The organism is Pseudoalteromonas sp. CnMc7-15 (genome assembly GCF_022347925.1).
GTDB classification, from domain to species: domain Bacteria; phylum Pseudomonadota; class Gammaproteobacteria; order Enterobacterales; family Alteromonadaceae; genus Pseudoalteromonas; species Pseudoalteromonas ruthenica.
Map to the genome: position 1 here is coordinate 749,729 of NZ_JAKRFT010000001.1, position 57,671 is coordinate 807,399.

The following is a 57,671-nucleotide window of genomic DNA, read 5'->3' on the forward strand; positions in this document are numbered from 1 at the left end:
CAAAAATAAAAAGGCACTATACGCTGGGAAGGCTTATTTTAAATTAATATGACAAAGAAGGTGTAATTTGAGGGGGGAAAAGTGAAGCCGAGTCGACTTCACCAATTACTCGCTCACAGGCGTGAGCAAATAAGCATTAAACGGGTGTTACATTTTCCGCTTCTGGTCCCTTTTGGCCTTGTTTGATGCCGAAAGTTACCTGCTGGCCTTCGTTAAGAGTACGAAAACCGTTACCGTTAATGGCACTGAAGTGAACAAACACGTCTGGACCATTTTCTTGTTCGATAAAGCCAAAGCCTTTTGCTTCGTTGAAAAACTTTACTTTACCTTGTGCTTCTGCTGACATACTTAGTTTTCCTGTAAGTCAATTTGTATCAATCGCCTAAAATTAGGCACTATCCTCCCTGAGCCAGTGTCGCCGCCGATGGGTCAGGTACAGTACTAAGGGCACACTAGCTAAATAGTCACTCTTACAGCATTGGCCGCACAAAACCGTCACATTACACGCCTTAACTCAAGGCAAGTTAAAGACTACCACAGAAAAATATAATTAGCTTTAAATAAATTCGAATTTTCTCTTTACGGGGAACTAACTGCTGCGGTAAAAAACTAACAGACTACGCAGTTCTCGCTTTCCAAGAACCTGTGTTATGTTATTCGTAGGACTTACACTTTGCCCAACTAAGGAGCATTCAATGAAAAACCTTCTGCTAGCCGGTTTGGTACTATTACTGGGCGCCTGTGCTTCGCACCCGGATTTTGACTACGACAAATCGGTCGATTTCTCGCAATATAAAACCTTCGCATGGATCCCCAATGCCAGCCTCACCAAAGGCACTAATAATTATCAAATTAGTGAGCTAATGGAACGCCGCGTGCAACAAGCGGTCAATGATGAGCTTCGCGCCAAGGGCATGGAACTGGTATCCCCGCAACAAGCAGATGTGTTAATTAATTACCATGCATCCGTTGATACCAAGGTCGATGTCGATACGTTTTCTACAGGTTACGGCGCTCGCTGGGACTATTGGGGCATTGGTTACAACGTGCAAACCACCACGCGTGAGTATGAGGTAGGTACGTTAGTCATTGATGTCGTTGATAGGTCTTCAAACCAGTTAGTGTGGCGGGCAGCTAAAGAGGGACGCCTGAAAAAGAATCAAACCCCGATTGAGCGCACCGAAGTGGTACGTGAATCAGTGGCAGATATTCTCAGCAACTTCCCTCCTCAAGCTCAGTAAAGATCAAACAGAGGCGCTTTACGTGAGCGCCTCCAATTGGGTGATGCGCCACATTGCTTGGGCATCAGTGCGACCACACACATCCGTGGTGGCACTAAACTGACTGCATACAGCGGGCCGCGAAGGTTGGTTAAACAACTTACATAAGTTGTTAGTATCCAGTTGAACACAACGCTCTCCCGCTTTCTTGCCGTTCGGCATACCCGGAATGGCGCTGGAAATACTCGGTGCGATGCAGCAAGCGCCACACCCTAAACGGCAATCCATCTATCGCTCACCTCTTCATGATACAAATTCGCAGTATACCATAGCCCGCTTCGAGCCATGACCCTGTCTATGCAGAGTACAACATAAATGATATGTTATAACAAACCACAAATAACGAGAGATGCTATGCAAGTAACACCGTCCCATGCCCCTGATGCGCCCCCCGTGCATCAGCCAAAAACAGCGAGAGCGTCAAGCAATGTTGATGTATTACCTTCAATTTACCAGCCAGCTCATAACATCGTCATTTGGAAACGCGCACTCGACTCAACGATACGCGGGCAAATGCAAACCCTTATTCAGGCGCAGCCAAATCTCGCATTGACTTCGACGGTGAGCGCAAAGTCAGTACTTCACACCTTGCAAAGTAACTTTGATAACCACCAAGATTATCAGGCCTTGTTCAGCGATATCTCTACATTAGTGGATATGTTCAGCTGTTTGCTTGACTGTGAACACGTTGGTTTACGGCTCAAAGTGATCAGCCAAGCCATGTGCCCTCGGTTTCACATTGACCGCGTGCCCGTGCGCTTAGTAACCACTTACCAAGGCCCGGGGTCGCAGTGGCTAGCCCACGCCGATGCAGACTACAGCAAGCTTGGCAGCGGCAATCAAGGGCTCAGTGACGAAAAATCAGGGCTTTATCGCCATGCTGAGCATATTCATCAATTACAAGCAGGTGATGTGGCACTGCTCAAAGGACAACTTTGGCCTGACGGTGAGCACAGCGCATTGGTGCATCGCTCTCCCCCACAACATGATCAGCAACCGAGGCTATTACTGACTCTCGATGGCATTTTTTAGCCCTGTATAGCTGCATTTAACAACCCCCCCACCGACTAACCAAATGAGGAAAAAATGGGCCATTTACCTGATATTACTGCAGTGCAACCAGCAGATACCGCTTTAACGCTGAAATGGGTCGGGATGGAGCATATTGCCCTACCCATACACATTCCAATTTCCAGCTCGCAGGTACAGCAAACTCATGCACAAGCGGATGTTTTTGTCAGCCTAGATAGTAAGCAGGCAAAAGGGATTCATATGTCACGGCTTTATCAAATACTGAACCAGCATTTGAGCAACAAAGCGATGACGCCCCATCGCTTAGAGCATCTGCTGCGCGAGCTTATCAGTTCACAGCAAGGGCTAAGCCACAGTGCCAAACTGCAGCTGAGTTTTGAACTTCTACTCGAGAAAAAAGCCTTAATCAGCGATAAGAGCGGGTACCAAGGCTACCCCGTGACGCTACATTGTGAATATCAGCAAGGCCAGTTTACTATTGAGCTCGGCTTGTCTATTCCTTACTCCAGCACCTGCCCTTGCTCCGCTGCATTATCGCGCCAAGCACTGAGCGACGCTGTTGCCTGCGAGTTTACAGACGATGCCATCGACAAGAACACATTGCTCAACTGGCTAAGTAGCGAACAAGGCTCTATCGCCACGCCGCACAGTCAGCGCTCATTCGCCTATATTCACATGCAGATGCAAGGTCATACCTTGGGCTATATCAGTGATCTTATCACCGAGTTCGAGGCCGTCATTGCCACCGCCGTGCAAACCGCAGTGAAAAGAGAGGACGAGCAAGCCTTTGCCAAGCTCAATGCCGAAAACCTGCTGTTTTGTGAAGACGCCGCCCGGCGTATAAAACAGGCGTTGCAGTACAAACCCAGGCTACTCGGTTATTGGTTTAAGGTTGAACACCAAGAAAGTCTGCATGCCCATAACGCAGTCGTCGTTGACTATAAACGGATGTCAACGCTGGAATAAACAGCGTTACATTGAAGTTGCCGCCTATTATTTGCGCTCTGCTGACACATAATTCATGGTTTGTTACATCTTCCACATACCTGTAAACATCATTCACGATAGTATTAAGCTGTCATCGAAATATACGGGAGCAACACTGTGGCTAGTAAAAAACAAATATTTTTGCCGCTAGGAGTATTGGCAGGCGCCATTGGGGTGTTTGTCGCCCTCAGCGCCATGAAGTCGCCGCCACCACAAAAAGCACAACAGGATATCGCCCCTCTGGTTGAGGTAACGCCAGTGGAATTAACGGACGTAACATTAAAAGTGCATTCGTATGGCGAGGTTATGGCGCAAGAGCAAACGGAGCTTGTGGCGCAAGTAAGCGGCCAGGTAGTCTCTGTTTCTGAGCAATTTGTAAAAGGTGGCTTTGTTGCCAAAGGCGATGAATTGCTGCGTATTGACCCGAATGATTATGAAGCGGCACTCATTGAGGCGCAGGCAGGTCTAGCTCAAGCTCAATCAGCACTAGAAATTGAACAGGCACAGGCACATGTGGCTAAAGCTGAATGGCAGCGTATTAAAGACAATGCCAATGAGGTCATCCCCTCAGAGCTGTATTTACGCAAACCGCAACTGGCAGAAAAGCTCGCCAACTTTAGAGCTGCACAAGCGCAAGTGAAACGCGCCAAACGCAATTTAGAGCGCACCTCGATTCGTGCCCCCTTTGATGCCTTAGTAACAGCAAAAAATATTAGTTTAGGTAGTGTTGTCAGCCCAGGTAGTAAACTGGGTCAAGTCGATGCCACCGACATTGCCAAAGTGCGTTTACCGGTTGCCAATCACGATATGCAGTATCTTGTCGACGGCGGCGTCGGCGCGAAAGTCAGTTTACAAAGCGATATCGCTGGCAAAGCGGTGACTTGGCAAGGCACCATAGTGCGCAATGAAGGCGTGGTTGATAAACGTTCACGCATGACCTATCTGGTCGCCTATGTAAACACCCCTTACCAACACAGCGTACCGCTGCGTTTTGGTGCCTACACCAATGCGACTATTACTGGCAAACAACTGCGAAATGCGGCAATAATCCCCAGCCACTTAATCAAAGAAAATCGCGTCGCACTGTTGAATAACGACAATACCCTGGAATTCAGTGCCCTTAATGTTATTCGCGAACAAGACGGTATGGCCTATGTTGACACCGGTTTGACTACCGGAGAGCAACTCATTACCTCAGCGCTTGAATACCCTACTGAGGGCATGGCGCTACGCTTAAATGATGAGCCAACCCAGAAGCCACATACGCAATTGGCACTGAAAGAGGACTAAGTGATGACGCAGCAAAGAGAAAAAGGCTTAATCGCTTGGTTTGCGCGTAATCCGGTGGCAGCCAACTTATTGATGGTATTCATCATTGTTGGCGGTATCCTTAGCGCTCTATCTATTCGCAAACAAATGTTCCCACAGTTTGAGAATAACTGGTTAAGTATTCAAGCGGTTTATCCCGGTGCGGCACCTCAAGAGGTTGAAGAAGGGATCACCATCAAGGTTGAGGAGTCTTTACAGGGATTGGAGGGGATCAAACGTTTGATCACCTACTCTAATCGTGGCTACTCACAAAGCTGGATTGAGGTCGAAGAGTCTTACGACCCGCAAGAAGTGCTCGATGAAGTAAAAATGCAGGTCGATGCAATTTCCAGTTTCCCTGCGGAGATGGAACGCCCCAATATTCGCCGGCAAAAGTTTACTCAGGAAGTCATGATTTTGGCTCTCTACGGCGATATGAGTAATTATCAGCTTAAGGAGCTCGGGAATAAGCTGCATGATGAAATGCTCAGTCTGCCGCTAGTGAACTTAGTCGACTTTAACTCCGGCTTGGATTACGAGATAAGTATTGAAGTCAGCCCCGATAAGCTGCGCGAATATGGCCTTACCTTCCGTGATATCGCCACGGCGGTACGTAACTTCTCGGCCAATATGTCTGCCGGACAAATCCGCTCCGATAACGGTTACATTTCCATGCGCGTGGAAAAACAAGCCTATCGCGGTAATGAATTTGAGAAGCTGCCATTAATTACTCTTGAAGATGGCGCACAAGTCTTTTTGGGGGATGTGGCCACCATTCAAGACGGCTTTGAAGAAGGCCTACAATATTCGAAATACAATGGTAAAAACTCGCTGATGTTCGAGGTGGCAGCCTCCAAAGACCAAGATATCACCCGCGTTGCTGCGGTCATGGATGACTACCTCAAGCGCAAAGAAACCGAATTACCCGCAGGTGTTAAATTAACGCCTATGGTCGATTTAACCTACTACCTCGAAGGGCGTCTCGATATGATGATCGAGAATATGATTTGGGGCGGTGTGTTAGTCATGCTGATGCTGGCGATGTTCCTACGCATTCGTTTGGCCTTTTGGGTGATGATGGGGTTACCGGTGTCCTTTCTCGGCGCTTTCCTGATGATGCCCGTGGGGCTAGACATCACCATTAACCTTGCCTCACTGTTCGCTTTTATCCTAGTACTGGGGATCGTTGTGGACGATGCCATCGTGGTGGGCGAGTCGGCCCATGCGGAGATAGAAAAACATGGCCAGAGTTTAGATAACGTCGTACGCGGCGTAAAACGGGTCGCCGTGCCCGCCACCTTTGGTGTGCTCACCACCGTGGCTGCATTTTTACCGCAAACACTCGCTTCCGGCCCTGGCGCAGCATTCAGTAAAGCCATAGGCGGCGTTATTATCCTCTGCTTACTGTTCTCCTTGGTGGAATCAAAACTGATCCTTCCAGCGCACTTGGCGGCGATGAAAAACCGCCCGGTTAACCCACGCAACCCGTTGCATCGTTTGCGCAGTCGCTTTGATGCGGGCTTAAAGTACGTGATTGAATCGCTATACCGCCCTGCGGTTACCTGGTGTATTCACTACCGTTACACCGTCATTGTGGGCTTTTTAGGTATTTTAATTGTCAGTGCGGGGCTATTCGCCGGTGGACTCATTAAGTTTATCGCCAACCCAAAAATCCCTCATGATTTCCCTGGCATTAATATCGAAATGAATCTCGCCAGTTCAGAAAGTGCAACCTTGGCAACGGCTCGCAAAGTTGAGCAAGTGGTGCTCGATGTTGAAAAACAAATTGAACAGCAATACGGCCAGCCAATGATCCGCGATATTTCTGTCAACATGCAAGGGCGCACTAACGCTCGCTTGATGATGGTATTGGTAGAGCCGCATTTGCGTCCTATGGATACCTTTGCGCTCAGTGCTCTGTGGCGTGAAAATATGCCGCCACTGCCGGGACTGAAATCAATGACCATCGACGATAGCATCATGAATGGCGGCGGTCGTGATGATGGCGATATCAGCTTCCGTTTAGAGGGTCGAGATAACGAACAATTGAAAGAAGTGGCCGCCAAACTCAAAGACAAACTTGCCACCATGGCCGGTGTGGGTGATATCAATGACTCCATGCAAAGTGCCACCGAAGAAGTACAGCTGGATTTAAAACCTATTGCCTACAGCTTAGGGCTGACCTTAGCCGATGTTGCATCGCAGGTGAACTTTAGCTTTTACGGTTTAGAGGCACAGCGCATTCTTCGCGATGGCGAAGAGTTAAAAGTGATGATCCGCTACCCCATTGAACAGCGAAATTCCATTAGTGAAATTAATGATGTGCGCATTATCACGCCTGCTGGCGCAGAAGTGCCGCTGGCAGAAGTAGCCGAGGTGACGCTGGTCGACGGTGTTAACCGCATCCGTCGCGAAAATGCCAAGCGCACGGTTAACGTGTGGGCTGCGGTAGATCCCAATCAAGCTGAACCTTTTACCATTGCCCGAGAGATCCGTGATGAGTATCTGCCAGCCTTATTGAAGAACTACCCCGGCGTACAAAGCAAGGTCGCTGGGCGCGTGCAAGAGGAAATGGAAAGCGTTGCCGAGCAAATCCGCGACTTAGTGCTATCGCTGATGATTATCTTTGCGTTATTGGCAATTCCTTTGCGCTCTTACACCCAGCCCTTGTTGATCATGTCGGTGATCCCCTTTGGCGTGGTCGGCGCAGTTTATGGCCATGTGTTTATGGGCATGACCATGAGTAGCCTGTCATTCTTTGGCATCATCGCCGTGGCCGGTGTGGTGGTTAACGACTCGCTGGTCATGGTGGACTTTGTCAATAAAGCGCGTGCCCAGGGTATCGCTATAAAAGATGCGGTGGTCGAAGCAGGTTGCAAGCGTTTTCGCGCTATTTTGCTTACCTCAATCACCACCTTTATCGGCCTTATCCCGATTATCACTGAAACCAGCTTGCAGGCACAGATTGTGATCCCTATGGCGGTTTCCTTGGCTTTCGGGGTGCTCTTTGCAACGGTGATCACCTTGGTACTCATTCCTTGCCAATATGTGGCACTGGAAGATGCCAAGCGTCTGATGCGCAAATGGTTCTCTCGCCCTGAGCCAGGCACCGAAGTAAGTGATAAACCGGCTGCACAACATAATTAAGCATTGTTACTAACCCAACCATAAAGCCCCGCATCGCGGGGCTTTTTTTGAGCTAGTCATTTCTTTAAGAGGTTATAAGCTAATCGCTGCAGGCCAGTAACAATACAGATTTTTGTTAAGAGCGAGGAGCGATCAACCAATAATTATTGATGTATGAAGTCAAGATTTAGCTCTTTAATTTCATTAGAGGGTGCCGAGATTGTGTTATGTTATCAGACATCTATGTAAGGGAAGCATCAAATGTTTAAGCAACTAAAAGTAAAAGTAGGCCAACTTTATATAAATTACTTTTTTTGGCTCGCTCTTTGGCTTTCAATAGCAACCCTTTTATACGGCTCATTCATAACTCTATCGGCAAAAGGAGAGTCTAGTAATATTTTAGCAAACTTTGGAAGCTTTTCTGGTTGAATGGCTACAGTTATAGCTGCTCTTGTTGCTGTAAGAGAATTTATACTATTTAGGCATAACCAAGGTGTTAGAGAGTTTAGAGAGTTTTTCAGAAAGCAGGTGCAGCCTTTACCTAATTTTGTGCTAAAGATGGCCGACGAAGCTTATTTTCTATTTGCTAAGTTGGATCATCAAACTAAAGAAGATTTAAAAAAATCTGAATTAACCAATGAAATACAAGAGCTTGGGGAAAAACTAAAGCTGTTCGAGGAAGATGTTTCTGCTCGATATCATCAGCTAAGTGCAGAGGCTGCTGATATTTTTTCTATGAGCACATACTTAGAGCTATTAATAGGTACTAAAACTAAGCGTTTACTTTGTATTTTAGAAGAGCTGAAGGACGCAATTTCTAATTACGAGCAGAAAGCTAGTTTTTACATTAATACAGCCTCAAAAATCAGAAGCTCAGAAGTAAAGATTGATTACGTAGTTAACAATAAAAACGAATTCATATCGCATTACCTTGGCTTGGATTACAAACGAAGAGGCTCACTATTCCATAGGATGCCAAAGCTTCTAGGAGCTAAGCGCAATTCAATTATAGGAGAAGCCTTTAAAATATATGAAGAGTTGGAAAAGTTAAAGATAGCTTAAACCTACAACCAAAAAGGTATTGCTACCTTTGAATCACCGCTATTATTAACGCGGTAATTCTGGACTTTTCTATTAAATTCATCATTTTTCGGATCGCGTGGCTTCGCCACTTATCCGGCCTACATCAAAAACTAGATTGGTTAAGCCGAGGGCACCGCTCAATAACGCTTTGATAATGAGGTCAGTTCTTGCATCGTGCAATAATCAACAGTCATTTATCGAGCGAGGCCAAAAGTAGCAGTTGACTGGTATAACAACGGTATTAAGTTATTACTGAACATATAAAATTAATTGAGATTCAATTGCTTGCATCAGCTATAAACTTTTCTAAAAACCTACGATGCCTTTTTTTATGCCATGTGAGCATGGTGTCTGCTATTTTGACTGCATCTTTTTGATACTTAACTGCGGTATCATAGTCACCCATTTTGGCATAAGCTCTAGCTAAATTGTGGTGACTATATGCATCTAATGGATAGCGTTTGACCATTTCGGCAAAAATCTTGAGCCCTTCCTCTGGTGCTCTTTCCAGCAAGTAAAAACCTAAATTGTTAATCGACCTTTTTGGAGAAACATCAAACCCATACTTTTGTTTCGATAAATAATCATAATGCTGAACTATGGAAGCAATACCTTGCTGAGATATATCAGACTCAGGAGCTAGACCATTATTAATATCATTGAACATCTTTTCTACTGCAACTATTACAGACAAGAGTGGAAGAGACATAAAGTAATTTTCATCAAAATGCTTGTAATGCCAATCCAGTGATTTGGGAGCATGTGATTCTAATATTTCTTTTAGCTGGTAATAAGACTCTGTTTGATGATCCTCTTTTATGGTAGTGCCATGACTGAATAATAGGAACTTAGGCTCGTCTTTTATTTTCGCTAACTTTGGTTGTGTCGTAGACAATATTTTTGCGTAGTCATCTTTAATTTCTGGGCTTATGGCTATATACGCATCGAACATAGCGGGTTTGTTTATTAGAGCCGATAGAGTAATTGTTCCGTTAACTCTAAACCCACTCATTATTTTAAAACCATTGGTTCTATATCTCTTATCTATTTCAGGAAGAAGCTGGGCTTCAAAAAAGTCTAATAATGGTGTCGTTTCTCCTAATGGATCAAAAAGCATCCCAGCTCTATTTCCTGGAGCTGGAGTTACAATAATTGTTTGTAACCACGGCCATTCACCATTATGACTGAGCCAATCATGCATACCTCTTAGGTATGTATCTGCATTGGGATGGAAATCAAACATTAATATGTAAGACTTCTCTTTGTTTTTGCTATAACCGGACGGCAAGGCAACATTAAACTTTAAAGGAGCTTTGAAGTTTGGGTGATTGAGCTGAATCTGATCTTGTGAGCTTTTAGTTGACGCATAGGTGTTAATGCACGATAAAAATATGACTATCGTTAAAAAGCGTATTGAAAACATATCATTCCCTTGACCTTAATTGACTATCTCAATGCTACCACAGTTGATGATAAAACAACCAACCTTTAGGAAGTTAATACCTGCCACGGCATTAAAGTGTTCGGTTCAACTATTGCATCGCGAAGAGTGCAGGCTCTCGCCCTCCGCTTATGCGTTATAGGTTTTCCACTGCCAAAATCTGCGATTTCAATCACCCTTCTAAGTTTTGGGATACCTTTAGTAGGAACTAAGCCTTCCTGTTGTGAAGTATGACTATTTCGATTAGTGTATGATTTAACTATTTTTTAAGTTTTATTAGTGTATCTATACATAGAACACCTCCTATTTTACATGGGAGTGTACCTTGCAAGGTCTCACTAATAATCTGTTAATTTTAACAAAGGGAGTTGTATGAAAGTCCAAAGATTATTAATTTTATTATTAGTGTGTTTTCACTCTTTTCTATATGCAAGCGAGAGCCCTAAACATAGTCATAAGCAGATAGTTAAGGTTGTTGATGACTTTATGTTAGCTATCAAGAATAAAGATGAGCAGTCTTTTACTGACCTGTTTTATAGCAATAACGTACCGTGGCTTGGAGTAAACCCTGAAAAGAGAAAAGGAAACCTACCAAGTAACGACGGGATTATATATGCAACTCACCTTGGCTTTATTGGCTGGATTGCTTCATCCGAAGAGAATATTGAAGAGAAGTATTGGGATCTAACTATAAAATCAGATGGTGAAATTGCTTCGGTATACTTTAAGTACAGTTTTCATATCGGGGATTACAAAATGAACTGGGGTGATGAAACGTGGGATCTGATCAAAACCATAGATGGCTGGAAAATAGTCTCTGTTATTTATTCAGCTACATATAATCCAAATCCGCGCTCTGATAAGAACTAACAAGAGATTAAAAGTGATAAAACTGCCAAACTATTTTTACCCATTGACCAAGCATTAGGTGCACATGATATTAATTGGCAGCAGTGAAATGAACATATTAGCATAAAGCTAAACTCAGAGTTTTCCTCTGATGGCATAACGCAGGCTGCTGTTAATACGCGAGTGAATGGATTTATAGCGGAAGAGCCTATTTAGATTTATATGCGTTGCAATCATTTCAAAGCTCTTTAACCGTACTTACTCAAAAGCTTATAAGGGTCGCAACACTCTTTCCTCTTGAAGATCAGTTTACTGTCAAATTAGCGGGAGAGGGTAAAGGTCATATTGCGGTAACTGGGCACGTATATGCAGAAGCCGCATAGGGTTCTTGTTTGAAATATGAATTTGGCATTGACCAAACATATTTACCGGGCATACTTTCATCAATAAATGCGTCGTTAAAATAATCAACACTGGTGCACCTAATAAGCGCCTTAAAATGGACGAAAACGCTTGCTTTGCGCTGTTCCGTTGCTGAGTTTAGCCTGCTATTTTGTGGCGTTTACAGCAAGCGTTACCACCGTGCGCTTCTTGTACCAAGCTGACTAGCCAGCCTATTTCCATTGTATTAGTGCAAAATGAAATTACCGATATAAAGCTTAGTCCTTGTGCGACAACAGTGAATACAGCGCATCGATACGTTTATTAATGCGCTTGTGTTGATTGTGCATGTCAAAACCCTGAGCGAATATCAAAATCACCAGCACATAGAGTACTGGTTCGCTCAGAACCTCTGGATACATGGCTTGTAATATCAGTACCACCAGCAAATTGCTAAGCAAACGCGCCACCCAGCTTTTCCATGTAGGGCGCAAATTATTAAACGTGGCTAAGCGTTGTTGTTGACGGCGTTGCTCCTCTAAACACCACTGCGCCATCGCTTTGTCCTTTTTCATTTATTACTCCTTAAAAATTATATATCAGCCTTTGTATATCGCGCTGTTAGCGATAGTGCTGCACTAAGCTAAGTTCACCCTGTTTAAATTCACATTCAGTATCGGCACCATTAATCATGACCCAGTTGGGCGCAACATGACCAATATCAGCATCGATAACAACCGGACACGCCACTCCTTGGAGGGCGTAATCGAGGGCATCATAGTAGCTAAAACCTCCCTGCCCTAGGCACAACGAGCGCCCGAGAATAATGCCACTGAGACTCTCTAAACCCCCAGTGGCGCGCACCGCCAATAAGCCTCGAGCAAATTGTGCCGGGCTCAGCTCGGCATTTTCCAAATACAAAATCACACCTTGGTTGTGGTGTGCTCGCCACTGCTTTAGGTCTAACAGCGAGCTGCATAACAAAGGAAATAATGTATCGGCGCAGCCACCGATTAAACGTCCAGCAAACTGCGCTGAGTGCGACCCTGATAACATGCGCGTGTGAGTTGGCATATCTCCCTTAAAAACGGCTTTGGGATGCGTGCGGTAGTTGGGGTGTGTCGCCTGATAATATTGGCTACTGCTTTGTTGTAATTGCTGGCCTAAGCTCAAGTTCAGCGCAGTAAATACTTGCTCAACCTGAGCACTGCGGTCATTGATGCCTAATTGCATTAAATTAGCACAGTGCATGGTTGCCCAATGGCAGCGATAGCTTAATACGGCACTAATGGTGCTGATATCGGAAAACCCTGTTAACCACTTAGGTGCGGCATTGGCTAAGGCATCAAAATCCAAGTGGGGCAATAAATCTAAAGCGAAATCCCCACCCCAAGGCGGCATAATTGCAGCCACCGTCTCATCCAATAGCAGTGTCATCAGCTCATTGGCGCGCGCTTCAGGAGAGGCACTCACTAACCCTTGTTTTCGTAGCGAGTCGCCCTCTCGTACTTGAAAGCCGCGTTGCTTAAGGCCCTCCAGTACATAATCCAAACGTGGCCAAAAAGGCGCATCGACACCCGAGGAGATCGCGGCAACGGCGATGGTATCACCGGGTTTTAACGGTGCAGGGTAACGCATGGGAGCTTCCTTGTTGAGTCATTTGCGCAGGCTATGATGCGCAATACACGGTTTCCCTGCGTAAGAGCATCACTGCCATAAAAAAGCCCGCGTCAATGCGCGGGCTTTTTAGAATGAATACGCTCGCTTAGAGGTATTCAACTTCGATAATTTCGTATTCCACCGCACCATTAGGTGTGTCAATGTTCACGCTGTCGTCGAGCTGTTTGCCGACAAGACCGCGAGCAATGGGTGAATTAACCGAAATCAGGTTATTTTTAATATCCGCTTCGTCGTCACCAACAATGCGATAACGTACTTCTTCGTCGGTATCCACATTTAATATGGTGACCGTGGTGCCGAAAATCACTTTGCCGTTGTTCGGCATTTTAGTGACGTCGATAATTTGCGCATTCGACAGTTTAGCTTCAATTTCTTGAATACGACCTTCACAGAACCCTTGTTGCTCACGGGCAGCGTGATACTCGGCGTTTTCTTTCAAATCTCCGTGTTCACGCGCTTCGGCGATATCAGCGATGATCTTTGGACGCGTTACTGTCTTTAATTCGTTTAACTCTTCACGCAATAGCTCTGCACCGCGTGCGGTCATTGGAATTTTTTGCATAGTTTTCCCACTTACGGTAGGCCGCAGCAACACTGCGGCCAAGCGCTTAGTTTACTCGTTGGTGTAACTCTTGAACTGACGCTACGTGGCCACGATCGTCTGCTGAGTTAGCCGTACAGTTGGCAAACGCAGCATTCAAGGTGGTGGTGTAGTTTGTCTTGTGCATCAAGGCGCCACGACGTAACACTTTGGAATCCTCAATCGCTTGGCGACCTTCGGTGGTGTTTACGATGTAGCTGTACTCGCCGTTTTTAATGCGGTCAAGGATATGAGGACGGCCCTCAAATACCTTGTTTACACGGCGAACTGCGATGCCCGCATCTTCAAGCGCTTGCGCTGTCCCTGAGGTTGCGTCTAGTTCAAAGCCTAGTTCAGTCATGGTTTTAGCAAGCTCGATAGCTCGCGCTTTGTCACCATTACGTACTGATAGTAACGCGCGACCACCGCGTGGTAAAGCATTACCTGCTCCAAGCTGCGCTTTTGCAAAGGCTTCGGCGAAAGTATCACCAACGCCCATCACTTCACCGGTAGAACGCATCTCTGGGCCACGAATTGGGTCAACACCTTGGAATTTAGCAAAGGGTAACACCACCTCTTTAACGCTGTAATAAGGTGGAATGGTTTCTTTGCTGATGCCTTGGCTCGCTAGGCTTTGACCAGCCATACAACGCGCCGCAACCTTAGCTAGTGGCACGCCCGTCGCCTTTGATACAAACGGAATTGTACGCGCGGCTCGAGGGTTCACTTCAATCAGGTAAACTTCACCGTCTTTAACTGCGAACTGAGTATTCATAAGACCAATTACGCCCAGCTCAAGCGCCATGTTTCGCACTTGCTCACGCATAACATCTTGAATGTCTTGGCTCAGTGTATGGGCAGGTAGAGAACATGCCGAGTCACCAGAGTGTACCCCTGCTTGCTCGATGTGCTCCATAATACCGCCGATAATAACGGTTTCACCATCACACACCGCGTCTACGTCAACCTCAATGGCATCATCAAGGAAGTGGTCCAAAAGCACTGGGGCTTCATTAGACACCGATACTGCTTCATTCATGTAGCGGCGTAGGTCGTCTTCATCATAAACGATTTCCATCGCTCGGCCACCCAGTACATAAGAGGGACGAACCACCAGCGGGAAGCCAATTTCTTTTGATTTGGCAATCGCCTCTTCTTGCGACGTGACGGTGGCATTTTCAGGTTGCAGCAGGTTCAAACGCTCAACCATTTGCTGGAAACGCTCACGGTCTTCTGCACGGTCAATGGCATCCGGTGAGGTACCAATGATTGGCACACCGTTCGCTTCTAAAGCACGCGCCAGTTTCAATGGCGTTTGCCCACCGTATTGCACGATAACGCCTTTTGGCTTTTCAACCCGAGCAATTTCCAGAACATCTTCAAGGGTGATTGGCTCGAAGTATAGGCGATCTGAGGTATCGTAGTCTGTTGACACTGTCTCAGGGTTACAGTTCACCATGATGGTCTCATAACCGTCTTCGCGCATCGCCAGTGCTGCGTGCACACAGCAGTAGTCGAATTCGATACCTTGACCAATACGGTTTGGACCACCACCGATAACCATGATTTTGTCTTTGTCTGAAGGCGCCGCTTCACACTCTTCATCATAGCTTGAGTACATGTAGGCAGTGTCTGAGCTAAACTCCGCTGCACAGGTATCCACGCGCTTGTATACGGGCAGAATATTCAGCTGCTGACGCTTTTTACGGATTTCTTTTTCCGACACACCGGCAAGCTCAGCAATACGCGCATCGGCAAAACCTTTACGTTTTAAAGCACGTAGGAAGTCGCCAGTAAGGCCAGCTAAGCCGCCTTCTTTGACTTTTTCTTCGTCTTTGATGATGTCTTCAATTTGCACCAGATACCAGCGGTCAATCTTGGTTAAATTAAATACATCTTCCACACTCATACCATGGCGCATCGCATCGGCGATGTACCAGATACGCTCAGCGCCCGGCTCACGTAGCTCGCGAGTGATTTTCTCAATCGCGCCTTTTTCACCAATAGGCAATACCGGGTTAAAGCCGGTCGCGCCTACTTCTAATCCACGTAGTGCCTTGTGCAGTGACTCTTGCTGATTACGACCAATAGCCATTACCTCACCCACTGACTTCATCTGTGTGGTTAGGCGGTCATTAGAGCCGGCAAACTTTTCAAAGTTAAAACGTGGAATTTTCGTAACAACGTAGTCAATAGACGGCTCGAATGACGCCGGTGTTTTGCCACCGGTGATATCATTTTGCAGCTCGTCCAAGGTATACCCCACAGCCAGTTTGGCAGCGATTTTTGCAATCGGGAAACCAGTCGCTTTTGAAGCCAATGCCGATGAGCGTGACACTCGAGGGTTCATTTCAATAATGACCACGCGGCCGTTATCTGGATTAACGCCAAATTGTACGTTAGAGCCACCGGTTTCTACGCCGATTTCACGCAGTACCGCCATCGAGGCGTTACGCATGATTTGGTATTCTTTGTCGGTCAGTGTTTGTGCCGGCGCTACAGTGATTGAGTCACCGGTGTGTACGCCCATAGGGTCGAAGTTTTCAATTGAGCAGACAATGATGCAGTTATCATTTTTGTCCCGCACGACTTCCATTTCGTACTCTTTCCAGCCCAGTAAGCTTTCGTCAATCAACAGCTCATTGGTCGGCGATAGGTCAAGACCTCGCGTACAAATTTCGTCAAACTCTTCCATGTTGTAAGCCACACCGCCGCCGGTGCCGCCCATGGTAAATGACGGGCGAATAATACATGGAAAGCCAATGCGCGAAAGCACATCGTGGGCTTCATCCATAGAGCGCGCAATTTCCGCACGCGGACACTCAAGGCCAATATTTTTCATCGCGGCGTCAAAGCGTTCGCGGTTTTCCGCTTTATCAATGGCATCCGCCGTGGCACCGATAAGCTCAACGTCATACTTAGCAAGCACGCCGTGCTTATCCAGCTCGAGTGCACAGTTCAATGCGGTTTGTCCGCCCATGGTTGGCAGCACCGCATCGGGCTTCTCTTTGGCGATGATTTTCTCTACTACTTCCCAGTGAATAGGCTCGATGTAGGTGGCATCGGCCATTTCTGGGTCGGTCATAATCGTAGCAGGGTTAGAGTTAACAAGGATTACCCGGTAACCCTCCTCTTTAAGCGCTTTACAGGCTTGAGCACCCGAGTAGTCAAATTCGCAAGCTTGACCGATAACGATCGGGCCTGCGCCTAAGATAAGAATGCTTTTTATGTCAGTACGTTTTGGCATTATTACTCCGGTCTTAAATTAGTTAGATTGCGCTTGCATCAGTTCGATAAAGTGATCGAACAACGGGGCTGCGTCATGGGGGCCTGGGCTAGCTTCTGGGTGGCCTTGGAAACTAAACGCAGGCTTATCGGTGCGGTGGATACCTTGTAAGGTGCCATCAAACAACGATTTATGTGTCGCTCTAAGGTTCTCTGGCAAGCTTGCTTCATCCGCCGCGAAGCCATGGTTTTGCGCAGTGATCATCACTACACCACGGTCAAGGTCTTTTACCGGGTGGTTACCACCGTGGTGGCCAAATTTCATTTTTGCAGTGCTTGCACCTGAAGCCAGTGCTAATAATTGGTGACCAAGGCAAATGCCGAAAATAGGGATGTTTTTATCAAGGAAGGTTTTAATGGCGTCAATGGCGTAAGTACAAGGTTCTGGATCGCCGGGGCCGTTAGAGAGGAAAATGCCATCGGGATTAAGCTTTAACACCTCTTCTGCCGAGGTTTGTGCCGGCACCACCGTGAGCTTACAGCCTCTATCCACCAACATCCTGAGAATGTTGCGCTTAACGCCAAAGTCGTAGGCAACCACATGAAACTTTTCATCCTCAGCGCTTAGGGTTTTAAAGCCCTCGCCCAGTGTCCAGCTCGTTTCGCGCCACTCGAATGGCTCGCTGGTACAGACTTCTTTGGCTAAATCCATGCCTTTCAACCCAGGGAAGGCTTGCGCCGCTTCCAGGGCTTTATTCTCATCAACCTCATCGCCCGCGATGATACACCCGTTTTGCGCCCCTTTATCACGAAGGATACGAGTCAACTTACGGGTATCGATATCGGCGATGCCTAAAATGTTACGTTCTTTTAGGTAATCGTCGAGCGATTGTTGGTTGCGGAAATTACTCGCTAGCAGTGGCAAATCGCGGATAACTAGGCCTTTAGCCCAGATACGTGCCGCTTCTTCGTCTTCGCTGTTAGTACCCGTGTTCCCGATATGCGGGTAAGTCAGGGTAACGATTTGTTCGGCATATGACGGATCAGTCAAGATTTCTTGGTAACCAGTCATCGACGTGTTGAATACTACTTCACCCACTGACATGCCGTCAGCGCCGATCGCAGTACCGCGAAACACTGTGCCGTCTTCTAGGACTAACAGAGCGGATTTAGTCAAGTTAACCTCCTAACAGTAAAAAACGGGAGTAAAAATGACCGATTTACTACCCGTTTGCAGCGCTTGGTTATACGCATTATGAAATTTTGGCAAATTGACGATATTCTACACGAGAGTCGGAGAAAGATCTAATTAAAAGTTTGTAAATATAAAAAACAGCACCTATTCAATGAAAAACTCCCGAAACTCGTAAAAACACCCTTAAAGTTCTATAGTTCGAGCACATCTTGCATAGTATAAAAGCCAGGTTGCTTATTTTGCACCCACTTCGCAGCCCTCACAGCTCCTTGCGCGAACGTCATTCTTGAGCTTGCTTTGTGTGTTAATTCAAGCCTTTCACCCATTAATGCAAAGTAAGCCGTATGTTCACCAACTATATCGCCACCTCGTAGCACCGAATAGCCAATTTCCTTTTGAGATTTGGCCTGTTCACTTTGTGAGCGGTCATACACAGCGACGTCATCATGTTGCCATTGTTTGGCTTCGGCAATGGCTTCACCAAGGGCTAATGCGGTCCCTGATGGCGCATCAATCTTATGGCGGTGGTGAGCTTCGAAAACCTCTATGTCGGCGTCATCACCCATTTTCTGCGCTGCCGTTTGCACCAAATTAAGTAATAAATTAATACCGACGCTAAAGTTACGGGCAAAAACAACGGGGATATGCTCACTGGCATCATACAAACGCTGCATTTGTTGCTCATCAAGCCCGGTGGTACCAATCACCATCGGTGTGCCTTTAGCAACGGCGATATCAAGGTGGGCCAGCATGCCAGCAGGAAGGGTGAAATCAATCAGCACGTCACACTGACTTTGCTCATCGAAGGCGCTAAAAGCTAAGCCCTCAGCGTGTTCGTTTAGGTCTTTAACTACATTGTTGACGTTGACACCGAGCAGTTGCGAGTGCGCGCGTACATAAGCGCCTGCGAGCTGCGTGTCACCATCATTATTGGTTGCAGCTAATAACACTTGCCCCATTCGGCCATTGGCACCGAGTACCCCTACACGAGCAGACATATATTTTCCTTCAATCAATGAAATACTGATAGCCTCTATGCTAACGCACATGCACAGGGTGCGCGAGTGAGAAAGATTCAAAACAATGCCCTGCGGCCATCTCGTGAGCGATTTCATTTTAAGCCCAGGGTAAGCCCGCTAATTATGGCTAAGCGCTCGATAATGTTAATTTTTTGTGTTACTACTGAGTAAAATAACAACAACCACAATGAACGCCGTAGACTTTAGCCGTCCATACGTATAAACTGCCCAAAATTACGCGCCGATTTGGTCTTTGGCTTGCGGGCGCACGCAGGGTTTGATGGACAAATCATGCGAAAGAAATACAGCTAAAAGAAGAACTTTTGGCTGTTGGCGATCATTTTTTGAGGTATTCATGCAGCCTACTTACAACGCAACAACGGCAAAACTGTCGTTGCTTCCACTGCTTATTTTTGTCGCGCTATTTTTGGGCACTGGATTGTATTTGCAATCGCAAGGTGTCGATTATGCGTTTTACCAACTCCCTGCCCCAGTCGCGATTCTACCAGCCATCGTTATCGCCTTTTTGATAACAAAACAAAGTATTAATGCCTCGGTGGAAACCTTTATTCGTGGTGCTGGGCATAGCAACATCATCACCATGTGTTTGATTTATCTATTGGCCGGCGCATTTTCCGCTGTTGCTGGAGCCACCGGCGGCGTTGATGCTGTGGTCAATGCCGGTCTGTCTTTTATTCCTGCAAGTATGTTATTACCTGGGCTGTTCCTAATAGCCGCGATAGTATCGACGGCCATGGGCACGTCTATGGGCACCATTGGCGCCATCGGCCCAATCGCCCTTGCCGTCTCGGCGAAAACAGGCATCGACCCTGCACTTATGGCGGGTACTATCGTCTCCGGGGCCATGTTTGGCGATAACTTATCGATCATATCTGATACCACCATTGCGGCTACACGCACCCAAGGCTGCGAGATGAAAGACAAGTTCCGTGAGAATTTAAAAATCGCCCTGCCTGCCGCCATTTTAACTATTACATTATTGGTCATGCTCACACCACCGCCACAACAGGTAGAAGTAGCGGAGTTTGACTGGCTCTTAGTATTGCCGTATTTCTTTATTCTTGTGCTTGCAGTGATGGGACTGAATGTCTTTGTAGTGCTCTTTAGCGGCATTATCTTCGCGGCAATAATGGGCTTTACAGGCGACTACCAAGGCGGAGCCTTTGTAAAAGACGTTTATCAGGGTTTCAGTGACATGCAAGAGATTTTCTTGTTATCCATGTTCATCGGTGGCCTGTCGGAGTTTATTCGCCGAGGTGGGGGGCTGGATTACCTTGCCAATAAAATTCAAGCGTTGACCAAAATCATTGCCCGTTTCAATCGCAAGGTGGCTGACCAAATTGGTATTGCGCTGCTAGTGATGACATCGAATTTGTGTATTGCCAATAACACGGTCTCCATTATTGTCGCAGGCCCGGTGGCTAAGAAGCTCGCAGACGATGGCGACATTGCAGCAAAGCGCTCGGCCAGTTTACTGGATATTTTTGCCTGTGTACTACAAGGCTCATTGCCATACGGCGCCCAAGCTCTGCTACTAGGTGCAACGTTTAGCATTAGTCCATGGCAGGTATCAACCTCGGCTTATTACTGCTTCATCTTGGCTGTTACGGCAATTATTACCATCATACTGCGGCGCCATCGCGGTTAAATCAACGCCATGCAGATGGTGGTTGTTCGCCATCATCTGCTATAATTGCGTTGACTTTCCTTTTAGAAACATCTTGTTATGAAAATCAATACACGTAACCTTGTCGCCTGTGCATTGACAGGCTGTAGCTTGCTGAGCATGCCAGCGTTCGCGGCCAATTGGAGTCAGACTCAACTGCACGTGAATTATGGCGACTTTAAAAATCCCTTCTCGGGCCAAAAAGCAGATACCAGCGTCGTGTCTTTGCAACACGCGTCGGCTTACGATTACGGCGATAACTTCTTTTTTATCGATGTTATTCATGATGATCTTGATGATGGCTACCAAGACAGTGATTTCTACGGTGAGTGGTACTCGAATTTCAGCCTATCAAAAATCTCTGGCGAAAATATCAGTGCCGGCCCTCTCAAGGATGTCGGTTTTGTAATGGGCTTTAATGCCGCAGGCGATGCCAAGGTACTGAAATACCTACCCGGCGTGAAACTCGACTGGCAGGTAGATGGCTTTGACTTTTTCTCTACCTTAGTCACAGCTTATATTGATGATAGCGATGGTATTAGTGCCGGCGGCGCGCCAACCGAAAGCGACAGTTGGATGCTGGATATTGCCTGGGGCGCACCTTTTAGCCTCGGCGAGCAAAAGTTCTACTTTACCGGCCACGTTGAGTACATTGATGGCCGTACTAATGAGTTTGGCGAAAAAGTACAAAACTGGGTATTAGCACAACCGATCCTGCAGTGGGATTTGGGCCACGCGCTTAACGCCAAAGAACGCACCTTGATGCTAGGTATCGAATGGCAATATTGGCACAATAAACTGGGCACCAATACCTCTGAGTCGGTTCCGCAAATTCACTTGGCTTGGACCTTTTGATCAGGTAACTTACAGCTCTTAGATAATCGAGGAATAATAATAATGCCCAAGGCAAGTGAGATAAAAAAACACGCGGCTATTGAGTATCAAGGTCGGGTGATGATTGTACGCGACATTGAGCGCTCTGTGCCTCAAGGCCGCGCCGGTGGAAGCCTGTACCGCATGCGCATGTATGATGTGGTTGATGGCACCAAGGTGGATGAAACGTTCAAAGCCGAAGACATGCTTAATTTTGCCGATTTACAGCGTCGTGCTGCGATGTTTTCGTATGTTGACGGTGATGAGCATGTGTTTATGGATGAAGAGGACTACACCCCCTATCATCTCAACAAAGACAGCATTGCTGAACAGCTACTGTTTATTGACGAGTCGACCAAAGGCTTACAGGTGGTGTTAGTTGAAGGACGCCCAGTGTCCATCGACCTACCAACTAGCGTTGAATTAGTGATTGAAGACACCTCACCATCCATTAAAGGCGCGTCGGCCAGTGCACGCACCAAACCGGCAACCTTGAGTACAGGGCTGGTAGTACAAGTGCCTGAACACATTTCCAGCGGCGATAAGATTAAAATTAACACCGCTGAGAGCAAGTTTATCAGCCGCGCTTAGCGCTGATTTATTGTAGAGGTAAGCGCTCGCTTACCTCTTCCTTAGCGGGCGTGCTGTAAGCATCTTACTGCGTTTCACACTGGCTATTCGTTACGTGTATACACCTGAAGCAGCGGGTGGTCATACTGCGCAAAATCAACGGTAATAGACAAACGTTGTCGCCCCGTAAATAATTGCTTAAAAGCCTCTGGTGAGCGCCGCATACCATCTGCAAAAAGCCCCATGACCTGCTGATGATTCAAACTACGTTGGCCGCTTTCAGTGTTTTCAATGGTCAGCATCGCCACCCGACGCCCAGAGCGACTGCTCATAGGCACCACATTTAATACTTTGAAAGCACTGATATCCGGCTCAATATTGTTATCATTAGCAAAGGCCAGCGCTAAGCTTGTTGGCAAACTAGGGTCTAGATGCAAAGCGCTATCACTGCCCTTGGCATTGCTAAAGCCGCTATAACTCGCCACGGCTATCAATAGTGTCACTAAGTAATTATTGGCCACAGATTTCTCCAAGTGATGGCAGTGCATGGTCAGTGCCTTGCACAAACCATTGTTTATCTCGCTTGACTAACAGCATCGCAGGAGGCCCGGGCTGGCGCTGAACCTCTGTTAAGCGGTAAAAACCCAGTGCTTTAGGGCAATATACATAGAGCACCTGCATGTAGCCAGGCTCGTTATCATTGTGCTGTTGCGCCAAGATATAAGGGCCAATCTGCTCATAGTGCTTTGATTTATCGATCACACTCTGCATACCCACAAGCAGTAAAATGCCATGTAAGGCACTCATTAGCATGACTGCTTGCGCGGCGATAGTAGCCAAAGGCCTGTAGCTGCGCTTTTCTATCGCCCACCACAAATATGCGCTCAAACCACCAGCCAGTGCTAACTTAACCGAGCTAAACACCACACCGATACGATACATCAGCATGGGGCTGTGCCACTGTATGGCAAATACCGGCGCGCTAATCAAACTATCAATGATAAGCACAAGCGCCAGTAACAGTGGGATAAATACTGGCGGCCTTTGCTTAAGTTTTTTATAGGCGCTGAGCATTTAAGTGCTTACCGAGCGACTAACGGCATTGCGGGCGCTTGCCTTGCTTTTGAGCACTGCTATACAAGCTTTGTGCATTGGTCATTTGCTTTTGCAACTGCGTAATGCGACTTGATGGCGCCGGGTGGGTTGATAGAAACTCTGGCTGACGAGCGCCACCTTGCTTGGCCATATTCTGCCACAATGCCACTGACTGTTGAGGCTCAAAGCCTGCTTTGGCCATCAACTCAAGACCGATTTCATCGGCTTCGCTTTCATGAGTACGACTAAAGGGTAACACCACACCAAATTGGGCTCCTAGACCCAAGGCCTGCATAATCTCATTGCGATAGCTCACCTCGCTCATATCCAGTGCCACAGCACCTAACTGCATACCCGTTTGCAGTAGTTGGCTTTGCGAAACGCGTTCATTTGAGTGCTCTGCAATCACGTGCCCCACCTCATGACCCAACACCGTCGCGAGTTGATCTTGATTCTGCGCGACATCTAATAGCCCGGTGTGCACACCAATGTAGCCACCAGGTAATGCGAAGGCATTCGCCGAGGGCTCATCAAACACCACCACTTCCCACTCTTGTTGCGCGTATTGCTGCGGTAGAACGGTGATCACCGCATCAGCCACACACTGCACATAGGCATTGGTGGCTGGATCTTTGTTGATCTTCTGTTCTTTTTTCATTTGTTCAAAGCTAGCACCGCCGAGTTGGCTCATCTCACTGTCTGAATATAAAGCCACTTGGGTGCGCCCCGTGGGCGATGTTTTGCATCCACCAAGCGCGGCGACAAGCGCCAGCGCGATTAAAGCATGTTTCATGATTTGTTCCCTATTTACCGAATAAGGTTAGCATAGCAAAGTGTGATGGGGCTCGCCTAGCTCTACGCAAAAGTATAAAACTGTATAATTAACATTATCTTAATAACATTTGGCTGTTACCTACTGGCAGCGGGTGATATAGTGAACAAACCAAGGTGTTTTATCCGTCTGCGCTGAACCCCAATACGTTAAAAGTATCAAGCCAGCCTTGGTTTCTCCACACTATCAAATTGAAGACTGAATTCTATGTCCACAGACGATATAAGAACGCCTAGTCGGCGTTTATTACTGCCGCTGTTAGCCAGTATTGTTGCTATTACCCCGCTTGCGGTGGATATGTATCTGCCGGCGATGGTGCAAATTGCCGCTGATTTAGGCGCGACCATGCCACAAGTACAAATTTCACTGAGTGTGTACTTAGGTGGTTATGCGTTAGGTATGCTGTTTTTTGGCCCGATAGCCGATCAAATGGGCCGTCGTCGCCTTGCCCGCATTGGTCTCGGGCTATTTGCGCTGTGCTCACTGGCGTTGGCGTTTTGCCAAGACATCCATCTTTTTTGGGCATTACGGGCTGCACAAGCCTTTACCGGCGCCGCTGCTACCGTTGTGGTGCCTGGCATTATTCGTCATATATATCAGCAAAATACCGCTAAAGGCATGAGCTATGTGTCGATGATTATGATGATTGCACCGCTCATTGCCCCAAGTATTGGCTCGCTGATCCTTTCTCTGGCGCAGTGGCAAGTGATTTTCTTAACGTTAGCGGGCTATGCCGTATTCATTCTTGTGTGGGTGCAAATGCACCTGATCGACATTCCCATTTATCGCAGTGAAAAGCGTGGCTTGAGGCTGTTTTTTGAAAGCTACTCGGTAGTACTGAGCGAACCTAAAGCCCGGGCAGATATACTCTCCTCAATGTTAGCGTCATTCGCTTTCTTTTGCTTTTTGACCTCGGTGCCGTTTATCTATTTAGATTACTTTGAAGTGTCAGAGCAATTATTTGGGGTGTTATTTGCCTTTAACGTAATAGCGCTGATGATAGGCAACTTCGTCAATACCCGTGTGGTGCCAAAAGTGGGTTCTCGGCGCATGTTATTTATCGGCTTAGCTCTGGCTTTTATTGCCGGTGGCACCTTACTCACAGTGAGCCTAATGCAGCAGTCACTGTACTTTATCGTCTTTAGTATTGCGCCATTAATGATGAGCTTGGGTATCATTGCCAGCAATGCTGACGCCCTTATTTTAATGGAATTCGAACGCAACTCCGGCACCGCAACCGCCGTGATTGGTACTTTGCGTTTTGGTAGCGGCGCGCTGGTAGGGCCTATTCTCGCCCTGATCCATCCCGAAAATGCGGTGCCATTTTCAAGTATGATGTTCAGTGCCCTAGTACTGATTCTGCTTACCCAGTTTTGGCATCACAAAAAAAATGCCCGCTAAGCGGGCATTTAAAGCATTATCTAAAGGCTATTACGGTGCCTTTGACACCATCACCATAGCCGGGCGCAATAGACGACCGTTGAGGGTGTAGCCTTTTTGCATCACTGCGAGCACGGTATTAGGTGCTACGTCTTCACTGGGTTGCATGCTCATTGCCTGATGTAAATCAGGGTTGAATGTTTCGCCTTGTGGCTCAACCACTTCAACGTTAAATTTGCCAAGCGCTTCAACAAAGCTTTTCGCTGTCATTTCAACGCCTTCGAGCATAGGCTTAATAGCCTCGTTATCTTTATCAGCGAACTCAATGGCACGTTCAAGGTTATCGAGCACAGGAAGCAGATCACCGGCAAACTTTTCCAGTGCAAACTTGTGCGCCTTATCGACATCTTGAGCCGCACGACGACGAATGTTTTCCACTTCGGCAGCAGCGCGAACAACGCTATCTTTTTGATCTTCTATCGTTTGCTTCGCCGCTTCTAATTCTGCGTGAAGCGCAGCGATTTCAGCTTCTGCGCTGTTATCATCGCCTTGAGCTTGTTGCTCACTCGCCTGCTCTTGTTCCACCGCTTCTTGCGGGTTGTCCTGTTCGTTTTCTTTCGCCTGTGTTTGCTCGGACATTTATCTGTTCTCCAAAAACTGCTTAACTGCGTTTCATTATGGGGATGGTTTAAGTGGTTTCAAGGTCCACTTCTTCGATTTGCGCAAATTCTTGAATAATTGCTTCGATCTCTGCTGATTTCGGAGCAATCACACAAAACCGGCTTTGGTATTCGTGATTCGCAAAGTACGCCAAACTCAATATTAAGAAGTCATCGAATCCCGGCATCGGCACACTGTTACCTAGTAGCACCGACACGCCATTGCGAAAGGCCAGCTTATCTTCAACCGCATGCAAAAAGCGCACTCCAATAGCATATTCTTGGTCATGCTGGCTGTGAGCGTAGAGGTTATTCTCGCCCACCACGATGCTGTTATCAGTGCCCAATTTATTACCCAGCTCTCGCGTCCACTGAGCCAGCGAACCATGACAATAATGCGGTGCAGTACGACTCATTGCTTTCATGCGGTGGATCCCCTCGAGCAGGTTTTGCTGGGCAAACACCGAATTCAGCCAAGTTGCAAACTGATAGCGAATGTCGTCATTGGCTTCAACCGGCTTAGTAATAAGAATGTTATGGCTTTGCCCGTGCCGGTCAAGCAGCAGCACCAGCCAATGTTTGCGGTCAAAATCAAGTACTTCAACTCGAAATACAACTTGCGTCGTTACCTGTGGCAGGCCGACACAGACGCACACTTTAAAGCGTCGCGCGAGGTGATGCGCAAACTCAATCAGTTTGTCCTGCGGGGGCTGCCAATACAAGCCGAGTTGGTCGAGGTCGAAATAGCTGTCAAACCAAAACGCAAACCCCTGCTCAGTAGGAATACGCCCCGCAGAGGTATGAGGTGAGTACAGTAAACCGAGCTTTTCAAGTCGAGACATGGCATTGCGCACGGTGGCACTGCACACCGCCATGCCTTTTTGTTTAGCAATGCGGGTCGAGGCGACAGGATTACCTTCGCCGTCGCAATACAAGCTCATTACAGCAGAGAAAATCTGCTCGTCACGTGGTGATAATTTCATATAGTTATAATTTAGGCTCTTTGCCTCAGTTTCAACACCCTGACTTTTGCGTTACTCTATAAGGAGTTAGTTCGGTCTTGGCACATTTATGAGCGCATCTTTTAAAACCATAGGCTTAATTGGTAAAGCCAATCATGAAGGCGCGGCGCTGACATTACAACGCCTCTATACCTTTTTGCAAGCACTAGGCTACAAGGTTTTGGTCGAGCGCCACTATGGCGGCCAACTTGAAGACGCGAAAGAAGCCACTTTGGTGGATTTAGTGGAGTTGGGTGAACGGGCCGATTTGGCGATTGTTGTCGGCGGCGATGGTAACATGCTCGGTGCCGCTCGGGTGCTTGCCCGTTTTGATGTTGGGGTGATCGGCGTAAACCGAGGTAACTTAGGCTTTCTAACCGATTTAAACCCCGATAGCTTTGAAGCCTCTTTAGAGCAGGTTCTCAGCGGTCAGTATATAGAAGAAAAACGCTTTTTATTGGAAGTCGAAGTGTTTCGCCATGCTGAGCTAAAAAGTGCCAACTCAGCCATGAATGAGGCCGTACTGCACGCCGATAAAGTGGCTCATATGATTGAATTTGAGTGTTTTATCAACGATGATTTTGTCTTTTCACAAAAATCAGATGGTCTGATAGTGTCCACGCCCACGGGTTCTACCGCCTATTCACTTTCTGGTGGCGGGCCCATACTCACGCCAGGTTTAAATGCCATGTCGCTAGTACCTATGTTCCCACACACCCTCTCCAGCCGCCCGCTCGTCGTTGATGGCGACAGTGTGGTGCGTTTGCAACTCAGTCCTAGTAATACCGATAGCCTGCAAGTGAGTTGTGATAGTCACGTGGTACTGGCCCTGCTCCCTGGTGATGAGGTTGTTATTAAAAAGGCTGAAAAGCCTTTGCGGCTAGTCCATCCAACTGACTATTCGTACTATAACGTGTTGAGGCAAAAGCTAAACTGGGGTTCACGCTTGTATTAGCCAGCGTTAACTTAGCGTTCAGTTTTTATTGCAATTAGGCCCTATTTACATAAGAATAGGGCATTCGTTGTTTTCGGTTCCCACTCGTATCCTCATGGTTTTCGTCGTCATCTTGACACTTATTTTACTTATTACCTTGCTTGGTGTGTACATGGTCATTGAGCGCAACCGTGAGAAAGCGCGAGAGGCTCAACGACGTATGTTTAACGCTCGGGTCAAGCAAGTTCAACAACGCTTTCAAAGCCATCTGCATGAGTATGAAGAAGCTCGTATTCTACGTCCCAAACATGTGCCGCAACTCAATGCTATCTGCAGCAACTTCTTCGTTGTTCAAGGGCACAATGAGGATAACCTCACGTATTTAGAATACATTAGTGAACGTGTGCTGCAGACGTTGGACAGCGAGTTAGCTAAGTCTTATGTGCGTAACGACATAGATACTCTAGCAGAGCGGATTCAATACTTTATTAGTGAATTACCCACACGCGGTATCGAGTTTAATGCTGCGTTTTACCATGACATCCTCCCTACCCTGCTGACGCAGCTTACCTCCAGCGATCTCAGTGACCACGAGCAGCTTAAAGACGAGCCTGATGAGACTGAGGACGACGTCGATGAGCAGCAAGAGCACTCATCAGCACAGCACGAAACTGTTTAAAATTTAATTTGCAAAAACCACAAACACTGTATAGATTAACAGTTATACATAACTGGATGGATGAACAGTATGCTGTGTGGATTAAAAATTACTAATTTTGCCATTGTAAGCGAATTGGAAACCCAATGGCGCAGTGGCATGACCGCCATAACCGGTGAAACTGGGGCCGGTAAATCCATTGCTATTGATGCGCTGTCGCTGTGTTTAGGTGAACGTGCTGACGCTGGTGCAGTGCGCCCAGGGGCAAAGCAAGCCGATATTAGCGCGCGGTTTGATATTAGCCAGCTGCCTAAAGCACAACAGTATTTGCAAGAGCATATGTTAGAAGGCGATGATGACGAATGTTTGCTGCGTCGCGTGGTTGCTAAAAATGGCCGTAGTAAAAGTTACGTTAATGGCATTGCCGTCACCGCTGGACAGCTAAAGGAGTTAGGCCAATATTTACTTTCCATCCATGGCCAACATGCCCATCAACTGTTGTTAAAAAGCGACCAGCAGCTGCATTTGCTAGACGAATACGCAGGCCACGGTGCACTACTTGAACAAGTGGCCAGCGCACATCATACCTATACCAATCTCCATCGTGAACGCCAGCAGCTAGAAGCTAAGCACGCCCAACAACAAGCACAGAAGCAACTGCTTGAATATCAAGTTGCTGAGCTTGATGAGTTCTCCCTCAATGAGGGTGAATACGCTGACATTGAAGCTGAGCATCACAAACTCAGTCATTCACAGCAATTACTAGAAGGCTCACAACAACAGCTTTATGCCTTATATGAGGGCGAAGAACAAACCATTAACGGTGCATTGCAGCAAAGCGCCGCTGCTATCGCCGAACTGGCCAACATTGATAACGCTCTTGAGGGCGTAGCGAATATGCTCAACGATGCGTGTGTGCAAGTGGAAGAGGCTAGCCGCGAGTTACGCGCTTATTGCGATGGCGCCGAACTGGATCCACAGCGCTTACAGTATCTAGATGAGCGTCTTGGCACCGCAGTAACTCTGGCAAGAAAGCACATGGTTGAACCCGACGCCTTAGTAGAGCACCATCAGCATATTAAGGCTGAGTTAGAAGCTATTTGCGTCGATGACCAACGTTTAGCCCAATTAGACGAAGAAATAGCCTCGGCACTGGCTGCTTATCAGCAGCACAGTTTAGCGCTTTCAGACAGCCGCAAACACGCGGCTGAGCAACTGGGCGAGTTAATTGGCGCCAGTATGCATGAATTATCGATGGAAAATGGCCGCTTTGCTATTGAGCTTGATTACGACAACGAACGAGCCCCCAGTAAGCAAGGCCAAGACCGCATAGAGTTTATGGTCAGTACCAACCCAGGCCAGCCCTTACAGGCGCTTAGCAAAGTAGCATCCGGAGGCGAGTTATCGCGCATCAGTTTAGCGATTCAAGTAATTATCGCTCAACGGGTTACCACGCCTACTCTTATTTTTGATGAAGTGGATGTGGGTATTTCTGGCCCGACAGCCGCTGCGGTAGGTAAGTTATTACGTCGTTTGGGTGAATCAACACAAGTAATCTGTGTGACCCATTTACCGCAGGTGGCTTCCAGTGCTATGAACCAGTTTTTTGTCGCCAAAGAAGTGGCCAACGATGAGACCTATACACAGATGCAGCCGTTGAATAAGCAAGGACGAGTCGATGAAATTGCGCGGTTATTAGCAGGGGACAACATTAGTAAAGCAACTCTGGCTAACGCCAAAGAGTTGATTGCTGCACACGGGTGAGGGATTACACTCGATTAACTCTATATGAGCGCTCAGAGCGCTAACAACTCGACATTAGCAATGTGTACGGTCTTATGGATTGAGGCTGTGCACTAAAGTGCTGTTACTATTTCCTTGAGCACAGGTATCACCGATAACACCAGTAACAAAGCCATCATCAGGTTAAACCAGCGACGTCTGTTTGCGGTGTTGAGTAGATTTTTAAGCATTGAACCGAACATTAGCCACACGCCAACGCAGGGAAATGACACCAATAAGAAAGTCAGGACGATAACAATATTGTCGCCACTAAATTCCCCTCCAACACTCGTAAAAGCGGCAATAGCGCCGCTAGCAACAACCCAAGCTTTACCATTAACCCATTGAAATAACGCACCATTGATAAATGATAAAGGTCGATGCTGCTCCTTCCCCTCAATGGCAGCGGATGAAAAAGCAATAACAAACGCAAGATAGAGTAAATAAAGAACACCTAAACACTTTATGACAAAGTGCAGGCTTGGGTATCTGCTAAATACATAAGAAAATCCTAGGCCGACAAGCAACAACATAACAGCAAAGCCCACGCAAATGCCTGTCAGTAACGGCAGACTGCGCTTAACGCCAAAGTTAACGCCAGAAGTCATCACTAAAATATTGTTGGGTCCTGGAGTGATGGAAGCCGAAATGGCAAACAGAGTCACCGCTAACACATATTCCATAGCTCATTACCTCCCTGTCATAATTTGCACTTACGGATGAAAAACCGGTTGAGCGGTTTTTAGCTTATCCTTTTTCAGTCACTGTTAGCTATAAAAAAACGGGCCAACAAGGGCCCGCTTTGATTTTCCCAGAAAAGAACTTTATACCTCGAGGTAGTCCATGATGCCCTCGGCGGCGTTTCGACCTTCAAAGATCGCGGTGACGACCAGATCTGAGCCTCGTACCGCGTCACCACCAGCGAAAATCTTTGGATTAGTCGTTTGGTGAGTATATTCGCCTTGCTCAGGCGCAGTGATCCCACCCCAGCTATTGATTTCGACACCAAACGGCGATAACCACTCCATCTTGTGGGGTTTGAAGCCAAAAGCCATGAGCACGGCGTCAGCGGCCACGACATGTTCAGAGCCCGCAACTTCCTCAGCGCGGCGACGACCATTTTCATCCGCCTCTGCGAGTTGGGTTTTTATCATTTTCACACCGGTGACGATGCCTTGTTCATTCACCTCAATACCTTTGGGTTGCACGTTGAACATAAATTCCACGCCTTCTTCTTTGGCGTTTTTCACCTCGCGCTTTGAGCCCGGCATATTTTCTTCATCGCGACGATAGGCACAGATCACATGGTTTGCCTGTTGACGCACCGAGGTACGCACACAATCCATCGCGGTGTCTCCACCGCCGAGCACGACAACGCGCTTGCCTTGCATATCAACAAAAGGCGTTTGGCTTTCGTCATAGCCCATCACGCGATTAGTATTACCAATCAAAAATGGTAATGCGTCATAGACGCCTTCGGCATCCTCATTGGCTAAATTGCCGCGCATGCTTTGGTATGTGCCAACACCTAAAAAGACTGCATCGTATTGATCAATAATACTTTGCAATTCAATATCTTTGCCTATTTCGGTATTCAGTTGAAACTCCACTCCCATCTCGGTGAAGATTTCACGACGACGCTGCATTACTTCTTTTTCAAGCTTGAAAGAAGGAATGCCAAAGGTTAGCAACCCCCCGATTTCCGGGTGACGATCAAATACCACCGGCTTAACGCCATTGCGTACCAACACATCAGCACACCCCAAGCCAGCGGGCCCAGCACCTATAATGGCGACTTTTTTATCGGTCCACACCACGTGCTTCATATCAGGCTTCCAGCCCATAGCAAACGCGGTATCGGTGATGTATTTTTCTATATTCCCTATAGTCACCGCACCAAAGTCTTCATTAAGCGTACAAGCGCCTTCACAAAGACGGTCTTGCGGGCATACCCGCCCACACACCTCTGGCAGGCTATTGGTGCGGTGAGACAGCTCTGCTGCCTCGAGTATACGTCCAGTGCGGATCAGCTTTAGCCACTGCGGGATGTAATTATGAACCGGGCACTGCCACTCACAATAGGGGTTGCCGCAATCCAAGCAGCGATCGGCCTGAGAGTCGACTTGGTTTTGCGAAAATGGTTCGTAAATCTCGACAAACTGTTGCTTTCGCGTGGAAATCGGCTTTTTTCTTGGATCCACGCGCTGCACGTCAATAAATTGATAAACATTCTGACTCATACTTCCTCCTATTGCGCCTGTACGCGCAACTCCGCGCTACTGCGGGCGCGGTGGCCCAATAAACTCTGCACATCACTGGATCTTGGTTTCACCAACTTAAACAGCGGTAGATACAGATCAAAGCTAGCAAGAATAGCCTCGGCTCGCTGCGAACCGGTGAGTTCTAAGTGTTCAGCTATCAATCCTCGGAGGTGCTCATGATGTGTTACTAAGTTGTCTAGTTCGACAATTTCCACCAGCTCTGGGTTGATGCGTTTATCAAAGTCTTGGGCTTCGTCGAGCACATAGGCAAAACCACCTGTCATCCCCGCACCAAAGTTGACCCCAACCTTACCAAGCACACATACGACGCCGCCGGTCATGTATTCGCAGCCATTATCTCCTAAGCCTTCAACCACAGCGGTGACGCCGGAGTTACGCACACCAAAGCGCTCGCCAGCACAACCAGCAGCATATAAATGACCCCCAGTTGCACCATATAGGCAGGTATTGCCAATAATTGCCGCTTGGTGTGATTGGAAACATGAGCCCATTGGTGGGCGAACGACTAAGCGCCCACCAGCCATGCCTTTACCGACATAATCATTGGCATCGCCAATAAGGGTCATCTCGAGACCACCGGCATTAAACACACCAAAGGATTGCCCGGCGGTGCCATGTAGCTCAAGACGAATTGGATCAGCGGCCATACCCTGGTTACCGTGCTTCGAGGCAATATAGCCGGAAAGCATGCCACCAATGGAACGATCGGTGTTATTAATGCGGCTCACCAAATTTAAACCCGATAAGTTATCAATGGCCTCCTTGGCTTTATCGAGCAGCTCCTCATTCAAGCGCCCCGTATAATGCGAAGTATTGTGCACTGAGCAGTATAGGGTCTCACCGCTGATATTATTGGGCTTGTCCAATAAATGACTGAGATCGACTTTTTGCTGTTTTGGCGTTTTGCCCTCAATGGCTTCGAGTAATTCGGTACGACCAATTAAATCCACTAGCCGCGTGACGCCCAGCGATGCCATGATTTCTCGCGCCTCTTGGGCAATAAACTTAAAGTAGTTCATCGCCATCTCAGGCAAGCCATGATAATGCTTGGCCCGTAACGTCTCGTCTTGCGTCGCTACACCGGTTGCACAGTTATTGAGGTGACAAATACGCAGGTATTTACACCCCAGAGCCACCATAGGCCCAGTGCCAAAACCAAAGCTTTCAGCGCCGAGAATGGCCGCTTTAATAATATCTAGGCCGGTTTTTAAACCGCCGTCTGTTTGCAAGCGAATACGGTGACGCAAGCCATTTTCAACTAGGGCTTGCTGCGTTTCAGCTAATCCCAACTCCCACGGGCTACCCGCATACTTCACTGATGTCAGTGGGCTGGCCCCGGTGCCACCGTCGTACCCGGCTATGGTGATAAGGTCGGCGTAAGCTTTGGCCACACCGGTAGCAATGGTGCCGACCCCTGGCTCTGATACCAACTTAACCGAGATCATCGCACTTGGATTCACCTGCTTGAGGTCGAATATCAGCTGCGCCAAATCCTCAATCGAGTAAATATCGTGGTGTGGTGGAGGTGAAATTAAGGTCACACCTGGTACCGAATACCGAAGTTTTGCGATATAAGGTGTGACCTTCTCACCGGGCAGCTGGCCTCCCTCGCCAGGCTTAGCGCCTTGGGCGACTTTGATTTGGATAACATCAGCACTGCGCAGATAGTGCGGAGTGACGCCAAAGCGTCCTGATGCCACTTGTTTAATACGTGAATTTTTATCGGTACCAAAGCGCAGCTTGTCCTCGCCACCCTCGCCCGAGTTAGAACACCCGCCTAAGCGGTTCATCGCTATTGCCAGAGCTTCATGCGCTTCTGGCGATAAAGCGCCGATACTCATGGCGGCAGAATCAAAGCGCTGGTAAAGCGCCTCTGCCGGCTCAACATCATCGACACTAATGGCCGCAGTATCGCTGCGCAGCGCGAGCATATCGCGCAAATTAGTGATGGGACGATTGTTTACTAGGGCCGCATAACGTTGATAGTCCGCATAGTCTCCTGAGCGCACTGCGGTTTGCAGTGTTTGGATCACATCGGGGTTATAAGCATGATATTCGCCGCCATGAACATATTTTAACAGTCCACCATGGGAGAGCAGTTTACGTGCACTAAATGCTAGTTTGCGCAACTTGCCTTGGTCGTGCTCAAAATCCTCAAAACAGGCACCAGCGATACGACTCGCCACGCCTTTAAAGCATAGCTCGACCACTTTATCGGATAACCCCACCGCTTCGAACAACATAGAGCACCGGTATGACGAAATGGTACTGATCCCCATTTTCGACATAATCTTAAACAACCCTTTGTTGATAGCATTGCGATAAGACAGCGTCACTTCGCGGTAGCTCTTGTCGATCACCTTGTTATCGCTCATTGCCACCAGCGACTCATAGGCGAGGTAAGGGTAAATAGCAGTTGCACCAAAACCAAGTAACACCGCGAAATGATGAGGATCGCGTGCGCTTGCAGTTTCGATAATTATGTTAGTGTCACAACGCAAGTTGTTATTCACTAAACGTTGCTGAACCGCACCAACGGCCATTGCCGCCGGAATAGGCAGGCTGTCTTGGGTAATATGGCGGTCGGTTAAAATCACCATCACCGCGCCTTCTTCAGCCTTACGCTGCGCCTCATCACAAACGCGCTCCAACGCCTGCTCTAAGGTCTCATCACTGGTGTAGTTTAGGTCCACTTGGCTGTGGCTATAGTGCTCATCATTGGCACTGCGCAGCTGCACCATATCCGAGTACATCAGCACTGGCGAATCAAATTGCAAGCGCTTAGCGTGTCCTGTGGTTTCATTGAAAACATTTTGCTCACGGCCAATGCAGGTCGTTAGTGACATGACATGGTTTTCGCGCAATGGATCGATAGGCGGATTCGTGACCTGAGCAAACTTTTGTCGAAAATAATCATATAAGGAGCGATGGCCTTCAGAAAGTACCGCAAATGGCGTGTCATCGCCCATTGAACCGGTGGCTTCTTGGCCATTTTCACCCATCACCCGAATGACCTGGTCCAACTCCTCATTGGTGTACGCAAACATTTTCTGGTAAATCAGTAGCGTATCAGCGTCAAACGAACGGTTACCGGCTTCTTTGTCGGTCAGCTTCTCAAAAGGCGTGAGGCGCTTAACGTTTTGCTCCAGCCATTGTTTGTAAGGGTGCCTTGCTTTGAGGTCTTGATCGATTTCTCCTGAGTGCCATACCTTGCCATGCAAGGTATCAACCACCATCAGTTCACCAGGACCCACACGGCCCTTCTCCACCACCTCATCGGCGGCATAATCCCAAATCCCGACCTCTGAAGCCAAGGTGATAAACCCGTCTTGGGTCACCACATAGCGAGCAGGTCGCAAGCCGTTACGGTCGAGGTTACATGCAGCAAAGCGACCATCGGACATCACAATGCCCGCAGGTCCATCCCAAGGCTCCATATGCATAGAGTTGAAATCATAAAATGCGCGCAGATCATCATCCATCGCTCGGTTCTTTTGCCATGCCGGTGGCACTAACATGCGCATCGCGCGGAACAGGTCCATCCCCCCGGCTAAAAACAACTCCAGCATGTTGTCCAAGCTTGAAGAGTCTGAGCCACTCTCGTTGACAAAAGGGGCGGCACTTTGCAAATCAGGCAGCAGTGGCGAGGAAAACTTATAAGCACGAGCCCGAGCCCATTGTCGATTGCCCGTTATGGTGTTGATTTCACCGTTATGAGCCAAATAGCGGAACGGCTGTGCTAGAGGCCATCGCGGCTGGGTATTGGTGGAAAAACGTTGGTGAAAAACACAAATTGCCGAGGTCATGCGGATATCTGCCAAATCGAGATAAAAATTTGGCAAGTCCTCTGGCATCATCAAGCCTTTATATACAGTGACTAACCCAGACAGGCTAGCAATGTAAAAATCCTTATCCTGTTCTAACTGTTTTTCGATACGTCGGCGGGCAATGTAAAGCCGACGTTCCAAATCTTTTGGTCGCCATCCTTCCGGGGCGCTGACAAAAACCTGCATAAACTGTGGCAATTGCTTTAAGGCAATATCGCCTAAGTAACTGGTATCGGTCGGCACTTCACGCCACCCTTGTAGGGTCAGTGTTTCTTGTTCTAATTCTTTGGTGATAACGCGTTTTGCCGCTTCGGCTTGAACCGGATCTTGGCTTAGGAAAACCATTCCCACAGCATAGTTCTTGCCCAGTAACCAGTTGTTTTCTTTGGCTACAGCTCGAAAAAAGCTGTCTGGCTTTTGCATCAGCAAGCCACAACCATCACCGGTTTTACCGTCTGCAGAAATACCACCCCGGTGTTCCATACGGGCAAGACCCGTGATCGCGGTGCGAATCAACTTATGGCTGGCTTGCCCGTTGACTTGGGCAATCAAGCCAAAGCCACAATTATCTTTTTCTAATGCTGAGTCATATAACATTTGCGGACTCCTCTCCCCCTTGCTACTGCGTGCTAACCGCGTTGCAAGCAACCCTCACAGGCGGCCTAGCAGACCGTCAACGCTAACGCTTTGCAAACAGAGTGTCAATGAAATTATGAATACATATTCACATTCTTGAATATTTTTCACGCTTTGTAAACATATGCGAAGCAAGGGGATATAGAGGTATTTTTACTATTTATACTCGTTATTTTTTATATGACACCAGTGTCATATTTACAAATCGTGTAAATAGCGAGCCTAAAAACGGACGTTTACGTTAACGTAAAGATGTAGTGCTTGTGAATAATTATTCATGCTGCGAATAAAAATTCACCTCAATGTGCGCCCTGAGCTGCACAGTGCTCGTCAATACGCTCAGTGAGCTGTTGGCGCAATTGCTGAGCACTGGCAACAGGAATGGTTTGATTGATATCTTGCATCAACACTTGCCACTGTGGCCGCGTTTTCGATAGCGCAAAATACAATGGCTGATTGGTTATGCTTGGTTGCAATACTCGATAGGCAGCGCGGTCAATACCGTTTGCACTGGCAACGGTATGTAATACCAAGGGATCGCCAATAATGAGGTTAACGCGCCCGTTAACCACTAAGTTAAGGTTTTGCGCGTCATCTATAGCTTGCTGGACAATGACTTGACCACTGTCGATCACTTGATCTACCTGGGGGGCATTTTGATAGCCACGAACGATACCAAGAGAGTAATTGGGCAATTCCGATATTTGCGGGGCCTGGGTGATAGCACTGTCTGCTGCAGCCACATAATGCACCGGTGCATGCGCTAATGCTGAGGACAATGCGAGGTGATTAAGCCGCGTGCTGCCAGGGATGACATCTGAGGGCGCGGATGATTCTATTTCATACTCTGGAGCTAAAATGTCCGCATGACCCAATTCAGTCATGCGCACCGCTCGAGCCCAAGGCAAAAACCTGAACTCAGGATTATACCCAGCCTGCAATAGCAACGCCGCCATATAATGCAATAGCCAGCCACCCTGACATTGATTACGCCCCAAGTAAGGAGGCCAATCAAGCGTCGCGACGATCACATTACGCTCGAACCCTGCATCAACAATAAAGGTGCTGCCGCGCCAGAAGCCTGTGTAACTCATGGTTACATCATTTACTTGATAGTCAATCGTAATAGATTGACGCTGCGCGTAGGAGTAGCTAGCGGGGAGTAAGGCCACTGCCAAAATTAAAACGGTCATACGAATATAAAGCATGAACATACAAGGCACGCCCAATAAACTGCTATTAATAACAAAGTTTAACCGAAGATGTGCAGATAGAAAGTTTTTACCGAGGGATTCGAAAAATTGCCTTTTTAGTGAGAAATGCGTTGCTGCTCGATGGTATCAGTCAAAGCCTCTGAACAGGGCGCTACTATTAATAAAAAAGCCAGGAGAACCTGGCTTTTTTACTCTTATTCGCTATCAGCGTCTTTGTACTTTGCCGCTGTTTGCTCAATGAGAGGCTGCAACTCGCCGCGTTGGAACATCTCAATAATAATGTCGCAACCACCGACTAACTCACCTTCCACCCATAACTGCGGAAAAGTTGGCCAGTTCGCATATTTTGGTAACTCAGCACGAATATCCGGGTTTTGTAGGATATCAACGTAAGCAAACTGCTCGCCGCAAGAAATCATCGCTTGCGCTGCTTGAGAAGAAAAGCCACAGCTTGGTAGTTTTGGAGAGCCTTTCATATAAAGCAGAATGGGATTTTCAGCAATTTGCTGTTTAATCTTTTCAACGGTTTCCATGTACAACCTCAATTTCTGTTAAATGTGACGGTAAGTGTTGAAATCCATCACTTTGACCACAATGTCTATCGTTAGCAGTAATTTTAAAGCAAACAGCGCGCTGTTGATACAGTAGCATGACGGTGATGAAGGCAACCACGATATTTTTTGCTCTGATGTAGCAAAATCGTCGTATAAGACGTCTACTGTAAACGCAGGTTCAGGCACTTGTCGCCGTTTTGGCGTTGCTGTTTGCTAAAACTTGAGTAAAATACTCAGGAATTATAGTACCACTATAATGGCATTCAGTACACTTTGCGCAGTCCGCGCGCAGCTGCTTGCCCTTTTTTCAAATAATGATAGATGGAGAAAAACATGGCATTTGAACTACCGTCACTACCATACGAAATCAATGCATTAGAGCCACATATCTCTCAAGAGACGCTTGAGTATCACCACGGTAAACACCACAACACCTACGTGCAAAAGCTAAATGGCCTTATTGCTGGTACTGATTTCGAAGGTAAATCTCTCGAAGAAATCGTATGCTCATCTGAAGGCGGTGTTTTCAATAATGCTGCTCAGATCTGGAACCACACGTTCTACTGGCACAGCCTTTCTCCAAACGGTGGTGGTGCACCAACCGGCGCTGTAGCCGATGCGATTAACGCTAAATGGGGCTCTTTTGAAGCGTTCCAAGAAGCATTCAATGACAAAGCAGTAAACAACTTCGGTTCGAGCTGGACTTGGTTAGTTAAAACTGCAGACGGTTCATTGGATATCGTTAACACATCAAATGCAGCTACGCCTCTAACTGAGCAAGGCGTAACTCCAATTCTGACCGTTGACCTTTGGGAACATGCTTACTACATTGACTACCGCAATGTACGTCCAGATTACCTTAAAGGCTTCTGGTCGCTAGTAAACTGGGACTTCGCAAACCAGAACTTCAGCGCTTAATTTAACCGCTGATATAAATAGGTGAAATTTTTTCACCTGCATGCTCTAAGTTGATAAAAGCCGTATGCGCACCATGCTCATGCGGCTTTTTTGTGGCTGTTCATAGCGCTAAATATGAATAACTAAATTCCTAATATATTTCGCAAAATTTCACTTTACTGTCTACGCTTTAAGTACCGAGTCGCATCTTTCCACCCTTTCATCTCAGCTTCGGGTAACTTGGAGGTCGGTATGACAATTTTCGAGCATTATCAATCACGATTTGAAGCATCCCAGGAAGAAGAGTACAGCATTAGCGAGTTTCTAGAGCTGTGCAAAAAAGACAAGACAGCCTATGTCACGGCACCAGAGCGCCTGCTAACAGCCATAGGCGAGCCAGAAATGGTCGATACATCGCAAGATGCGGTGTTAAGTCGGCTTTTCTCTAACCGAGTTGTACCAAGATACCCCGCTTTCAATGAGTTTTATGGTATGGAAGATGCCATTGAGCAGATTGTTTCCTACCTAAAACACGCCGCACAAGGCCTAGAGGAGTGTAAACAAGTATTATACTTGCTTGGTCCTGTGGGCGGTGGTAAATCATCGATTGCTGAAAAGCTTAAGTACTTGATGCAACAAGTGCCTATTTACTGTCTTAAAGGCTCACCGGTGAATGATCACCCCCTGAGCCTTTTTAATGCCATTGAAGACGGCGAACTGCTAGAAAAAGAATACGGCATTAAAAAGCGTTATTTGCGTACCATCATGTCGCCTTGGGCAGCGAAAAGATTAAAAGAATACAATGGTGACATCAGTCAATTTAAGGTGGTAAAGCGCTACCCCTCTATTTTAAATCAAGTGGCCATTGCCAAAACTGAGCCTGGTGATGAAAACAACCAAGATATCTCCGCCCTAGTGGGTAAAGTTGATATTCGTAAACTTGAACATTACGCGCAAAACGATCCAGATGCGTACGCATACTCAGGCGCTTTATGTCTTGCAAACCAAGGCTTGATGGAATTCGTCGAAATGTTCAAAGCGCCCATTAAAGTACTGCATCCGCTGCTAACTGCCACCCAAGAAGGCAACTACAACGGTACTGAGGGGATTTCCGCCCTGCCCTTTAATGGCATTATTTTGGCCCACTCAAATGAATCAGAGTGGCAAACGTTTAAAAATAATAAGAATAATGAAGCCTTTTTAGACAGGGTTTACATTGTGAAAGTGCCGTATTGCTTACGTGTCACTGAAGAGGTAAAAATCTACGATAAGTTACTGCACAACAGCGAGCTAAGCGACGCTCCGTGTGCTCCAGGCACCTTAGAAACCTTAGCGAAGTTCTCGGTGTTATCGCGGCTAAAAGAGCCTGAAAACTCCAGCATTTACTCAAAAATGCGGGTCTACGATGGTGAAAGCCTGAAAGATACCGACCCTAAAGCCAAATCCTACCAAGAGTACCGCGACTATGCCGGCGTCGACGAGGGCATGACTGGGTTATCAACCCGCTTTGCATTTAAAATCTTGTCGCGCGTGTTTAACTTTGATCACAGTGAAGTAGCTGCCAACCCGGTCCACCTTTTCTATGTATTGGAACAGCAGATAGAGCGGGAGCAATACAGCGCCGAAGTGCAAGAACGTTACTTGTCGCACTTAAAAGGCTATCTGATCCCTCAATATGTCGAATTTATCGGCAAAGAGCTACAAACAGCTTATTTAGAGTCGTACTCCGAGTACGGGCAAAATATCTTCGATCGCTACGTCACCTATGCCGACTTTTGGATCCAAGATCAAGAATATCGCGACCCTGACACCGGGCAGCTATTCGACCGCGCCGCACTCAATGCTGAGCTGGAGAAAATCGAAAAACCTGCGGGTATTTCTAACCCCAAAGACTTCCGCAACGAGATCGTTAATTTTGTTTTACGAGCGCGCGCTCACAACAACGGTAAGAATCCGCTTTGGACTAGCTACGAGAAACTGCGCACAGTGATTGAGAAAAAAATGTTCTCCAACACCGAGGACTTACTGCCGGTTATCTCATTTAATACCAAGACATCAGCAGAGGATCAGAAAAAACACGAAGACTTCGTTAACCGAATGGTTGAAAAAGGCTACACCCAGAAACAAGTGCGCTTACTGTCTGAGTGGTATTTGCGCGTTCGCAAATCGCAGTAACCAGCACGTAGTGAGTTGAGGGAGGTTTTATGGCGCACTTTATCGATAGGCGCCTGAACGGCAAGAATAAAAGCACGTTAAACAGACAGCGCTTTATTCGCCGCTATAAAAAGCAAATTAAAGAAGCCGTTTCAGACGCTATAAATAAACGCAGTGTTACTGATGTCTCTAGCGGAGAAAGCATTTCTATCCCCGCCAAAGACATCAAGGAGCCTTTTTTTCACCAAGGTCGCGGGGGGCATCGTGAGCAGGTACACCCGGGCAACGACCAATTTAATAAAGGCGATAAAATAAAACGCCCGCCGCAGGGTCAAGGCGGCGGCGCTGGTGAGGGCGAAGCCAGCGATCAAGGTGAAGGGCAAGATGAGTTTGTATTCTCAATTTCAAAGGATGAGTATCTAGACTTATTATTTGAAGATTTAGAACTACCGAACTTACAAGAAACCAGTGTCGATAAGCTAGTACAAATGAAAACGCACCGCGCTGGTTTTTGCAGCGATGGCATGCCAAGCAATATTGATATTGTTCGTTCTTTACAAGGTTCACTTGCTCGAAGAGTGGCGATGACCGCAGCAAAGCGACGCGAGCTCGCTGAACTAAAAGCGCAATTGGTTGAACTTGAGCATGCCCCCGTACCAGAGCAAACCAAAATTAACGCGCTCCTTGAGCAGATAGAAGTGCTTGAGCGAAAAATATCTGCGGTGCCTTTTATTGATAATTACGACTTACGCTTTCGCAACTACGAAAAGCGTCCGCACCCCACTTCTAAGGCCGTTATGTTTTGCCTTATGGATGTCTCTGGTTCGATGGATCAAGCCACCAAAGACATGGCGAAACGCTTTTATATTCTTCTCTACCTATTTCTTACCCGCAGCTATGAAAACATTGAGGTGGTGTATATCCGCCATCATACTCAAGCCAAGGAGGTCGACGAACAAGAGTTTTTTTACTCGCAAGAGACTGGCGGCACCATTGTCTCCAGCGCATTAAAACTGATGCATCAAATAGTGAGTGAGCGATACGCATCCAGTGAATGGAATATCTACGCAGCGCAGGCGTCCGATGGCGACAACTGGGCAGATGATTCACCGCAATGCGCCGATTTGTTGAGCAATAAAATCTTACCCATGGTGCGATACTATGCCTATGTCGAAATCACCAATCGTGCACACCAAAGCTTGTGGCGAGAGTATGAGCAACTCGCGGCTCAATTCGGCAACTTTGCCATAGAGCACATTCGTGCTGTTGATGATATTTATCCTATTTTCCGAGAGCTATTTAAGAAAAACGCCAACAAAACGGCGCGTAGCGCCTAGTAATGAGGGGCGATTATGACTCGAAAGCCATTAAGTGATGGTCCAGATTGGACTTTTGATTTGCTTGAGCAATACCGCGACGAAATAAAACGCGTTGCACAACACTATAAGCTTGATACTTACCCGAACCAAATTGAAGTGATCACCGCTGAGCAAATGATGGATGCGTACTCCAGTGTCGGTATGCCTATTGGCTACAACCATTGGTCGTACGGTAAGAAATTTATCCAAACTGAGCAAAACTATAAGCGCGGACAAATGGGACTGGCCTATGAGATTGTGATTAACTCCAACCCTTGTATCGCATACCTGATGGAAGAAAACACCATGCCGATGCAGGCCCTAGTCATGGCTCACGCCTGCTATGGCCACAACTCATTTTTTAAGGGTAACTATCTGTTTAAAACCTGGACGGATGCCGGTTCCATTATTGACTATTTACTCTTTGCCAAAAACTACATTGCCGAATGCGAGCAAAAATACGGTATTGATGAAGTGGAGAATATTCTCGACTCCTGCCATGCGCTAATGAATTACGGTGTGGATCGCTATAAAAGGCCACAGCAAATCTCATTGTTCGAAGAAAAGAGACGACAGAAAGAGCGAGCAGACTACTTACAGTCTCAGGTTAATGAGTTATGGCGCACAATTCCAGAGGCTGAGTCACACAGCAAACAAAAGCGCGAGCGTTTTCCGCGTGAGCCACAAGAAAATATTCTTTATTTCATCGAAAAAAATGCGCCTTTACTGGAGCCGTGGCAACGAGAAATTGTGCGTATTGTACGCAAAATCTCGCAGTACTTTTATCCACAAAAACAGACCCAAGTAATGAATGAAGGCTGGGCTACTTTTTGGCATTACACCATACTTAATCACCTGTATGATGAAGGAAAGGTCACCGACGGCTTTATGCTCGAAGTACTGCAAAGCCACACTAATGTGGTGTATCAACCTCCCTACAACAGTAACTACTACTCGGGGATTAACCCTTATGCCTTAGGGTTTAATATGATGACGGATATTCGCCGAATCTGCGAAAACCCAACGGATGAAGATAAGCAATGGTTTCCGGAGTATGCTGGCAGTGACTGGCTGGAGACCCTGCACTTTGCCATGCAAAACTTCAAAGATGAGAGCTTCATCAGTCAATTCCTTTCTCCTCGTATGATACGGGAGTTCAAACTGTTCTCCATCGTTGATGATGCTCAACAACCTCACTTGGAAGTCGGGGCTATTCACGATGAAGCGGGTTACCAAGCAATTAGGGAAACCCTATCAGCGCAGTACAACCTCAGTAATCATGAACCTAATATTCAGATCTATGATGTTGATATTAGAGGGGATCGTTCTTTAACTTTACGCTATGTACCACATCAATCGATTCCTTTGGCGGACTCAAGCGATGAGGTGATGAAGCACCTATATCGGTTGTGGGGATTTGCAGTGAGGTTAGAGCAAGAGCAACAAGATGGCAGTACCCAACTGCTCAGTCAGTGTCCTGCAGCGCAAAACAGCGACGCTTAATTAAGCGCCGTTGTTAGCGATAGAAATGCGGTTTCGCCCTTCTTGTTTTGACTTGTACAGCGCTTTGTCTGCTGCGGCGACCCACTGCTCATGTTGCTCAAAAGCGCTGTCGTACTGAGCGATCCCTACACTAATAGTCATTTTAATGACTTCCTCGTCAACAACCACTTGCGAACTTTCAACCTGTGCCCGCAAGCGCTCGGCAAATACTTTGGCGCCTTCTGCATCTGTATCATATAAAGTAATAGCAAACTCTTCACCGCCATAACGCCCAGCCATGTCACTTTCGCGTAAGGTGTTGCTGATAATGTTGGCTATGTGTCTTAACGCCTCATCTCCTGCCGCATGGCCATGACTGTCGTTAATATTTTTGAAGTGATCGATATCTAGCATTAACAAGCTATCATGCCCTTGTGAGCGACTCACACGCTTAAACTCTTTTTGCAGACTTTCTTCCCAAAAGCTGCGATTAGGTAATTGTGTTAACCCGTCAGTGCGACTGATTTGCTCGAGCATGCGATTTGCTTCTTCCAATTCGATTTTATTCACTGCCTCGTCGGTTACATCATAAATAATGATGCATACGTGAGTCACATCTCCGGTGGTACTGGTTAACGGGATGAAAGTCGCATTTTGGTACATATGATTCGCTTTACCAGTGATCGGACGGTAGTTCTTAAAGCGAAAAATATAGGGCTTTTGCTCCCAAATAGTGAATGAGCGATTTTTCAGTACAAACACTGACTCGGTTTTGGTTCGAAACCACTTCTCATCAATGCTGGGGAACAAGTCGAATAAGTCTTTGTCTTTCACTGCACTAGGCAGCAGCCCAGAGTGATTCTCCATAAAGCCATTCCATATGCACACCCGGTATTTGCGATCCAATACCACAAGGCCCACATCCACGGTATTAAACATATCCATGAGCCAGTGTATTTCGTGCATATTAAAATCAGCTGCAGGCATAAATTAATCTTCCAATAGGTATTCGACTTTGTATTTGAGAGTTTTCAGGGAATCTTCTGTGAACAACAACATGAGGTCGCAATTTATATCGTGGTCCTCGATTCCATAGCTGATTTCTATCGCCAATGTACGTTGCCAGCGCGAGCGGTTGGCCGAGACCAATTCTTCAACTTCACGATGCTGACCGAGCACCACTGGGTGGCCTTGGGAAAAACCCACATCGAGCTGCTTCGCTAAGCCGGTAAGTACCGAGCCCACTAAAATATTGCTGACATCCATTAATAGTTCGAGCTCTACCGCATCGGTGATCTCTCCCTCGTAATTCATCAGTGAAGCAATTTCTTTAAAGCTGGAGTCATTAAGCAATAACAACGCCTCGCCCGAGATCCCCCCACCAATAAAGCCCTGACAGATGCCTGAAGTTGCCGCATTTTGGTCGATTGAGCGAAGTGCCATTGCCAGCTCATTCACTTCAAGTACGTTTACATTAGGAATGGGCAGCTTCACGAATACATTAAGTAGCCGCGCGAGCAAGTCACCCGCTTGCCCCATCGCCACATTGGTGATCTCTTGATAAATGTCACGAATATCCGGGTCAAGCTGTTCCCCGAGCTGTAAGGCTAAACGTTGGCGTGCCGCCTTATCTTTTATGCCGTGCTGATCAATAATTTGCTCTAACTTGCTGGCATCGCACGGTTTGGCAATGAAATCAATCGCACCAAGCGCAAGAACACGCTCGTGCGCTGTCGGTTGGATATCACCAGAGACCACCACAACGAGCACCTGAATATTACGCTCTTTGATGGCCTGCAAGACTTGATAACCATCCATGCCTGGCATGTTGAGGTCTAGAAACAAGATTTCCGGTGAAAACGACTGCAATTTGTCTAGGCAGTCTTCGCCGTTGACGGCGTATTCCAGTTTTATTTCCCAATCTTCGGGTAGGGATCGGGCTAACTGCCTGCGAGCAACTGTGGAGTCATCACAAATTAACACTGGTGTTTTCATGACAGGCAGTACCTCACTCGCATGATCGTTGAATGGTGGTTAGTCGTATCGGAATGCGTTGTTATTGTTGTTGATCGCAAACTAGCCTGCATTAATGTTAATAAAAGATAACAATAAACACAATTTAAATATCCACCGCCGCTATATCCTTTTGTACTGGCGTATAGATATAATAGTTCATAGGATTTTGCAGAAAATAGAAAAGAGAGCGTTATGTTTAAGAAATTAGCACTGTGCACCCTGTTGACCTGCAGCACTGTGGCGCTAGCTCAGCAAAGCGAGACTATCAATACCATTGATGCTGGTAAAGTCACAGCCCAAGGAAAGCCTGTCACCCTGCTAGGGAAAGGAGTCAAAGTGGGTGATGCCGCACCGGATTTTCGTACCGTGAATGCCCAATTTGAACCACGCAGCTTAAATGACTACCAAGGCAAAGCGGTTCTATTGAGCGTAGTTCCGAGCTTAGACACTGGCGTGTGCAGTATTCAAACAAAGCACTTCAATGAAAAAGTGGCCAGCGAATTCCCTCAAGTCGCTATGTTAACTGTCAGCACTGATTTACCTTTTGCGCAAAAACGTTATTGCGCCGCAGAGGGAATTGACAAGCTAGAGACTCTCTCAGATGCTGTATGGCGAGATTTCGGTGAGCAGTATGGTTTACTTATCAAAGATATGGGCTTGCTTAGCCGTGCCGTATTGGTGTTGGATAAAGACCACAAAGTCATCTACAAACAACTTGTTAGCGACCTATCCAAAGAGCCTAATTACGATCATGCGATCAGAGCACTGAATAGCTTATAGACTCAGTTTTATTGGTGATAGTAAAAAGGCGCCTTGTGTGGCGCCTTTCGTATTACCAATTCTGCAATTGCTGCTGGGCTAGCTCAGCCAGTAAAGCGATATGAGCCTCGCTATCATTAAGCGCGGGAATGTAGTCTAGGCTCTCGCCTCCCGCCTCTTTGAACACTTCGGCGTTTTCCACGGAAATCTCTTCCAAGGTTTCTAAGCAGTCTGCAGCAAAAGCCGGGCAAACCACCTGCACTGTTTTCACCCCTTGCTCTGGCAACGCTTCCAAAGTTTCATCGGTATAGGGTTTTAACCACTCTTCAGCACCAAAACGCGATTGGAAGGTCATCATCCATTGCTCATCACTGAGCCCCAACTTGGCTGCTGTATTTTGCGCTGTAGCCTGGCAATGCTCAAAGTAAGGATCGCCTTTTTTAACACAGCGCTTAGGAATGCCATGAAAAGAGAAAATCAGTTTATCCGCCTCGCCATGCTGAGCGCGGTAATCGGCAATAGATTGCGCCAATGCATTAATATAGCTAGGCTTCTCGTAGTAGTGCTTAAGGAAACGAATTTCCGGTAAGTTACGCACGGTTTTTAGATGCGCCATCAGCTTGTCGAATACCGCAGCCGTGGTTGTCGCAGAGTACTGTGGATAAAGCGGCAACACCGCTATTTTATCGATGCCACGCGCCTGCATATCTTTAATACGGCTAGCGATGCTGGGGTTGCCATAGGTCATGGCATAGTCGACGTGAATGGCCTCTCCCGTCCCTTGTTCTAAGTGCTGCCGTAAGGCAATGCTTTGTTGCTCCGTAATTGCGCGCAGCGGCGAGCCTTGCTCCTGCCATATTGATGCGTATGCTTTAGCCACCTTGGGCGAGCGAATAGGAAGAATGATGCCGTTGAGAATAAAAAACCACACTGCTGGCGGTATCTCTACGACGCGAGTGTCGGATAAAAACTCGCGCAAATAAACACGAACGGCTTTTGACGTGGGCGCATCAGGGGTACCAAGATTAACTAACAGCACCCCGTAACGGCTGGCGCTTTGCGATAAAGCAAGTGACATAGCAATGAAGTCCTAAACGCTAAATTAAAAGTGATTATACTTTGAAAACAATCGCTAAGATCAAAAAAAACCGCCTTCAGGCGGTTTTTTTAGTGCGGGGTTAGCCTAGCAGTTCGGCTAACTGCTGGCTGACTGCTTCAACAGCTTGGGTACCATCGAGTTTATGGTATTGAGTGTTGCCAGCAGCCGCTTCTTTTTGATAATAATCAACTAACGGCTTAGTTTGCTCGTGATATATAGCAAGACGTTTGCGTACTGTTTCTTCAGTATCGTCGTCACGGATGATCAAATCTTCACCGGTAACATCATCTTTGCCATCCACCTTGGGTGGATTGTAAACCACATGGTAAACACGACCAGAACCTGGGTGAACACGACGTCCGCCCATACGCTCAACAATGACTTCATCAGCCACATCGAACTCAATCACGTGATCGACATCGATGCCATTTTCTTTCATTGCATCGGCTTGAGGGATGGTACGTGGGAAACCATCGAGCAAGAAACCGTTTTCACAATCAGCCTTGGCGACACGCTCTTTTACAAGACCAATAATAATCTCGTCAGACACAAGTTGTCCGGCATCCATCACCTTTTTCGCTTCTAAGCCAAGCGGTGTGCCCTCTTTAATAGCTGCGCGCAACATATCGCCAGTAGAGATTTGCGGAATGTTGTATTTGTCCATTAAAAACTGAGCTTGCGTGCCTTTACCTGCACCGGGTGCGCCTAATAGGATGATGCGCATAATTGATTCCTCGTGTCTGAGTTGGGGTTACAAAATAAACTCAAATTTTTTCACATGGGCCGACGTTACTCAAGGGTAAAGAGATAAAACTTTGGTCCAATTTTCATATTCGTGTAATAACTGAACAAGCGGGTACAAAAAAGCCCAGCAATTGCTGGGCTTTTTCACGCTTTATGCGATTTATGCGTCAGCATCACGCTGAGCTTTTAAACGCGCCAGACGGCCCACTTGGTGAGTAGACGTTAGGAACGAATAAATAGGCGCTAAGTAACCGCGCTTGCGAAGCTCTAGGAAAGCTTCGTCGCTTAGCTCATTTAACTTTTTCTCATCAATTAGATAGATACCTGAGATATCTTTCTTTTCGCCTTTGATATCCACAGTCAGCGTTTGTGGTACCAATAGCTCTTTATCTGCAAGATACTGAGTGAAGGTTTCAGTCACACCTGAGAATTCAATGAACGACACAAGTGCATCTTTACGACGCTTCAGGTATTCAGTTTCTTCGCCATTTTCAAACAGTGCATTACCGTCTTCCTCGCCTACCAACGGGCTAGCTTCATCGATAACTACACCGTACTGCTCTTCTTCTGGGTGCTTAACAAGACCTAGCGGATAGCGAGTCACAGCTAATGGGGCAAAACCTGCTACCCACTGATCGCCATCTACAAATAGGTTTTCACCTGGTTCAAGTCCAAAAATCGCTACCGCTTGGAATTTACCAGTTTCATTATTTTTAACGAATGCCATCGGAAATTCGTTAGCAACACGACCAAACTCGTGAGCAACTACAGGAACGAGGTGCTGAGTTTTCAAAAATTCTAGGTTAATGCCATTTTTGATTTTTGTGTTGGCATGTTTTTCGTTATGCAAAGGCTGCACTTGTTGCTCCGCCATATTACTGCTCCATTAATTTTACGTATTTGTTACTTATCTAGTGGCACTAAGGCTAGCGGTTTTACTAGGAAAAAGGAAGTGAAAATTTTGTGGCAACGGAACATCGCATTTGACTCTAATTGATTTTGGCTAACATAATGCTGTCTAACCCGTTACAAGCTAAAACCAATGTATACACTGAATTTAGATTACCAAGTGAACGTCATTGCAATTCCTGCAACCAATGAAAGCGTGGTCGTCGTTGATGACTTCTTAGCTAACCCTGAACAAGTCATTCACTATGCCAAAACCACCGCATACTTTAACCCTCCGGGAACGGACCGCTCTTTTTATCCAGGTAAACGCGACAAAATGCCTTTACCCTATAAACGCGCGCTATCAGAATTACTCAATAGTCTGCGCGACAGAGGAGTGTTGCAACTTGACGGTAAAGTAGATATTTACAGAAACGAGTTATCTCTGACCACGGTGAAAGAGTCTCAACTTTCGCTCTTTCAAAAAGCCCCCCATATCGATAGCTTAGATAACAAAGACTATGCAACCGTGCACTATTTATGCTCTGAGCAACATGGCGGCACCTCCTTTTATTGCTACCGACCAACGGGGATGGCGCAGTTTAGTGATGACAACGCTGTCAAAAACATGCTTAAATCAATTCAGCATCATGCACATAGTTTTGATGGTTATATTCAGGGCGACTCCGCACTTTTCGAGCGAGTACTGAGTGTGCCGGCGAAATTCAATAGAATCATTATTTATCAGGGCAATATATTGCACAGCGCTGATTTAAAGGGACAACATAATCAGCAGGATGATATAGATAATGGTCGTCTGAGTGTCGCTTCCTTTTTCTACTTAGAATAAAAAATAAAGGAATAAGAATGAAAGATTTATCACGTGTTATTGTCGTTGGCGGTGGCACTTCTGGCTGGCTTAGCGCGGCCTACTTAGCCAGTAGTTTCAAGCGAACCGGACGAGATATTAAAGTCAGTATTATTGAGTCAGACACTATCCCCACAATTGGCGTTGGTGAAGGCACCTTCCCTACTATCGTCAATACCCTGTATGAGATTGGCCTTTCTGAAAAAGAGTTTATCGCTGAGTGTGACGCCAGCTTTAAGCAAGGTGCTCTTTTTAAAAATTGGCTGTATAACCCAAGCGAAAAACCTCATGCCTATTACCACCCTTTTGATCCCCCCGCCAAACCAAAAGGCCTTGATTTGAGCGCATATTGGGTGAGCCGAAAACACCAAGGCACGATGCAACAAGATTTTGCCCACGCAACGTCGGTGCAGTCATTCCTGTGCGACGAAAACCTCGCACCTAAGACACCTGAGACGGGAGAATATGCTTGGCTTGCCAAGTATGCATACCACCTCGATGCCGCAAAGCTGGGTCAGTTACTCAAAAAGCATGCAATGAACAAGTTACAGGTTGAGCATATTGTTGCAGATATTGAGCAAGTAGAGCTTGATGAGCAAGGTTTCATCGCGCACTTAGTTGATAAGCAGCAACGCCAGCATGACGCTGATTTTTTTGTCGACTGTACGGGCTTCTCCTCTTTGCTGTTAGCAAAAGCTTTAAAGGTGCCCTTTGTTGATAAGAGCCACTATCTCACAGTTGATACCGCCGTAGTGTTACCTGTGGAATATGCCGATGCCGAGACCCCTATCACGACCCATACGGTGTCCACGGCGCAAGACGCCGGATGGATTTGGGATATTGCCTTACAAAATCGCCGAGGCACCGGTTATGTTTACAATTCACACTACTGCTCCAAAGAGCAGGCTGAGAAAACCTTGTGCGATTATCATGGTATTGCCCATGATAGTGAGAAGCGCTATCGTCATATCAGCTTCAAAACCGGCTACCGAGAAAAATCGTGGGCCAAGAACTGCTGTGCTATCGGTTTTTCCAGTGGCTTTGTCGAGCCTTTGGAAGCAACCGCTATAGCCATGGTTGAGGCGGGGGTGCGCTCTCTTGCCGCCCGTTTCCCTGCAACTCGAGAAGCAATGCTAGAGAGAGAAAAACAATACAATCGTATTTTCACATCCCGTTGGGACAACATTATCGATTTCATTAAGCTGCATTATTGTCTCACCAAGCGCGATGATACCCCTTTTTGGCGAGAGCAGAAAAACCCCGAGACCATTCCTGCCTCACTGCAGGAAAAGCTTAAGGCTTGGCAGCATTATGGTATCACCGATGGCGACTTACCCTACAAATACGACCTGTTTACTCTCGCTAGTTGGCAATACATTCTCTATGGATTAGAGTTTTTACCTGACTACGTTGAAAAAGCGCCAATCAACGAGGAGATCATCGACAAGGCATTTGCCTCAATCGCCGCACAAAAACGCAGTGCCGCAAGCAAGCTCTTGTCAAACAGAGCATTGCTCGAAGCGTTTGGTGCGTCGTGTAAAAGCTAAATTTTCTGCAGCCCATGTTGGGCTATATTGTTAAGCAAAGCTCGGTGCTTAGGCAGCTGCTTTAGCAGCTGCTCACCATAGCTTGTTAGCATAGCAATCAACTCTTTATGCTCAGCCTTGGCAACTAAATGAGCGCATGGCTTAAAATGCATACCATAAAGAATGTACAAGTAGTTCTCTAGCTCAAACACTTCATATTTAGAGTTAAAGTCAGACTTCTTAGGGACTTGGTATTGCCACAACGCAAGGCGTTCTTTGAGCACCACAGACATGCTGTCAGTTGACTTCATTGCCCGCCAGAATGCAGAGTCTTGACGATCTGAAAGATAATAGTGCAATTGGATAAAATCGACGACTCGGCGCCATGCATAATCGACAATTTCGTTATACTTTTTAGCGGCTAACGCTAGCGCATGATGCTGCACTGGCAAATTCTCGGCCAACAGCTTTGCACTAAAGTCAGTCAGCAGAATGGAGGTAGCCTCTAAAGGCTCAACAAAGCCTTGAGCAAGCCCTAAAGCCACACAATTCTTATGCCAAGCCCGCTCAGCGAACCCCGCTTTCATGTCAATTTCCCGTACTTTTAAGCCAGATAACGGCTGACCTAAATAACGTTCAAATTTGGTATATGCCTGCTCTTTTGTTAAGTAGTCACTGGCATACACAAAGCCGGTTCCACGTCGTGTGGTCAGGGCAATGTCCCATATCCAGCCGGCCTGATGTGCTGTGGCCAGCGTGTAAGGTGGGATCGCATCATCTGCAGAGGTCGGGACTTGGGCCGTAATGGCTTTATCAATCGGCAGCTGAGCACTTACATCCACTGATTTAACGCCCAAGGCTTGTCGATGCAAAATACTCGAAAAGCCACTGCAATCAACAAAAAAATCGCCGCTGACTTGGCCACTATCGTCGGTTTGCAGCTCACTGATGTAGCCTTCATCATTGCACTTTACCGCTGTAACGTTGGTTTTCAGTAACTTCACGTTGAACCGAGATGTGGCATTGTCCTTTAATAGTTGGGCAAACTTGAGCGCATTGAGGTGATAGGCATAACTGGCGTGGCCAGTGTATTGCGCTTGAGTTATTGCCTTAGGGCCGACACCGTGCTCACAGAGCATATGTTGAAACGAAACGGTTTCGGCGAATGAGGCGGTTGTTGTGTCACTGAGCCAAGTTTGCGTGACATCTTGATTATTTGGAAAGGGGTATTCGAACAAGTGATGATAATAGTTGTGTTCACCATGGTGGTGTTTATCAAGCCAGTTTATGAACTTTATTGATTGTTTAAACGTCGCATCGCACTGGGTAATAAAGGTTTGCTCGGAAATACCAAAACTTTGTAAGGTACTGACCATCATCGGCACAGTGCCCTCACCGACGCCAATGGTTGGAATAGTAGGTGACTCAATTAAGCACACCTCAATATCGCTGCCTAATAGTCTCTTGCCAATGTGATTTGCAGCCAACCAACCAGATGTACCACCACCGACAATAACGACTTTTCTCAACTTTTTCATTTTCAAACTGCCACTTGCCTAAACAAAAAACCCGAGCATGAGCTCGGGTTTTATCAACAATATCGCTTTAGAAGCGGAATTGTAAACCAACAGAGTAACGCGACTCACCCTGATAATTATACGCAGGGTATCCACGACTGAAGCGTGGGTTATCAGTGTCAGTCCAGTTTTGGTGGTTACCAACCTGGATGCTGTCTTCCTCTAGAAGGTTTGTAACATCGGCGATAATAGTGAAGTTCTCGTTGATATCGTAACTCGCACTTAAGTCCAATGTTCCAAAGTCTTCATGTAGACGACTACCGTAGAAGCCCGTTTCACGAATCATGTACTCTGAACGCCAAGTATAGGCTGCACGTAATGATAGTGCGTCGGTCTCATAAAACGCCACTGTGTTCACTGTGTGCTCTGATGCATCGGAGAATACAGAGTTGCCATCTACGAAGTTCTCTGCATTGGCATCTGAATCAGAGTAAGTGTAGTTTACAACAGCCCCGAAACCGTTATCAAACGTATGCTGCAACTGGAACTCTGCACCATAAATGGTGCCACCGTCACCGTCTGTGTACGTCTCTACACGCCAGTTGTCGGTGTTTGTTCCTGGGTCAACGATACCAATACTTTGACCTGGTTGTTCTGTATTTGTGGTAAAGGTGTCAACGTCTTTCCAAAAGAAGCTACCTGCAATTAAGCTAGACGGTGCGTAGTAATACTCAACACCAACATCAGCTTGGTTCGCTTTAAATGGGCTCAGTGACGGAGTACCTTTGGTGACCGACTGGTTGTTATCGTCGTTGTCGTCATAACCTGCTAATGCAGCGTTACTGAACATGTCATTGTAGTTTGGACGAGAAATAACGGTCGCAGCAGATACACGTAAGATCATGTCTTGAGAAAGGTCATAAGCCAAGTTAAAGCTAGGTAAAACCTCTGAATAGTCATGTTCTTCAGTTGTTAAAGCTGTCGAGTAACCATTATTAAATGCATGCGTTGGGTCGACAAAACCAGGTGCTAAAGCATAGGCTTGCGAGGTTGCTTCAGTTGACACGTAACGTAAACCGAAGTTACCACGGAAATTTTCACCTGAGTAATTAGCCATTACATAGGCAGCAACCGTTTCTTCGTTTAGTGATGCATATCCTGAGCGTTCACGAGCCCAGCTTTCGATGAACTCTTGAGTATAAGCAATCATCTCAGCGCCATCACCATTAGGGATAGAGATATCGCTCATGCCAGCATCAATTCGGCCATCGGTGAAGCGGTCAGCATCAACGATTTCAGCCTCTGCAGCACCATCAAAGTTCAAGTTGGGACGGTTTTTGTCACGAACAACATCGTGATCGGACCAACGTAAACCGGTTTTAATTGACGTGATGTATTCAAAGTCTGTTTCGAACTCTACATCTACCTGTGCATACGTTTCTTCATCCGTACGCGGCTCATTAACAATCGCGCCCGGCTGTAACCCTTCCCAGCCAACGTACTCGCCAGCCGCAGGCAATGGATAAGATTGGTCTTCGGTATCAAAAATCCAATTCGTGCCCGTGCCATCAAGTGTGCCTACCGAGCCGCCTAGGCCCGAAATATAAGCAACGTTGGTTTCAAAATTGGTACCACCCGTGGCTTCTGATGTGCCCACTTGAACTTCAACCGTGAAGCCATCGCCTAAGAACTTCATGTCTGCGGCAATCAGTTCAGTTTCCATTGTTGCGTTACGTGGACGCACGTCCCAATAGCTGTTTGCACCTAAACCTGTGTCATCAAACCACTGTTGCGATGAAGTACAACGCTCTGGCACACCATCGGCATTCAGCGCTTCGCAGTTAGACGTATCTTGTGGGATCCATACTTGATTATTTACGCCATCAGCACCCAACTCAAGATTCATATAGTGTACGCCGAACTCAAGTGCATCAGTTGGTGCGTACTGGAGCTGGATATCATAGGCTGTGCGCTCACGCTCTTGCACAAAAGCAGTTGGCGCAATACGACCACCCCAAATGGGTAACGCCTCATCACCGCGACGTTCCAGTGTATAGTCCGATTGTGCAACAGAAATTAATGCACCAAAATTCTCAGCTTCGTTTTTCCAGCTGACTAACCCAGAAACGGTTGGATCGATTTCATCTGACTGGCTAGAACCCGAACCTTTAACGCTGCCAAAAATAGTCATTGGCTCTAAATCTAGAGGCTTGCGGGTATTTACGATTACAGTACCGCCAACACCACCTTCTAACAGGTCTGCTTGCGATGACTTGTACACTTCCATATCAGCGATCATTTCTGGTGGAAGCATAGAGTAGTTGAAGGTACGGTCAATGGCTTGTTGTGAATACCAACCTGTAGAGGCCACATTCTGACCATTTAGCGTGGTTAATGTCAGCGAGTTTGACGCACCACGGATAGAGACGGCTGAACCTTCACCAAACTGACGAGAAACAGTAACACCAGGCACACGACCTAGAGCCTCGGCAAGGTTATTATCAGGAAATTCACCAATGTCCTCTGCTGACACCGCGTCTACCACGGCATTAGCAAAGCGTTTGGTATTCATTGACGCTTCTAATGAGCGGCGGATACCGCGCACTTCAATTACTTCAACATCTTCTTTTGCTTGAGTTTGTGCATCAGCCGCTACTGCTGCGCCGGAAAAACCAGCACCCATAGCAAGGCCGATATTCACTGCTAATAAGCTTTTTTTAAAATTTTTAGCTAACACAGGATTCCCCTTGAATCATTTTGTTGATTTTTTTATCACTTCTGCCCAGTGATGATGACAACGCTGTCATCTACTAACAAACCATACACCCTAAATTACAATTTCGCTACATCTTTTTGGCTTTTTTGTTTAAAAAAACCGCGAGTTAATCTTTAACTCTATGATTTAGTGAACATTTAATAGAGGTGAATTTAGCTCTGCTAGTGTGAAATCGAGATGAATATAACACAAATGTGACAACAAAAGTAAAGCCTAATTGGCAACTTGGTTTCTGATTAAGGTAAATAAGAGGGCAGTTTTGATTCTACTTGCCGCTAAGTGAGCGACTAAGTACCTGTAAAAGTAAGAATAATTTTAAAATGCTTAAAGTATCCCCTGTTCTACTCTCAGTTGGATAACTTTAACAACAACTATTCTCATAGCACTATTTTTATACAAAAGATAATAGTGTAGCGG

The 57,671-nt window shown here is 46.8% G+C and carries 47 protein-coding genes; 21 read left to right on the forward strand and 26 right to left on the reverse strand.

What is annotated here, in order from left to right; translation table 11 throughout:
• Positions 1–136 precede the first annotated feature (136 nt).
• Positions 137–346 carry a cold-shock protein gene (locus MHM95_RS03435; protein WP_022946196.1) on the reverse strand — a complete coding sequence of 70 codons (210 nt, stop codon included), beginning with the start codon at positions 344–346 and terminating at the stop codon, positions 137–139.
• A 349-nt stretch (positions 347–695) separates the two neighbouring features.
• Here MHM95_RS03435 and MHM95_RS03440 point away from each other — a divergent pair, with 349 nt between their 5' ends.
• A complete protein-coding gene (locus tag MHM95_RS03440) occupies positions 696–1,241 on the forward strand; it encodes a DUF4136 domain-containing protein (protein WP_022946195.1) in 546 nt (181 codons plus the stop codon).
• 18 nt (positions 1,242–1,259) lie between these two features.
• Here MHM95_RS03440 and MHM95_RS03445 read toward each other — a convergent pair whose 3' ends face one another.
• Positions 1,260–1,508, reverse strand: coding sequence for a YkgJ family cysteine cluster protein (locus MHM95_RS03445; RefSeq protein WP_022946194.1), 249 nt, complete (start codon positions 1,506–1,508; stop codon positions 1,260–1,262).
• 126 nt (positions 1,509–1,634) lie between these two features.
• On the opposite strand from MHM95_RS03445, the gene MHM95_RS03450 reads away from it, so the two are divergent.
• From MHM95_RS03450 to MHM95_RS03470, 5 genes are all read left to right on the forward strand, one after another.
• A complete protein-coding gene (locus MHM95_RS03450; RefSeq protein WP_239384221.1) occupies positions 1,635–2,312 on the forward strand; it encodes a DUF1826 domain-containing protein in 678 nt (225 codons plus the stop codon).
• 54 nt (positions 2,313–2,366) lie between these two features.
• Complete coding sequence (folE2, locus tag MHM95_RS03455) at positions 2,367–3,278, forward strand: GTP cyclohydrolase FolE2 (protein ID WP_239384222.1); 912 nt, start codon at positions 2,367–2,369, stop codon at positions 3,276–3,278.
• Positions 3,279–3,416: 138 nt separating this feature from the next.
• On the forward strand, positions 3,417–4,589 hold the full coding sequence (locus tag MHM95_RS03460) for an efflux RND transporter periplasmic adaptor subunit (RefSeq protein ID WP_138509079.1): 1,173 nt from the start codon (positions 3,417–3,419) through the stop codon (positions 4,587–4,589).
• A 3-nt stretch (positions 4,590–4,592) separates the two neighbouring features.
• Entirely contained in the window at positions 4,593–7,754 is a 3,162-nt protein-coding gene (locus MHM95_RS03465) for an efflux RND transporter permease subunit (protein WP_239384224.1), read from the forward strand.
• A 408-nt stretch (positions 7,755–8,162) separates the two neighbouring features.
• Entirely contained in the window at positions 8,163–8,795 is a 633-nt protein-coding gene (locus MHM95_RS03470; protein WP_239384226.1) for a hypothetical protein, read from the forward strand.
• Between the two features lie 298 nt (positions 8,796–9,093).
• Here MHM95_RS03470 and MHM95_RS03475 read toward each other — a convergent pair whose 3' ends face one another.
• Positions 9,094–10,239, reverse strand: a complete 1,146-nt coding sequence (locus MHM95_RS03475) for a tetratricopeptide repeat protein (protein ID WP_239384228.1) — start codon at positions 10,237–10,239, stop codon at positions 9,094–9,096.
• Between the two features lie 390 nt (positions 10,240–10,629).
• Between MHM95_RS03475 and MHM95_RS03480 the strand changes: the two genes are divergently transcribed.
• The gene (locus MHM95_RS03480; RefSeq protein ID WP_239384229.1) at positions 10,630–11,127 is read left to right on the forward strand and encodes a hypothetical protein; all 498 of its coding nucleotides are present in this window, start codon (positions 10,630–10,632) and stop codon (positions 11,125–11,127) included.
• Between the two features lie 638 nt (positions 11,128–11,765).
• Here MHM95_RS03480 and MHM95_RS03485 read toward each other — a convergent pair.
• The 6 genes from MHM95_RS03485 to dapB all read right to left on the reverse strand — a co-directional run bounded on the left by MHM95_RS03485 (position 11,766) and on the right by dapB (position 19,165).
• Positions 11,766–12,062 carry a hypothetical protein gene (locus MHM95_RS03485; RefSeq protein WP_239384231.1) on the reverse strand — a complete coding sequence of 99 codons (297 nt, stop codon included), beginning with the start codon at positions 12,060–12,062 and terminating at the stop codon, positions 11,766–11,768.
• 46 nt (positions 12,063–12,108) lie between these two features.
• Complete coding sequence (locus MHM95_RS03490) at positions 12,109–13,125, reverse strand: S66 peptidase family protein (protein ID WP_239384233.1); 1,017 nt, start codon at positions 13,123–13,125, stop codon at positions 12,109–12,111.
• A gap of 127 nt (positions 13,126–13,252) precedes the next feature.
• A complete protein-coding gene (gene greA / locus MHM95_RS03495) occupies positions 13,253–13,729 on the reverse strand; it encodes a transcription elongation factor GreA (protein ID WP_138549004.1) in 477 nt (158 codons plus the stop codon).
• Between the two features lie 46 nt (positions 13,730–13,775).
• The gene (carB, locus tag MHM95_RS03500; RefSeq protein ID WP_022946184.1) at positions 13,776–16,994 is read right to left on the reverse strand and encodes a carbamoyl-phosphate synthase large subunit; all 3,219 of its coding nucleotides are present in this window, start codon (positions 16,992–16,994) and stop codon (positions 13,776–13,778) included.
• A gap of 18 nt (positions 16,995–17,012) precedes the next feature.
• Positions 17,013–18,149, reverse strand: a complete 1,137-nt coding sequence (gene carA, locus MHM95_RS03505) for a glutamine-hydrolyzing carbamoyl-phosphate synthase small subunit (protein WP_022946183.1) — start codon at positions 18,147–18,149, stop codon at positions 17,013–17,015.
• 209 nt (positions 18,150–18,358) lie between these two features.
• A complete protein-coding gene (gene dapB / locus MHM95_RS03510) occupies positions 18,359–19,165 on the reverse strand; it encodes a 4-hydroxy-tetrahydrodipicolinate reductase (RefSeq protein ID WP_239384234.1) in 807 nt (268 codons plus the stop codon).
• Positions 19,166–19,541: 376 nt separating this feature from the next.
• Between dapB and MHM95_RS03515 the strand changes: the two genes are divergently transcribed.
• The 3 genes from MHM95_RS03515 to yeiP all read left to right on the forward strand — a co-directional run bounded on the left by MHM95_RS03515 (position 19,542) and on the right by yeiP (position 22,337).
• Positions 19,542–20,855, forward strand: coding sequence for a Na+/H+ antiporter NhaC family protein (locus tag MHM95_RS03515; protein WP_022946181.1), 1,314 nt, complete (start codon positions 19,542–19,544; stop codon positions 20,853–20,855).
• A gap of 78 nt (positions 20,856–20,933) precedes the next feature.
• A complete protein-coding gene (locus tag MHM95_RS03520; RefSeq protein WP_022946180.1) occupies positions 20,934–21,728 on the forward strand; it encodes a nucleoside-binding outer membrane protein in 795 nt (264 codons plus the stop codon).
• Between the two features lie 42 nt (positions 21,729–21,770).
• Positions 21,771–22,337: an elongation factor P-like protein YeiP gene (yeiP, locus tag MHM95_RS03525; protein ID WP_045980321.1), complete on the forward strand. Its 567-nt coding sequence runs from the start codon at positions 21,771–21,773 to the stop codon at positions 22,335–22,337.
• Between the two features lie 83 nt (positions 22,338–22,420).
• Here yeiP and MHM95_RS03530 read toward each other — a convergent pair whose 3' ends face one another.
• Genes MHM95_RS03530 through MHM95_RS03540 form a run of 3 tightly spaced genes read right to left on the reverse strand, consistent with a single transcriptional unit; the run spans position 22,421 to position 24,204 of the window.
• Positions 22,421–22,837, reverse strand: a complete 417-nt coding sequence (locus tag MHM95_RS03530) for a hypothetical protein (RefSeq protein WP_152440973.1) — start codon at positions 22,835–22,837, stop codon at positions 22,421–22,423.
• Positions 22,827–23,390: a hypothetical protein gene (locus tag MHM95_RS03535; RefSeq protein WP_239384235.1), complete on the reverse strand. Its 564-nt coding sequence runs from the start codon at positions 23,388–23,390 to the stop codon at positions 22,827–22,829. Before MHM95_RS03535 ends, MHM95_RS03530 begins: the two co-directional genes overlap by 11 nt.
• A 19-nt stretch (positions 23,391–23,409) precedes the next feature.
• Positions 23,410–24,204, reverse strand: coding sequence for a M48 family metallopeptidase (locus tag MHM95_RS03540; protein WP_045980319.1), 795 nt, complete (start codon positions 24,202–24,204; stop codon positions 23,410–23,412).
• Between the two features lie 246 nt (positions 24,205–24,450).
• Here MHM95_RS03540 and MHM95_RS03545 point away from each other — a divergent pair, with 246 nt between their 5' ends.
• The gene (locus tag MHM95_RS03545) at positions 24,451–25,644 is read left to right on the forward strand and encodes a multidrug effflux MFS transporter (protein ID WP_045980318.1); all 1,194 of its coding nucleotides are present in this window, start codon (positions 24,451–24,453) and stop codon (positions 25,642–25,644) included.
• Positions 25,645–25,674: 30 nt separating this feature from the next.
• Here the strand turns inward: MHM95_RS03545 and grpE are convergent, their stop codons facing one another.
• Positions 25,675–26,262, reverse strand: coding sequence for a nucleotide exchange factor GrpE (gene grpE, locus MHM95_RS03550; protein WP_022946174.1), 588 nt, complete (start codon positions 26,260–26,262; stop codon positions 25,675–25,677).
• 49 nt (positions 26,263–26,311) lie between these two features.
• Positions 26,312–27,265, reverse strand: a complete 954-nt coding sequence (locus MHM95_RS03555; RefSeq protein ID WP_053911515.1) for an HrcA family transcriptional regulator — start codon at positions 27,263–27,265, stop codon at positions 26,312–26,314.
• Positions 27,266–27,353: 88 nt separating this feature from the next.
• On the opposite strand from MHM95_RS03555, the gene nadK reads away from it, so the two are divergent.
• The 3 genes from nadK (at position 27,354) to recN (ending at position 30,639) form a co-directional block, all read left to right on the forward strand.
• Positions 27,354–28,238, forward strand: a complete 885-nt coding sequence (gene nadK / locus MHM95_RS03560; RefSeq protein WP_022946172.1) for an NAD(+) kinase — start codon at positions 27,354–27,356, stop codon at positions 28,236–28,238.
• A gap of 112 nt (positions 28,239–28,350) precedes the next feature.
• Positions 28,351–28,896, forward strand: coding sequence for a hypothetical protein (locus tag MHM95_RS03565; protein WP_200860099.1), 546 nt, complete (start codon positions 28,351–28,353; stop codon positions 28,894–28,896).
• Positions 28,897–28,965: 69 nt separating this feature from the next.
• Positions 28,966–30,639 (forward strand): DNA repair protein RecN, encoded by a 1,674-nt coding sequence (recN, locus tag MHM95_RS03570; protein WP_239384237.1) that lies wholly within the window; start codon positions 28,966–28,968, stop codon positions 30,637–30,639.
• 92 nt (positions 30,640–30,731) lie between these two features.
• Here the strand turns inward: recN and MHM95_RS03575 are convergent, their stop codons facing one another.
• The 5 genes from MHM95_RS03575 to MHM95_RS03595 all read right to left on the reverse strand — a co-directional run bounded on the left by MHM95_RS03575 (position 30,732) and on the right by MHM95_RS03595 (position 39,149).
• Complete coding sequence (locus MHM95_RS03575) at positions 30,732–31,340, reverse strand: LysE family translocator (RefSeq protein ID WP_239384239.1); 609 nt, start codon at positions 31,338–31,340, stop codon at positions 30,732–30,734.
• A gap of 141 nt (positions 31,341–31,481) precedes the next feature.
• Entirely contained in the window at positions 31,482–32,897 is a 1,416-nt protein-coding gene (locus MHM95_RS03580; RefSeq protein WP_239384245.1) for an FAD-dependent oxidoreductase, read from the reverse strand.
• Positions 32,898–32,905: 8 nt separating this feature from the next.
• Positions 32,906–37,363, reverse strand: coding sequence for a glutamate synthase large subunit (gene gltB, locus MHM95_RS03585; RefSeq protein WP_239384247.1), 4,458 nt, complete (start codon positions 37,361–37,363; stop codon positions 32,906–32,908).
• A gap of 338 nt (positions 37,364–37,701) precedes the next feature.
• Positions 37,702–38,616 carry a transporter substrate-binding domain-containing protein gene (locus MHM95_RS03590; protein ID WP_239384248.1) on the reverse strand — a complete coding sequence of 305 codons (915 nt, stop codon included), beginning with the start codon at positions 38,614–38,616 and terminating at the stop codon, positions 37,702–37,704.
• Between the two features lie 194 nt (positions 38,617–38,810).
• Positions 38,811–39,149: a Grx4 family monothiol glutaredoxin gene (locus MHM95_RS03595; protein WP_022946165.1), complete on the reverse strand. Its 339-nt coding sequence runs from the start codon at positions 39,147–39,149 to the stop codon at positions 38,811–38,813.
• A gap of 354 nt (positions 39,150–39,503) precedes the next feature.
• Here MHM95_RS03595 and MHM95_RS03600 point away from each other — a divergent pair, with 354 nt between their 5' ends.
• The 4 genes from MHM95_RS03600 to MHM95_RS03615 all read left to right on the forward strand — a co-directional run bounded on the left by MHM95_RS03600 (position 39,504) and on the right by MHM95_RS03615 (position 45,082).
• Positions 39,504–40,088: a Fe-Mn family superoxide dismutase gene (locus MHM95_RS03600; protein WP_022946164.1), complete on the forward strand. Its 585-nt coding sequence runs from the start codon at positions 39,504–39,506 to the stop codon at positions 40,086–40,088.
• 231 nt (positions 40,089–40,319) lie between these two features.
• Positions 40,320–42,242, forward strand: a complete 1,923-nt coding sequence (locus tag MHM95_RS03605) for a PrkA family serine protein kinase (protein ID WP_022946163.1) — start codon at positions 40,320–40,322, stop codon at positions 42,240–42,242.
• A gap of 29 nt (positions 42,243–42,271) precedes the next feature.
• Positions 42,272–43,558, forward strand: coding sequence for a YeaH/YhbH family protein (locus MHM95_RS03610; RefSeq protein WP_022946162.1), 1,287 nt, complete (start codon positions 42,272–42,274; stop codon positions 43,556–43,558).
• Between the two features lie 15 nt (positions 43,559–43,573).
• Positions 43,574–45,082 carry a SpoVR family protein gene (locus MHM95_RS03615; protein WP_239384250.1) on the forward strand — a complete coding sequence of 503 codons (1,509 nt, stop codon included), beginning with the start codon at positions 43,574–43,576 and terminating at the stop codon, positions 45,080–45,082.
• Here MHM95_RS03615 and MHM95_RS03620 read toward each other — a convergent pair whose 3' ends face one another.
• A complete protein-coding gene (locus tag MHM95_RS03620; protein ID WP_022946160.1) occupies positions 45,083–46,048 on the reverse strand; it encodes a diguanylate cyclase in 966 nt (321 codons plus the stop codon).
• A gap of 3 nt (positions 46,049–46,051) precedes the next feature.
• Positions 46,052–47,056, reverse strand: coding sequence for a response regulator (locus MHM95_RS03625; protein ID WP_022946159.1), 1,005 nt, complete (start codon positions 47,054–47,056; stop codon positions 46,052–46,054).
• Positions 47,057–47,269: 213 nt separating this feature from the next.
• Here MHM95_RS03625 and tpx point away from each other — a divergent pair, with 213 nt between their 5' ends.
• A complete protein-coding gene (tpx, locus tag MHM95_RS03630) occupies positions 47,270–47,857 on the forward strand; it encodes a thiol peroxidase (RefSeq protein ID WP_022946158.1) in 588 nt (195 codons plus the stop codon).
• Between the two features lie 52 nt (positions 47,858–47,909).
• On the opposite strand, the gene hemH is transcribed toward tpx, so the two are convergent.
• The 3 genes from hemH to MHM95_RS03645 all read right to left on the reverse strand — a co-directional run bounded on the left by hemH (position 47,910) and on the right by MHM95_RS03645 (position 50,553).
• On the reverse strand, positions 47,910–48,914 hold the full coding sequence (gene hemH / locus MHM95_RS03635) for a ferrochelatase (protein ID WP_022946157.1): 1,005 nt from the start codon (positions 48,912–48,914) through the stop codon (positions 47,910–47,912).
• A 100-nt stretch (positions 48,915–49,014) separates the two neighbouring features.
• Complete coding sequence (gene adk / locus MHM95_RS03640; RefSeq protein ID WP_022946156.1) at positions 49,015–49,659, reverse strand: adenylate kinase; 645 nt, start codon at positions 49,657–49,659, stop codon at positions 49,015–49,017.
• Between the two features lie 180 nt (positions 49,660–49,839).
• A complete protein-coding gene (locus tag MHM95_RS03645; protein ID WP_022946155.1) occupies positions 49,840–50,553 on the reverse strand; it encodes a SapC family protein in 714 nt (237 codons plus the stop codon).
• A gap of 168 nt (positions 50,554–50,721) precedes the next feature.
• Here MHM95_RS03645 and MHM95_RS03650 point away from each other — a divergent pair, with 168 nt between their 5' ends.
• A complete protein-coding gene (locus tag MHM95_RS03650) occupies positions 50,722–51,417 on the forward strand; it encodes a DUF6445 family protein (RefSeq protein WP_239384252.1) in 696 nt (231 codons plus the stop codon).
• A 17-nt stretch (positions 51,418–51,434) separates the two neighbouring features.
• On the forward strand, positions 51,435–52,982 hold the full coding sequence (locus MHM95_RS03655; RefSeq protein ID WP_239384254.1) for a tryptophan halogenase family protein: 1,548 nt from the start codon (positions 51,435–51,437) through the stop codon (positions 52,980–52,982).
• Here the strand turns inward: MHM95_RS03655 and MHM95_RS03660 are convergent.
• Both MHM95_RS03660 and MHM95_RS03665 read right to left on the reverse strand, forming a co-directional pair.
• The gene (locus tag MHM95_RS03660) at positions 52,979–54,499 is read right to left on the reverse strand and encodes a tryptophan halogenase family protein (protein WP_239384255.1); all 1,521 of its coding nucleotides are present in this window, start codon (positions 54,497–54,499) and stop codon (positions 52,979–52,981) included. The two genes, MHM95_RS03655 and MHM95_RS03660, sit on opposite strands and share 4 nt — an antisense overlap.
• A 67-nt stretch (positions 54,500–54,566) precedes the next feature.
• A complete protein-coding gene (locus MHM95_RS03665) occupies positions 54,567–57,215 on the reverse strand; it encodes a TonB-dependent receptor (protein WP_022946151.1) in 2,649 nt (882 codons plus the stop codon).
• Positions 57,216–57,671: the final 456 nt, after the last annotated feature.

What these genes read in the sequence shown, in the direction of transcription:
- MHM95_RS03440 (WP_022946195.1), top strand. Translation starts at nt 696, where the DNA reads ATGAAAAACCTTCTGCTAGCCGGTTTGGTACTATTACTGGGCGCCTGT.
- MHM95_RS03475 (WP_239384228.1), bottom strand. Translation starts at nt 10,239, where the DNA reads ATGTTTTCAATACGCTTTTTAACGATAGTCATATTTTTATCGTGCATT.
- MHM95_RS03535 (WP_239384235.1), bottom strand. Translation starts at nt 23,390, where the DNA reads ATGCTCAGCGCCTATAAAAAACTTAAGCAAAGGCCGCCAGTATTTATC.
- MHM95_RS03595 (WP_022946165.1), bottom strand. Translation starts at nt 39,149, where the DNA reads ATGGAAACCGTTGAAAAGATTAAACAGCAAATTGCTGAAAATCCCATT.
- hemH (WP_022946157.1), bottom strand. Translation starts at nt 48,914, where the DNA reads ATGTCACTTGCTTTATCGCAAAGCGCCAGCCGTTACGGGGTGCTGTTA.
- dapB (WP_239384234.1), bottom strand. Translation starts at nt 19,165, where the DNA reads ATGTCTGCTCGTGTAGGGGTACTCGGTGCCAATGGCCGAATGGGGCAA.
- MHM95_RS03650 (WP_239384252.1), top strand. Translation starts at nt 50,722, where the DNA reads ATGTATACACTGAATTTAGATTACCAAGTGAACGTCATTGCAATTCCT.
- MHM95_RS03435 (WP_022946196.1), bottom strand. Translation starts at nt 346, where the DNA reads ATGTCAGCAGAAGCACAAGGTAAAGTAAAGTTTTTCAACGAAGCAAAA.
- MHM95_RS03625 (WP_022946159.1), bottom strand. Translation starts at nt 47,056, where the DNA reads ATGAAAACACCAGTGTTAATTTGTGATGACTCCACAGTTGCTCGCAGG.
- MHM95_RS03545 (WP_045980318.1), top strand. Translation starts at nt 24,451, where the DNA reads ATGTCCACAGACGATATAAGAACGCCTAGTCGGCGTTTATTACTGCCG.
- MHM95_RS03575 (WP_239384239.1), bottom strand. Translation starts at nt 31,340, where the DNA reads ATGGAATATGTGTTAGCGGTGACTCTGTTTGCCATTTCGGCTTCCATC.
- MHM95_RS03465 (WP_239384224.1), top strand. Translation starts at nt 4,593, where the DNA reads ATGACGCAGCAAAGAGAAAAAGGCTTAATCGCTTGGTTTGCGCGTAAT.
- MHM95_RS03520 (WP_022946180.1), top strand. Translation starts at nt 20,934, where the DNA reads ATGAAAATCAATACACGTAACCTTGTCGCCTGTGCATTGACAGGCTGT.
- MHM95_RS03605 (WP_022946163.1), top strand. Translation starts at nt 40,320, where the DNA reads ATGACAATTTTCGAGCATTATCAATCACGATTTGAAGCATCCCAGGAA.
- MHM95_RS03485 (WP_239384231.1), bottom strand. Translation starts at nt 12,062, where the DNA reads ATGAAAAAGGACAAAGCGATGGCGCAGTGGTGTTTAGAGGAGCAACGC.
- MHM95_RS03600 (WP_022946164.1), top strand. Translation starts at nt 39,504, where the DNA reads ATGGCATTTGAACTACCGTCACTACCATACGAAATCAATGCATTAGAG.
- MHM95_RS03445 (WP_022946194.1), bottom strand. Translation starts at nt 1,508, where the DNA reads ATGGATTGCCGTTTAGGGTGTGGCGCTTGCTGCATCGCACCGAGTATT.
- MHM95_RS03450 (WP_239384221.1), top strand. Translation starts at nt 1,635, where the DNA reads ATGCAAGTAACACCGTCCCATGCCCCTGATGCGCCCCCCGTGCATCAG.
- grpE (WP_022946174.1), bottom strand. Translation starts at nt 26,262, where the DNA reads ATGTCCGAGCAAACACAGGCGAAAGAAAACGAACAGGACAACCCGCAA.
- greA (WP_138549004.1), bottom strand. Translation starts at nt 13,729, where the DNA reads ATGCAAAAAATTCCAATGACCGCACGCGGTGCAGAGCTATTGCGTGAA.
- folE2 (WP_239384222.1), top strand. Translation starts at nt 2,367, where the DNA reads ATGGGCCATTTACCTGATATTACTGCAGTGCAACCAGCAGATACCGCT.
- MHM95_RS03580 (WP_239384245.1), bottom strand. Translation starts at nt 32,897, where the DNA reads ATGAGTCAGAATGTTTATCAATTTATTGACGTGCAGCGCGTGGATCCA.
- nadK (WP_022946172.1), top strand. Translation starts at nt 27,354, where the DNA reads ATGAGCGCATCTTTTAAAACCATAGGCTTAATTGGTAAAGCCAATCAT.
- MHM95_RS03490 (WP_239384233.1), bottom strand. Translation starts at nt 13,125, where the DNA reads ATGCGTTACCCTGCACCGTTAAAACCCGGTGATACCATCGCCGTTGCC.
- MHM95_RS03515 (WP_022946181.1), top strand. Translation starts at nt 19,542, where the DNA reads ATGCAGCCTACTTACAACGCAACAACGGCAAAACTGTCGTTGCTTCCA.
- MHM95_RS03645 (WP_022946155.1), bottom strand. Translation starts at nt 50,553, where the DNA reads ATGGCGGAGCAACAAGTGCAGCCTTTGCATAACGAAAAACATGCCAAC.
- MHM95_RS03655 (WP_239384254.1), top strand. Translation starts at nt 51,435, where the DNA reads ATGAAAGATTTATCACGTGTTATTGTCGTTGGCGGTGGCACTTCTGGC.
- MHM95_RS03555 (WP_053911515.1), bottom strand. Translation starts at nt 27,265, where the DNA reads ATGAAATTATCACCACGTGACGAGCAGATTTTCTCTGCTGTAATGAGC.
- gltB (WP_239384247.1), bottom strand. Translation starts at nt 37,363, where the DNA reads ATGTTATATGACTCAGCATTAGAAAAAGATAATTGTGGCTTTGGCTTG.
- recN (WP_239384237.1), top strand. Translation starts at nt 28,966, where the DNA reads ATGCTGTGTGGATTAAAAATTACTAATTTTGCCATTGTAAGCGAATTG.
- MHM95_RS03540 (WP_045980319.1), bottom strand. Translation starts at nt 24,204, where the DNA reads ATGAAACATGCTTTAATCGCGCTGGCGCTTGTCGCCGCGCTTGGTGGA.
- MHM95_RS03620 (WP_022946160.1), bottom strand. Translation starts at nt 46,048, where the DNA reads ATGCCTGCAGCTGATTTTAATATGCACGAAATACACTGGCTCATGGAT.
- MHM95_RS03610 (WP_022946162.1), top strand. Translation starts at nt 42,272, where the DNA reads ATGGCGCACTTTATCGATAGGCGCCTGAACGGCAAGAATAAAAGCACG.
- MHM95_RS03660 (WP_239384255.1), bottom strand. Translation starts at nt 54,499, where the DNA reads ATGAAAAAGTTGAGAAAAGTCGTTATTGTCGGTGGTGGTACATCTGGT.
- MHM95_RS03590 (WP_239384248.1), bottom strand. Translation starts at nt 38,616, where the DNA reads ATGTTCATGCTTTATATTCGTATGACCGTTTTAATTTTGGCAGTGGCC.
- MHM95_RS03615 (WP_239384250.1), top strand. Translation starts at nt 43,574, where the DNA reads ATGACTCGAAAGCCATTAAGTGATGGTCCAGATTGGACTTTTGATTTG.
- adk (WP_022946156.1), bottom strand. Translation starts at nt 49,659, where the DNA reads ATGCGCATCATCCTATTAGGCGCACCCGGTGCAGGTAAAGGCACGCAA.
- yeiP (WP_045980321.1), top strand. Translation starts at nt 21,771, where the DNA reads ATGCCCAAGGCAAGTGAGATAAAAAAACACGCGGCTATTGAGTATCAA.
- carB (WP_022946184.1), bottom strand. Translation starts at nt 16,994, where the DNA reads ATGCCAAAACGTACTGACATAAAAAGCATTCTTATCTTAGGCGCAGGC.
- MHM95_RS03480 (WP_239384229.1), top strand. Translation starts at nt 10,630, where the DNA reads ATGAAAGTCCAAAGATTATTAATTTTATTATTAGTGTGTTTTCACTCT.
- tpx (WP_022946158.1), top strand. Translation starts at nt 47,270, where the DNA reads ATGTTTAAGAAATTAGCACTGTGCACCCTGTTGACCTGCAGCACTGTG.
- MHM95_RS03470 (WP_239384226.1), top strand. Translation starts at nt 8,163, where the DNA reads ATGGCTACAGTTATAGCTGCTCTTGTTGCTGTAAGAGAATTTATACTA.